The organism is Methylobacterium sp. J-070 (genome assembly GCF_022829385.1).
In the GTDB taxonomy this organism is placed as follows: domain Bacteria; phylum Pseudomonadota; class Alphaproteobacteria; order Rhizobiales; family Beijerinckiaceae; genus Methylobacterium.
In genome coordinates, this window is record NZ_JAKSXX010000038.1 from 1 (window position 1) to 54,952 (window position 54,952).

General features: G+C 66.9%; 55 protein-coding genes, 6 pseudogenes and 1 other annotated feature (1 of these 62 cut by a window edge). Of the genes and pseudogenes, 34 read left to right on the forward strand and 27 right to left on the reverse strand.

The window, feature by feature from the left end; all coding sequences use genetic code 11:
- Both MKL01_RS01535 and MKL01_RS01540 read left to right on the forward strand, forming a co-directional pair.
- A pseudogene (locus MKL01_RS01535) lies at positions 1-193 on the forward strand (IS630 family transposase); the annotation flags it as partial.
- A pseudogene (locus tag MKL01_RS01540) lies at positions 136-975 on the forward strand (IS630 family transposase); the annotation flags it as partial. The pseudogenes MKL01_RS01535 and MKL01_RS01540, both read left to right, overlap by 58 nt.
- 878 nt (positions 976-1,853) lie before the next feature.
- Here the strand turns inward: MKL01_RS01540 and MKL01_RS01545 are convergent.
- The 3 genes from MKL01_RS01545 to hmpA all read right to left on the reverse strand — a co-directional run bounded on the left by MKL01_RS01545 (position 1,854) and on the right by hmpA (position 4,664).
- Complete coding sequence (locus MKL01_RS01545) at positions 1,854-2,108, reverse strand: hypothetical protein (RefSeq protein ID WP_243903477.1); 255 nt, start codon at positions 2,106-2,108, stop codon at positions 1,854-1,856.
- Positions 2,109-2,289: 181 nt separating this feature from the next.
- The gene (locus MKL01_RS01550; protein ID WP_243903478.1) at positions 2,290-3,357 is read right to left on the reverse strand and encodes an NAD(P)H-dependent flavin oxidoreductase; all 1,068 of its coding nucleotides are present in this window, start codon (positions 3,355-3,357) and stop codon (positions 2,290-2,292) included.
- Between the two features lie 65 nt (positions 3,358-3,422).
- Entirely contained in the window at positions 3,423-4,664 is a 1,242-nt protein-coding gene (gene hmpA / locus MKL01_RS01555; RefSeq protein WP_243903479.1) for an NO-inducible flavohemoprotein, read from the reverse strand.
- 92 nt (positions 4,665-4,756) lie between these two features.
- On the opposite strand from hmpA, the gene MKL01_RS01560 reads away from it, so the two are divergent.
- Positions 4,757-5,212: an Rrf2 family transcriptional regulator gene (locus MKL01_RS01560; RefSeq protein WP_243903480.1), complete on the forward strand. Its 456-nt coding sequence runs from the start codon at positions 4,757-4,759 to the stop codon at positions 5,210-5,212.
- Positions 5,213-5,225: 13 nt separating this feature from the next.
- Here MKL01_RS01560 and MKL01_RS01565 read toward each other — a convergent pair whose 3' ends face one another.
- Both MKL01_RS01565 and MKL01_RS01570 read right to left on the reverse strand, forming a co-directional pair.
- Positions 5,226-5,540, reverse strand: coding sequence for a hypothetical protein (locus MKL01_RS01565; RefSeq protein WP_243903481.1), 315 nt, complete (start codon positions 5,538-5,540; stop codon positions 5,226-5,228).
- A 233-nt stretch (positions 5,541-5,773) separates the two neighbouring features.
- Positions 5,774-6,295, reverse strand: a complete 522-nt coding sequence (locus tag MKL01_RS01570) for a GlcG/HbpS family heme-binding protein (RefSeq protein WP_243903482.1) — start codon at positions 6,293-6,295, stop codon at positions 5,774-5,776.
- Between the two features lie 186 nt (positions 6,296-6,481).
- Between MKL01_RS01570 and MKL01_RS01575 the strand changes: the two genes are divergently transcribed.
- Positions 6,482-7,477: a LysR family transcriptional regulator gene (locus tag MKL01_RS01575; protein ID WP_243903483.1), complete on the forward strand. Its 996-nt coding sequence runs from the start codon at positions 6,482-6,484 to the stop codon at positions 7,475-7,477.
- A 75-nt stretch (positions 7,478-7,552) separates the two neighbouring features.
- Entirely contained in the window at positions 7,553-8,263 is a 711-nt protein-coding gene (locus MKL01_RS01580; protein WP_243903484.1) for an SDR family NAD(P)-dependent oxidoreductase, read from the forward strand.
- Between the two features lie 355 nt (positions 8,264-8,618).
- Here the strand turns inward: MKL01_RS01580 and MKL01_RS01585 are convergent.
- Positions 8,619-9,870, reverse strand: a pseudogene (locus MKL01_RS01585) (IS3 family transposase).
- Positions 9,450-9,588 (reverse strand) — a sequence feature (AL1L pseudoknot). It overlaps the preceding pseudogene by 139 nt.
- Before the next feature lie 829 nt (positions 9,871-10,699).
- On the opposite strand from MKL01_RS01585, the gene MKL01_RS01590 reads away from it, so the two are divergent.
- The 4 genes from MKL01_RS01590 (at position 10,700) to MKL01_RS01605 (ending at position 13,936) form a co-directional block, all read left to right on the forward strand.
- Positions 10,700-11,089, forward strand: coding sequence for a tautomerase family protein (locus MKL01_RS01590; RefSeq protein WP_243903538.1), 390 nt, complete (start codon positions 10,700-10,702; stop codon positions 11,087-11,089).
- Positions 11,090-11,506: 417 nt separating this feature from the next.
- Positions 11,507-11,803, forward strand: a complete 297-nt coding sequence (locus MKL01_RS01595) for a hypothetical protein (RefSeq protein WP_243903485.1) — start codon at positions 11,507-11,509, stop codon at positions 11,801-11,803.
- On the forward strand, positions 11,797-12,708 hold the full coding sequence (locus MKL01_RS01600; protein ID WP_243903486.1) for an alpha/beta hydrolase fold domain-containing protein: 912 nt from the start codon (positions 11,797-11,799) through the stop codon (positions 12,706-12,708). Before MKL01_RS01595 ends, MKL01_RS01600 begins: the two co-directional genes overlap by 7 nt.
- 340 nt (positions 12,709-13,048) lie before the next feature.
- Positions 13,049-13,936: a glutathione S-transferase family protein gene (locus MKL01_RS01605; protein WP_243903487.1), complete on the forward strand. Its 888-nt coding sequence runs from the start codon at positions 13,049-13,051 to the stop codon at positions 13,934-13,936.
- Positions 13,937-14,215: 279 nt separating this feature from the next.
- Here the strand turns inward: MKL01_RS01605 and MKL01_RS01610 are convergent, their stop codons facing one another.
- Both MKL01_RS01610 and MKL01_RS01615 read right to left on the reverse strand, forming a co-directional pair.
- Complete coding sequence (locus MKL01_RS01610; protein ID WP_243903488.1) at positions 14,216-15,613, reverse strand: amidase; 1,398 nt, start codon at positions 15,611-15,613, stop codon at positions 14,216-14,218.
- 283 nt (positions 15,614-15,896) lie between these two features.
- Positions 15,897-16,835 carry a LysR family transcriptional regulator gene (locus MKL01_RS01615; protein WP_243903489.1) on the reverse strand — a complete coding sequence of 313 codons (939 nt, stop codon included), beginning with the start codon at positions 16,833-16,835 and terminating at the stop codon, positions 15,897-15,899.
- Between MKL01_RS01615 and MKL01_RS01620 the strand changes: the two genes are divergently transcribed.
- From MKL01_RS01620 to MKL01_RS01650, 7 genes are all read left to right on the forward strand, one after another.
- Positions 16,830-18,056 (forward strand): Gfo/Idh/MocA family protein, encoded by a 1,227-nt coding sequence (locus MKL01_RS01620; RefSeq protein ID WP_243903490.1) that lies wholly within the window; start codon positions 16,830-16,832, stop codon positions 18,054-18,056. The genes MKL01_RS01615 and MKL01_RS01620 overlap by 6 nt on opposite strands.
- A gap of 54 nt (positions 18,057-18,110) precedes the next feature.
- Positions 18,111-18,731, forward strand: a complete 621-nt coding sequence (gene gstA, locus MKL01_RS01625; RefSeq protein ID WP_243903491.1) for a glutathione transferase GstA — start codon at positions 18,111-18,113, stop codon at positions 18,729-18,731.
- 194 nt (positions 18,732-18,925) lie between these two features.
- The gene (locus tag MKL01_RS01630) at positions 18,926-19,867 is read left to right on the forward strand and encodes an alpha/beta hydrolase (RefSeq protein ID WP_243903492.1); all 942 of its coding nucleotides are present in this window, start codon (positions 18,926-18,928) and stop codon (positions 19,865-19,867) included.
- A 238-nt stretch (positions 19,868-20,105) separates the two neighbouring features.
- Positions 20,106-20,702: a dienelactone hydrolase family protein gene (locus MKL01_RS01635; RefSeq protein ID WP_243903493.1), complete on the forward strand. Its 597-nt coding sequence runs from the start codon at positions 20,106-20,108 to the stop codon at positions 20,700-20,702.
- Between the two features lie 34 nt (positions 20,703-20,736).
- Entirely contained in the window at positions 20,737-21,111 is a 375-nt protein-coding gene (locus MKL01_RS01640; protein WP_243903494.1) for a VOC family protein, read from the forward strand.
- Positions 21,112-21,481: 370 nt separating this feature from the next.
- Positions 21,482-22,000: a DUF2867 domain-containing protein gene (locus MKL01_RS01645; protein WP_243903495.1), complete on the forward strand. Its 519-nt coding sequence runs from the start codon at positions 21,482-21,484 to the stop codon at positions 21,998-22,000.
- 151 nt (positions 22,001-22,151) lie between these two features.
- Positions 22,152-22,595, forward strand: a complete 444-nt coding sequence (locus MKL01_RS01650) for an amidase family protein (protein ID WP_243903496.1) — start codon at positions 22,152-22,154, stop codon at positions 22,593-22,595.
- A 62-nt stretch (positions 22,596-22,657) separates the two neighbouring features.
- Here the strand turns inward: MKL01_RS01650 and MKL01_RS01655 are convergent, their stop codons facing one another.
- From MKL01_RS01655 to MKL01_RS01675, 5 genes are all read right to left on the reverse strand, one after another.
- Positions 22,658-23,002, reverse strand: coding sequence for a nitrile hydratase accessory protein (locus MKL01_RS01655; RefSeq protein WP_313901431.1), 345 nt, complete (start codon positions 23,000-23,002; stop codon positions 22,658-22,660).
- On the reverse strand, positions 22,986-23,648 hold the full coding sequence (nthB, locus tag MKL01_RS01660; protein WP_243903498.1) for a nitrile hydratase subunit beta: 663 nt from the start codon (positions 23,646-23,648) through the stop codon (positions 22,986-22,988). Before nthB ends, MKL01_RS01655 begins: the two co-directional genes overlap by 17 nt.
- Positions 23,645-24,289 carry a nitrile hydratase subunit alpha gene (gene nthA, locus MKL01_RS01665; RefSeq protein ID WP_243903539.1) on the reverse strand — a complete coding sequence of 215 codons (645 nt, stop codon included), beginning with the start codon at positions 24,287-24,289 and terminating at the stop codon, positions 23,645-23,647. The genes nthB and nthA overlap by 4 nt, the downstream gene beginning before the upstream one ends.
- 122 nt (positions 24,290-24,411) lie before the next feature.
- The gene (locus tag MKL01_RS01670) at positions 24,412-24,870 is read right to left on the reverse strand and encodes an ester cyclase (protein ID WP_243903499.1); all 459 of its coding nucleotides are present in this window, start codon (positions 24,868-24,870) and stop codon (positions 24,412-24,414) included.
- Positions 24,871-24,973: 103 nt separating this feature from the next.
- Positions 24,974-26,269, reverse strand: coding sequence for an MFS transporter (locus MKL01_RS01675; protein ID WP_243903540.1), 1,296 nt, complete (start codon positions 26,267-26,269; stop codon positions 24,974-24,976).
- A 170-nt stretch (positions 26,270-26,439) separates the two neighbouring features.
- On the opposite strand from MKL01_RS01675, the gene MKL01_RS01680 reads away from it, so the two are divergent.
- Complete coding sequence (locus tag MKL01_RS01680) at positions 26,440-27,369, forward strand: LysR substrate-binding domain-containing protein (protein WP_243903500.1); 930 nt, start codon at positions 26,440-26,442, stop codon at positions 27,367-27,369.
- Between the two features lie 135 nt (positions 27,370-27,504).
- Here the strand turns inward: MKL01_RS01680 and MKL01_RS01685 are convergent, their stop codons facing one another.
- Positions 27,505-27,972 carry an MOSC domain-containing protein gene (locus MKL01_RS01685; RefSeq protein ID WP_243903541.1) on the reverse strand — a complete coding sequence of 156 codons (468 nt, stop codon included), beginning with the start codon at positions 27,970-27,972 and terminating at the stop codon, positions 27,505-27,507.
- A 321-nt stretch (positions 27,973-28,293) separates the two neighbouring features.
- Between MKL01_RS01685 and MKL01_RS01690 the strand changes: the two genes are divergently transcribed.
- Positions 28,294-28,878, forward strand: a complete 585-nt coding sequence (locus MKL01_RS01690) for a helix-turn-helix domain-containing protein (protein ID WP_243903501.1) — start codon at positions 28,294-28,296, stop codon at positions 28,876-28,878.
- Positions 28,879-28,901: 23 nt separating this feature from the next.
- Here the strand turns inward: MKL01_RS01690 and MKL01_RS01695 are convergent, their stop codons facing one another.
- Positions 28,902-30,125 carry an MFS transporter gene (locus MKL01_RS01695; protein WP_243903502.1) on the reverse strand — a complete coding sequence of 408 codons (1,224 nt, stop codon included), beginning with the start codon at positions 30,123-30,125 and terminating at the stop codon, positions 28,902-28,904.
- 221 nt (positions 30,126-30,346) lie between these two features.
- Here MKL01_RS01695 and MKL01_RS01700 point away from each other — a divergent pair, with 221 nt between their 5' ends.
- From MKL01_RS01700 to MKL01_RS01710, 3 genes are all read left to right on the forward strand, one after another.
- Positions 30,347-31,321: a PDR/VanB family oxidoreductase gene (locus tag MKL01_RS01700; RefSeq protein ID WP_243903503.1), complete on the forward strand. Its 975-nt coding sequence runs from the start codon at positions 30,347-30,349 to the stop codon at positions 31,319-31,321.
- A gap of 74 nt (positions 31,322-31,395) precedes the next feature.
- Positions 31,396-32,061, forward strand: a complete 666-nt coding sequence (locus MKL01_RS01705; protein WP_243903504.1) for a glutathione S-transferase family protein — start codon at positions 31,396-31,398, stop codon at positions 32,059-32,061.
- Positions 32,062-32,132: 71 nt separating this feature from the next.
- A complete protein-coding gene (locus MKL01_RS01710) occupies positions 32,133-33,095 on the forward strand; it encodes a dihydrodipicolinate synthase family protein (protein WP_243903505.1) in 963 nt (320 codons plus the stop codon).
- Positions 33,096-33,283: 188 nt separating this feature from the next.
- Here the strand turns inward: MKL01_RS01710 and MKL01_RS01715 are convergent, their stop codons facing one another.
- On the reverse strand, positions 33,284-33,928 hold the full coding sequence (locus MKL01_RS01715; protein ID WP_243903506.1) for a hypothetical protein: 645 nt from the start codon (positions 33,926-33,928) through the stop codon (positions 33,284-33,286).
- A 450-nt stretch (positions 33,929-34,378) separates the two neighbouring features.
- Here MKL01_RS01715 and MKL01_RS36080 point away from each other — a divergent pair, with 450 nt between their 5' ends.
- Positions 34,379-34,648, forward strand: coding sequence for a DUF6894 family protein (locus tag MKL01_RS36080; RefSeq protein ID WP_409566187.1), 270 nt, complete (start codon positions 34,379-34,381; stop codon positions 34,646-34,648).
- Here MKL01_RS36080 and MKL01_RS01720 read toward each other — a convergent pair.
- On the reverse strand, positions 34,551-34,925 hold the full coding sequence (locus tag MKL01_RS01720; protein WP_243903507.1) for a hypothetical protein: 375 nt from the start codon (positions 34,923-34,925) through the stop codon (positions 34,551-34,553). The genes MKL01_RS36080 and MKL01_RS01720 overlap by 98 nt on opposite strands.
- Positions 34,926-35,269: 344 nt before the next feature.
- Between MKL01_RS01720 and MKL01_RS01725 the strand changes: the two genes are divergently transcribed.
- Positions 35,270-35,494, forward strand: coding sequence for a hypothetical protein (locus tag MKL01_RS01725; RefSeq protein WP_243903508.1), 225 nt, complete (start codon positions 35,270-35,272; stop codon positions 35,492-35,494).
- A 51-nt stretch (positions 35,495-35,545) separates the two neighbouring features.
- Here MKL01_RS01725 and MKL01_RS01730 read toward each other — a convergent pair whose 3' ends face one another.
- A complete protein-coding gene (locus MKL01_RS01730; RefSeq protein ID WP_243903509.1) occupies positions 35,546-35,902 on the reverse strand; it encodes a hypothetical protein in 357 nt (118 codons plus the stop codon).
- Between the two features lie 384 nt (positions 35,903-36,286).
- Positions 36,287-36,535 (reverse strand): hypothetical protein, encoded by a 249-nt coding sequence (locus tag MKL01_RS01735; protein WP_243903510.1) that lies wholly within the window; start codon positions 36,533-36,535, stop codon positions 36,287-36,289.
- Between MKL01_RS01735 and MKL01_RS01740 the strand changes: the two genes are divergently transcribed.
- On the forward strand, positions 36,522-36,707 hold the full coding sequence (locus MKL01_RS01740) for a restriction endonuclease (RefSeq protein WP_243903511.1): 186 nt from the start codon (positions 36,522-36,524) through the stop codon (positions 36,705-36,707). The genes MKL01_RS01735 and MKL01_RS01740 overlap by 14 nt on opposite strands.
- Positions 36,708-37,228: 521 nt before the next feature.
- Here the strand turns inward: MKL01_RS01740 and MKL01_RS01745 are convergent.
- Complete coding sequence (locus MKL01_RS01745; protein WP_243903512.1) at positions 37,229-38,284, reverse strand: substrate-binding domain-containing protein; 1,056 nt, start codon at positions 38,282-38,284, stop codon at positions 37,229-37,231.
- A 235-nt stretch (positions 38,285-38,519) separates the two neighbouring features.
- On the opposite strand from MKL01_RS01745, the gene MKL01_RS01750 reads away from it, so the two are divergent.
- The 10 genes and pseudogenes from MKL01_RS01750 to MKL01_RS01795 all read left to right on the forward strand — a co-directional run.
- The gene (locus MKL01_RS01750; protein WP_243903513.1) at positions 38,520-39,302 is read left to right on the forward strand and encodes an ABC transporter permease; all 783 of its coding nucleotides are present in this window, start codon (positions 38,520-38,522) and stop codon (positions 39,300-39,302) included.
- Positions 39,299-40,090 (forward strand): ABC transporter permease, encoded by a 792-nt coding sequence (locus tag MKL01_RS01755; protein ID WP_243903514.1) that lies wholly within the window; start codon positions 39,299-39,301, stop codon positions 40,088-40,090. The genes MKL01_RS01750 and MKL01_RS01755 overlap by 4 nt, the downstream gene beginning before the upstream one ends.
- A gap of 9 nt (positions 40,091-40,099) precedes the next feature.
- The gene (locus tag MKL01_RS01760; RefSeq protein WP_243903515.1) at positions 40,100-40,885 is read left to right on the forward strand and encodes an ABC transporter ATP-binding protein; all 786 of its coding nucleotides are present in this window, start codon (positions 40,100-40,102) and stop codon (positions 40,883-40,885) included.
- A 32-nt stretch (positions 40,886-40,917) separates the two neighbouring features.
- Positions 40,918-42,024, forward strand: a complete 1,107-nt coding sequence (locus MKL01_RS01765; protein ID WP_243903516.1) for an ABC transporter substrate-binding protein — start codon at positions 40,918-40,920, stop codon at positions 42,022-42,024.
- A 122-nt stretch (positions 42,025-42,146) separates the two neighbouring features.
- Positions 42,147-43,460: a histidinol dehydrogenase gene (gene hisD / locus MKL01_RS01770; protein ID WP_243903517.1), complete on the forward strand. Its 1,314-nt coding sequence runs from the start codon at positions 42,147-42,149 to the stop codon at positions 43,458-43,460.
- Positions 43,457-44,224 carry an SDR family NAD(P)-dependent oxidoreductase gene (locus MKL01_RS01775; protein ID WP_243903518.1) on the forward strand — a complete coding sequence of 256 codons (768 nt, stop codon included), beginning with the start codon at positions 43,457-43,459 and terminating at the stop codon, positions 44,222-44,224. The genes hisD and MKL01_RS01775 overlap by 4 nt, the downstream gene beginning before the upstream one ends.
- Positions 44,225-44,249: 25 nt before the next feature.
- Positions 44,250-45,260, forward strand: coding sequence for an alcohol dehydrogenase catalytic domain-containing protein (locus MKL01_RS01780; RefSeq protein ID WP_243903519.1), 1,011 nt, complete (start codon positions 44,250-44,252; stop codon positions 45,258-45,260).
- A gap of 103 nt (positions 45,261-45,363) precedes the next feature.
- A pseudogene (locus MKL01_RS01785) lies at positions 45,364-45,514 on the forward strand (cytochrome c); the annotation flags it as partial.
- A 27-nt stretch (positions 45,515-45,541) separates the two neighbouring features.
- Positions 45,542-46,009: pseudogene (locus MKL01_RS01790) on the forward strand (putative sulfate exporter family transporter); the annotation flags it as partial.
- Between the two features lies 1 nt (position 46,010).
- Positions 46,011-46,446: pseudogene (locus tag MKL01_RS01795) on the forward strand (EAL domain-containing protein); the annotation flags it as partial.
- 319 nt (positions 46,447-46,765) lie between these two features.
- Here the strand turns inward: MKL01_RS01795 and MKL01_RS01800 are convergent.
- The 7 genes from MKL01_RS01800 to phnA all read right to left on the reverse strand — a co-directional run.
- On the reverse strand, positions 46,766-47,650 hold the full coding sequence (locus MKL01_RS01800; protein ID WP_243903520.1) for an oxidoreductase: 885 nt from the start codon (positions 47,648-47,650) through the stop codon (positions 46,766-46,768).
- A gap of 271 nt (positions 47,651-47,921) precedes the next feature.
- A complete protein-coding gene (gene fosX, locus MKL01_RS01805) occupies positions 47,922-48,329 on the reverse strand; it encodes a FosX/FosE/FosI family fosfomycin resistance hydrolase (RefSeq protein ID WP_243903521.1) in 408 nt (135 codons plus the stop codon).
- 166 nt (positions 48,330-48,495) lie between these two features.
- Positions 48,496-49,389, reverse strand: a complete 894-nt coding sequence (locus tag MKL01_RS01810) for an alpha/beta fold hydrolase (RefSeq protein ID WP_243903522.1) — start codon at positions 49,387-49,389, stop codon at positions 48,496-48,498.
- 322 nt (positions 49,390-49,711) lie between these two features.
- Positions 49,712-51,163, reverse strand: coding sequence for an aldehyde dehydrogenase family protein (locus MKL01_RS01815; RefSeq protein WP_243903523.1), 1,452 nt, complete (start codon positions 51,161-51,163; stop codon positions 49,712-49,714).
- Positions 51,164-51,274: 111 nt separating this feature from the next.
- The gene (locus MKL01_RS01820) at positions 51,275-52,576 is read right to left on the reverse strand and encodes an MFS transporter (RefSeq protein WP_243903524.1); all 1,302 of its coding nucleotides are present in this window, start codon (positions 52,574-52,576) and stop codon (positions 51,275-51,277) included.
- Positions 52,577-52,663: 87 nt separating this feature from the next.
- Positions 52,664-54,115 carry a phosphonoacetaldehyde dehydrogenase gene (phnY, locus tag MKL01_RS01825; RefSeq protein ID WP_243903525.1) on the reverse strand — a complete coding sequence of 484 codons (1,452 nt, stop codon included), beginning with the start codon at positions 54,113-54,115 and terminating at the stop codon, positions 52,664-52,666.
- Positions 54,116-54,119: 4 nt separating this feature from the next.
- A protein-coding gene (phnA, locus tag MKL01_RS01830) for a phosphonoacetate hydrolase (RefSeq protein ID WP_243903542.1) crosses the window boundary here: on the reverse strand, positions 54,120-54,952 show its 3' portion. It continues 412 nt past the right edge of the window; 833 of the gene's 1,245 nt are visible here — the last part of the coding sequence; its start codon lies off the right edge, out of view; its stop codon occupies positions 54,120-54,122.

Here is a 54,952-nt window from a genome sequence, read left to right on the forward strand (position 1 = left end):
CCCGGAGGTGGCGGCGCGCGTCGTGGCCCTGACGCAGGGAGAGCCACCCGGCGAGACCACGCACTGGACGGCGGCTGCCATGGCCAAGGCTGCATCCATCAGCGTCTCGTCGGTGCAGCGGATCTGGCGCGGGCACGGCCAGCCCGCATCCCGCCCCTCGGCCCGGAGGTGGCGGCGCGCGTCGTGGCCCTGACGCAGGGAGAGCCACCCGGCGAGACCACGCACTGGACGGCGGCTGCCATGGCCAAGGCTGCATCCATCAGCGTCTCGTCGGTGCAGCGGATCTGGCGCGGGCACGGCCTGCAGCCGCATCGGGTCCGGCAGTTCAAGCTCTCCACCGACCCGGCCTTCGCCGCCAAACTGCGCGATGTGGTTGGACTCTACGTCGATCCACCAGCCCATGCCGTGGTGCTCTCCGTCGACGAGAAGTCTCAGATCCAGGCCCTCGCTCGCACGCAGGACCCGTTGCCGATGAAGCCGGGTCAGCCCACGACGCGCACCCACGACTACAAGCGCCACGGCACCACGACCTTGTTTGCCGCTCTGGACGTTCTGGAGGGCAAGGTGATCGGCCGGTGCATGCAGCGCCACCGGCACCAGGAGTTCATCCGCTTCCTCAACGCGGTCGAGGCGGCGGTCCCGGCCGGAAAACTCGTCTACGCGATCTTAGACAACTACGCCGTTCACAAGCACCCGAAGGTCCGCGCCTGGCTCGACCGCCACCCGCGTTGGACCTTCCACTTCACCCCCACCTCCGCCTCCTGGCTCAATGCCGTCGAGGGCTTCTTCGCCAAACTCGCAAAACGACGGCTGCGACGGGGTGTGTTTGGCTCTCTCGTCGAGGTTCAGGCCGCCATCAAGCGCTTCATCGCCGAGAGCAACGGCAACCCAAAACCTTTCGTCTGGACCGCGGACCCGGATCGCATCATCCAAGCCGCCAAACGCGGGCATCAAGCGTTAGACTCGAACCACTAGAGTCGGGTCGACCATGAGAGGCGCAGCGATTTGGTGGCTCGTGGTAGCGCTGGTACCTTGCTGGGGCACGCAAGCTACAGCGCGGCATCATCGAGCGAACACTCCCCCTCGCGCAAGAACTGAAGCGCCGCGACTCATTCCTCCAGGACTGCCAGCTACGAGGCTGCGCCCGCCGGATGATGGCATCATCCACTGGAACACGCCGAATAAGGACGGCAATCTCGGCGGTCCCGGAACCGGCGGGGGTGGCGGTGGCGGCGGCTAACCTATTCCGGCCGCCGCATTTGCCGCTCGCGATCCTGTGCGATGTCGTGGAAGAGGTTGCAGAACGAACGCGATGGCAACCACACGGGCGGAGCGTTCGCCGATTGATGAGCGCGGTTCGGAGCGCCACCCGGAGGGACGCATGGTGCTTGGCGGAGTTCCGTACCGTCACCGCGGATGGGGCCAAGGTGCGGGAAGGCCTTCGGGATAGCGCCTCGCATCGTCATCGGCCCGGCTGCCTCGGTATTCGCTGTCGCGTCCTGGCCACCTCCGTCGCGGGCGCAACCTGTTGCCGGTGGCGGGCCGAAGCTCCTCGACTACGGCAACTGCTGTGACCCGGGCAACGATGCTCTCCTTCTGCCGATCGAGAATCTCGACGTAGCATGCACTGATCACGACACTTGCACGCCGGATGTCGATTTACCCCCAGAGGCTGCTATCTTCGGCTGTAACGCGAGGGGGAGGCGGTAGCCGCCGAGGAATAAGTGGACCGGCGGCCCTCTGGATCGGCGAGGGGCGAGACGGTTACGTCCCGCCCCCTCCCCAGGTACTCCTCCGAGGGAATCATCCCCGGTACGGCCAGCACATTCGAAGCCGACCGAGGTACTGCGGGCTCAGCCCAAGGGCCGTACGCGCGGGCCGCGCCGCCCGCTGCGATGCGGGGAGCGGACCGGCACGCCCACGGTTCGACCCGCCTTGCCGGACCAGACCGAGGGCGCGCCGCCCGGCGCGCCCGCACGCCGTTCCATTCCGGCGAGCGGGCCGCCCGCCTGCGATCCCGAGGAATTGAAGGGCGAGCCCCCCTGGGCCACGGCGCCGCCCGACGCGAGGCACAGGGCGCCCAATGCGATGAATGTCGACTTGGTCACGGTACACGTTCTCCTGTCTGTTCGAGATGCTTTGAGCGTGGATGATCGTCTCGCCTCTGCGGGCGATGGTTGTCATGCCGAACCGGCCGTTCTCTCCCTCGACGCCGGGCGGCGATCGCCCGACGATCCGCAGACTCCGCGCTGACATCGGCCGGTCAGCACCGTGTTGTCGTGGCGTTGATCAGCCAACCGTTCGCATCTCATTGAGGAGATCGACCACAAGCGCGGCCGCGGGGCGTTCCCGGGCGAGCGGCGCTCCCTGCCCGGCCCATTGGGCCGCGGCGGCGTCGCTGCCGCCTGCCGCGGCCGCGGCATGCAACTGCTTCGCGGCATCGTAGGCCATCGGGTAGCCGCAGGCGGGCGGGCTTCCCACAACCTGCCCGTGCAGCATCAGGCGGTTCGAGATGCCCCTGGCGGGACGGCCGGAGATGGCGGAGGTGAGCCGCGTGTCGTGGGCGCGCGCGCTCCGCAGGGCGGCCCGGTACGTCGCGTCGGCCGCGCTCTCGGGGCACAGCACGAAGGCGGTCCCGAGCTGGGCCGCCGCTGCGCCGAGCGCGAGCATCCCCCGCACGCCGCTTCCGTCCATGATGCCGCCGGCGGCGACCACAGGGCGGGAGGTCCGGCGCACGATCTGGCTGACCAGCACGAAGGTCGAGAGGGCGCTGTCGTGCGCCTCGGGGTCGAACATGCCCCGATGGCCGCCCGCCTCGATGCCCTGCGCGACGATCACGTCGATGCCGGCGGCGTCGATCCGAGCCGCTTCCTCGGGGTTCGTGGCCGTGGCCATCATGGGGATGCCGGCGGCACGGTACGCGGCGAGCCATTCCGCGGGCGGCAGCCCGAAGTGGAAGCTGACGACCGGCGGCTTGACCTCGAGCAGCAGCCGATAGGCCTCCTCGTCGTCCAGGTGGCTCCTGTAGATCTCCCGCAGGCTCTCCGGCGCCTTGGCGCCGAACTCCTCGAACAGGGGCGCGAGGTGGGCCAGCCACGCCGTCTCCCGCTCCGCGTCGCGCGCGGCGGCCGGATGGCAGAACACGTTGACGTTGAAGGGCCGGTCGGTCCTGGCGCGCGTGGCGGCGATCATCTCGCGCGCCTGGGCCACCGAGCTCGCGCCGATCCCGATCGAGCCGAGCGCCCCAGCGTTGGACACGGCGGCGGCGAGGTCGGGCGTCGAGACCCCGGCCATGGGCGCCTGGACCAACGGGTGGTCGACCCCGAGCAGTTCCGTGAACCGTGCAATTGTCGACATTGGTGCCGCTCCTCGGCTCGTGGCCATCCGGCCGGAAGGCCGGAATCGGGTATCGGGGCGCCGTCCTAGGCGGCCTCGCGCCCGTCCTGTAGGAGCTCCTCAGTCGGCCCGAAGAACTCGAACCTGATGCGGTCGGACGTCACACCGTACAGCGCCAGCCCGCCCGCGATTGAATCCAGGAAGGATCGGGGTCCGCAGATGTAGTAGGTCGCCGTCGCGTTGGGGGTGTTGGCGTAGAGCCAGTCCGCGGTGACGACCCCGAGGAACTCGAACTTCCCGGCACCCAGGTCGTCGGTCTCGGGCCTGCTAAAGAAAACTTTCCTGTGCAGGCCGGGATGGCCGTCCACGAGCGCCCGCACGTGCTCGCCCATCGCCTGGAGGCGACCATTGCGGGCGCCGTGCACGAACCAGGTCGGCCGATCCGGGGTGGTCTCGGCGATCGCCTCCAGCATGCTGACCATGGGCGTCAGGCCGACGCCAGCGCTCACGAGCACGACCGGGGCTTCGCTGGCCTGGTCGAGGACGAAGTCGCCCGCGGGAGCCGCGGCCTGGAGCACGGTCCCAGGCCGGGCGTGGTCATGCAGCCACGAGGAGGCCGCGCCGTCGGGCGTGCCCGGGCTTGCCTCGCGCTTGACCGAGATCCGGTAGGAGCTGGGGTTGGGCCCGCACGAGATCGAGTAGTTGCGCTTGAGCACGCCGTGGCCCGGCACGTCGAGACGGAACCCGAGGTACTGGCCCGGACGATGCGGCAGGACCGCGCCTCCGTCGGCCGGCTTGAGGACGAACGAGCGGATGGCCTCGCTCTCGCGCGTCACGCCGTCGATCACGAAGTCGCGCCAACCCGCCCATCCGCCCACGGCTGCCGACCGGTCCCGGTAGAGGGTCGCCTCCCGGCCCATGAGGATTTCGGCCAGGAACCAGTAGGCTTCCCCCCACGCGGCCCGGATCTGCGGCGTCGCAGCCTCGCCCAGCACGTCGCCGATCGCGCCCAGCAGGGCCTCGGCGACGTGAGGATAGTGCTCCGGGAGGATGTTCAGGGCGACATGCTTCTGCGCGATGCGCTCGACGGCGCCGGCGAGGACGCCGAGGTTCTCGATGTTGCGCGCGTATGCCAGCACGGATTGCGCGAGGACACGGGGCTGCGAGCCGGTCTCGCCATGGTGCGATTGGTTGAAGAGCTCACGCATCTCGGGATTCGTGAACAGGCGCTCGTACATGCGGGTGGTGATGGTCAGCCCGTGCGCCTCCAGCGCCGGGACGGTGGCCTTGACCAGATCGATGGTGGCTCGGGACAGGGGATCAGGCATGACGACCTCATAAAGATGTATTTCTAACGAACCTTATATGGCTGCCTTCCATAAGGTGCAACAAAAATATACCTTATGCCGTTGGAGGTGCCATGCGTTTGACCCGCTACACGGACTACGCCCTGCGGACGCTGATCTACGTCGGCCTGAACGAGCCGCGTCAGAGCTCGATCGCCGAGATCGCGCGGGCCTACGGCATCTCGGAGAGCCACCTGACGAAGGTCGTCCACCAACTCGGGCGCCTCGGCCTGGTCCGCACCATCCGTGGACGCGGGGGCGGCCTGCGCCTCGGGCGTCCCCCGGGCGAGATCAACGTCGGTTCCGTGGTGCGCCAGACCGAGGATGACCTGGCGCTCGTCGAATGCTTCAGCGGCGGCATGTGCGCGATCACGGCTCCGTGCCGCCTTCGGCGCGCGCTGGGCGAGGCGCTGACGGCGTTCCTGGGCGTGCTCGACGGCTACACCCTGGCGGACCTGCTCGGGCACGGGGCCACGGACGAGCTTGCCGGCTTGCTCGGCATCGCCCCCGGCTCCAGGGTTGAGACTTGAGCCGGTCAGGCGGTCACCCGATCGCACGGCCGACTTCGCCCACGAGAGCGACGTCCGCAGCCGGCGCCGACCGCAGGGTGCGTGGGACGACCACGTACGACCAGATGTCGTCGGCGACGTCCGCCGGGAGGTCGACGAACGACAGGTCGAGCTGCTCCCATCCGGGATCGTCGGCCGGTCCGATCGTCGTCCGGAGGTGATCGACCGGGTGGCGTGCGGGCTGCGGCGCCGCCGTCCCTCCGGGCGCGGTCCCGGGCGGCACCGTCCCGGACCGCGGCTGCCCACCGATGCCCGCGACAACGTCGTGGACGAGACGCTCAACGAACATCGCGCGGCCTCTTCGGACGAGCATCCGATACGTAACCATGGCTCCGTCTCCGTGCGTCGCGCCGAGCACCGGCGCATGGCTGGACTGGCCTTCGCGCCGGCACGACGGGTGCCGGCCGTGCCGGCGACCGCCCGGCGACGGAGGGCCGCGGGCTGGCTGGCCGACCTCGCCCCGAGGCATTGCCGAGGCACCGGGGGCGTCGCCGGCCTAGTCGGTCCAGGGCGCGAACGATCCTACTGGGGAAGCCTGCCGGCCACCTTCGCCAGCCCCGCCCGGGCGCAGACCTCGTCCTTGTCGCCGCCCGGGGCGCCCCCGATCCCCAGCGCGCCGACGATGGCGCCGCCGGCCTTGAACGCCACCGCTCCGGGCAGCGCCATGACGTTCCGGACGGTCGCGAGCCTGGGCGCGTAGGGGCTCGTTTTCACCAGCTCGAAGAGGCCGCTCGACGCGTCGAAGCCGAACTCCGGGCCGAGGGTGATGACGGTATAGGCCTTCTGGAAACTCGATTCGGCCGTGTGCACCGTCGCGCCGTCGCCCCGCAGCGCGACCTGGGGCACCCCATCCATGTCGACGACCGTCGCAGTGACGCGGTACCCCTGGCTGGAGCACAACCGAATGGCTTCGGTCGCCGATTCCAGGGCGAGGTCGAGCGGAAGCACGTAGTGGTAGTTGTTGCCCGCCGCCGGCTGCGCCTGGACCGGCTTGCCCAGCATCAGGACTGCCGCCAGCGCGGCGGCGGGGAAAGCGTTGTTCATCCTGTTCTCCGAGGCGACGATGCCGGGCGGCCGCCCTCATTCCGCGCGACCGTTCGTGCTAGATGGCCGACGCGCCGGGTTTCAGGAACGTCCGCCCCGCGGAAGACAGTCTCCCGCGCGACGAACGGCCCGACCCCGCGCGGGCGCCGCGCGGCGGCGTCTGTCGGGGGTCATTCACGGTGGGACATGGATCGCATCGACGCGATGAGGGTGTTCGTGGCCGCGGTGGACCAGGGCAGCCTGGCGGGGGCGGGGCGCAAGCTTGGTCGGTCGCCGGCCGCCGTCAGCCGCGCGATCGCCTCGCTGGAAGCGCACCTGGGCGTCCCGCTCCTGAACCGTAGCACCCGATTCGTCAGGCCGAGCGACGCGGGCCTGCGCTACCACGCGGCATGCCGCGACATGCTCGACGCGCTGGACGAGGCGGATCGCGCCGCCCTCGCCGGGCACGCCGTCCCGAGGGGCACCCTGAACCTGACGGCCCCGGTGATCGCCTGGGAGACGCTGCTGAGGCCGGTCCTGGACCGCTTCATGGACGCCAACCCGGAGGTCTGCCTCCGCCTGCACCTACACGACCGGCCCGTAAACCTGGTCGAGGAGGGCATCGACGTGGCGTTGCGCATCGCGCACCTTCCGGACTCGGCGCTGGTCGCGACCGCGCTGGGGAAGGTCCGCCGCGTCGTCGTGGCGGCGCCGCGATACCTCAAGGCCCGGACGCCGATCGCTAGCCCGGCGGACCTGGCCGACCACGCGATCGTCGCCATGTCCCACTTCGGTCTCGACGCCTGGTCGTTCCCCCCGCTCCTCGGCTCGTCGTCGGTGCCCCGGGTGGTGCGTTTCGCGCCGCGGCTGGCGATCAACAACGTGGCCGTGGCGGTCGCCGCGGCCGTGCAAGGCAGGGGCGTGACCCGCCTGTTCTCCTATCACGTCGCCTCCGACGTCAGCGACGGCCGACTGCAGGTGCTGTTGGCGGACCACGAGCCGGCGCCGCTCCCGGTTCATCTCCTCTCCACGCGCGCCCGCCTTTCTGTGCCGACGGTGCGCGCGTTCGTCGATTTCGCCGTACCGCTCCTGCGCGAGCGCTTCGCGGGTTTCGCGGCAATGGAGCGGTCGACCCCTGACGACAACGCCCGCCCCCCGGAAGACTGTCGGTCGAGGCCCGAGCCTATGACGGACACCGCCTAGGACTCATCTTCCGGCCCTCGACAGAGATCCCATCGCCGCGGCCGCGAGGCCGGCGAGGCTGCACAGGGTTGGGTCATGCAGGATTCCCAGGCAAAGGTCGCCATCGTCACGGGGGCGTCGCGCGGCCTCGGCGCCGCGATCGTCACGGCGTTCCGCGGCCGTGACTACCGCGTCGTCGCGACGTCGCGATCCATCGGCCCATCGGACGATCCCGACCTCCGTACGGTCGCGGGCGACATAGGCGATCCGGCGACCAGCGAGGCCGTCGTCGGCGAGGCGATCGCCAGGTTCGGTTGGGTGGACACCCTGGTCAACAACGCCGGGATCTTCATACCTGGCCCCTTCGCCCGGTACACGCCGGAACAGCATCGGCAGATGGTCTCCACGAACCTCGACGGCTTCTTCCACATGACCCAGCGCGCGGTATCGGTCATGGAGGCGCGCGGCGGCCACATCGTACAGGTCACCACCACACTGGCGGAGCGTTCCGACGCTCGCCGCCCTTCCGTCCTGGCGGCCCTGACGAAAGGCGGCCTGAACGCAGCGACCCGCAGCCTGGCGATCGAGTATGCCAAGCAAGGCATCCGCGTGAACGCGGTGTCGCCCGGACTGATCAAGACGCCGATGCAGCCAGTGGAGAAGCACGAGATGATGGCCGGCTTCCATCCGATGGGCCGGATGGGGGAGATCGAGGACATCGTCCGTGGGGTGCTCTACCTCGAGGATGCGGGCTTCGTCACCGGAGAGATACTCCACGTCGACGGCGGACAGAGCGCTGGCTGCTGACGCGCGGCCTCTGATCCGTCCGCGCGGGCGCATCTCCCGCACGTCGGGCGGGAAGGAATCGATCCACCGACCGGGTGGCGGCGCGGCATGGGACGAACGTGGCCGCGGATCGCGCCACCGGCGATCCGCGGGATGTCGTCGCGAGGCGTGCGGGAACACAACACGTGCGTCGCATCGTCGACGCTCGGGACGCAAGTCCCCCGGTGGGGCCGCCGGACGCCGCCGCGATACGAGCCCGCAGCGTCGATCGATCACGCTCGAGGCACCGAAAGTCCCGCTCGATCGTGCCATGCGCCGACGGTTGTGGCAGCCGACTGAACCGCGCCGGGTTTCCCGGAGGCCGTTTTGGTTTGGGTCAGGCGGCCAAGGCTTGGACCTCGGCTTCGGCATAATAGCGGGCTTCCGCCTTGGCGGGAGGCACGTTGCCGATCGGTCCGAGCAGCCGCCGGTGATTGAACCAGTCGATCCATTCGAGGGTGGCGTACTCGACGGCCTCGAAGGAGCGCCACGGGCTACGCCGATGGATCACCTCGGTCTTGAACAGGCCGATGATCGTCTCGGCCAAGGCGTTGTCGTACGAGTCGCCGACGCTGCCGACGGACGGTCCGATGCCGGCCTCAGTGAGGCGCTCAGTGTAGCGGATGCTGACGTATTGCGAGCCGCGGTCGGAGTGGCAGACGAGGCCACTGCCAGCGAAGGGGCGGCGCTCGTGCAAGGCCTGCTCCAAGGCATCGAGCACGAAGTCCGCCCGAGCCGAGGACGACACCCGCCAGCCGACGATCCGGCGGGCGAAGGCGTCGATGACGAAGGCCACGTAGACGAACCCGACCCAGGTTGCCACGTAGGTGAAGTCGGCGACCCATATCCGGTTCGGGCACGCGGCCTTGAAATGCCGATTGACCCGGTCAAGCGGGCAGGTCGCGGCTGGATCGGGAACGGTGGTGCGGACCCTGCGCCCTCGGACGACACCGGCCAGACCCATCGCTCGCACCAGCCGGGCGACCGTGCAGCGTGCCACCGCGATCCCCTCGCGGACGAGTTGTCGCCAGACCTTCCGGACCCCGTAGACGCCGAAGTTGGCCGCGTGCACGCGCCGGATCTCGGCCATCAGCATCGCATTGCGCTTGGCCCGCGCCAGCAGCCTGCCGGGATCAGCCCGCCGTACGGCATGGGCACGGTACGTCGACGGGGCGATCGGCAGCACCTTGCAGATCGGCCTCATCCTGAGGCTCTCGAAGGACGACCCCGTAGGTCTCCCGGTCATCGTTGATGAAGGCAATCATGACCGGAACCGGCGGTCGAGCTCCGCCTGAGCAAAATACGCCGGCGCCTTCCTCAGGATCTCGTTGGCTTGCCGGAGCTCGCGCACCTCCCGCTCCAGCGCCTTGATCCGCTCGCGCTCGTCGCTCGTTGGTCCGGCTCGCACCCCCCGATCGCGTTCGGCTGGGCGCACCCAATTGCGCAGCTTCTCGCCCGAGCAACCGATCTTGGCCGCGATCGACTGGATCGCAGCCCATTGCGAGCCGTGCTCGATCTCGTGCTCCCGAATCAGCCGGACCGCCCGCTCGCGAACCTCAGGGGGAAAAGGGTGGGGTATGCTTCGTCATGGCTCCAGTCTCTCAAGAGTTGGAGCCTCCGAAGATCCCGGGGCGGTTCACCTCAGGAATTTGCCCTGGCGGCGGCCTTGCAGGCCGCCGAATAGATCCGGAGGCTCACCTTCTGACCGGACCAAAATCCGGGGGACCCTCAGCTTCCGATCTGCTTTCTATTTAACCGTTCGAAATGTGCCAATAGACGGCATGCATCTCTGATTATGATGAGAGGTATCTGAACTAATAATTATCGGCTGTTCTGCGGGCCGGCTATACGATCGACTCGGCTGCGGGGCTGCATCCATGAGGTCGCCGGCGCGGGGATTGCCATGGCGTTGCGGACCGGTCTAGCCGACCAGCCGGGAATTATGCATCGCGTCGTCGGTTTGGCGACGCGCAGGCGATCCATGGCGCCGATGCCGTGCGCGGACGGCGTGCTCCGCTTGCCGACATCCGGGGTCCGCATGAAGTATCGATCCGCCCGACGGCCCACTTGCGACTTCCGTTTAACGGCGCTGAAGCCATGGTTCGACGTATCGCCCGCCAAAGCCCTTCACCGGGCGTGCAAACGGACGGGTCGATGCGTGATGTTTCCCTCAGCCTTCGCTGCGATGCCGGGGGCGACCTACGTACGTTGGCCGACGTGGATCGCGAGGCATGCCGTGCTCGCACCACCGGAGACGACGAACTCTCGGCGGCGACGTTGGCTGGCCGGATAGGCCGCGTCCATGACCGGACCCCAACCGGCGCGTCGTCGAAGCGTATGGCGACGGATGCCGCGCCGTGCGCCTGGGCCTCCGGATCCCGTCGCGACCCACTGATTCCGGATGATATGGAAGGTCCCATGCCGCTTCTTCGTTTCGATATCGTCGAAGGCCGCAGCCCAGACGAGCTGCGGACACTCCTGGATGCTGCGAACGAAGCCATGTTGGAGGCTTTTGAGGTGCCACCAGGCGATCGCTACCAGATCGTGCAGGAGCACCCGTCCGCCCATATGGTCCTGGAGGATACCGGGCTCGGCATACCGCGGACCGATGACCGGGTGGTCTTGCAGGTGACCACGCGTCCGCGCAGCCCCGAGATGAAGCAGGCTTTCTATCGACTGCTCTGCGAACGCCTCGAGGCGCGGTGCGGGATCGCGCCCTCGGATGTGGTCGTCTCGATGGTCACGAATGCGGACGAGGATTGGAGCTTCGGCCACGGCCGCGCCCAGTTCCTGACCGGCGAGCTCTGACACTCCTCGAGGCCGGGCAAATGCCGGTCGGCTCCTGGGCTTACGCCCCGCGACGGCTTGGCGGCGGCGCGCCGCATCGCCGCGGCCGCTGGCGTGCGCGGGCATCGATCCGACCAGCGGATCCGTGCCTCGACTCTGAGCGCGCCGTTCCCCCGTAGTCTCGAGCGCGCACGCGGCGCTGGCCAGGCCTGGGCGCGATCGCGTCGGCTCGGCCGGGATCGTCGCTCATGCAGCCACGACTCCCGGACGCGGCCCCGGGCCCGCATCCGTCCTCGACCGCTTCGTTGGTCTGTCTCGCGTACCGGAGAGCAAAGCGACGAGTGCCGCCTACGAGGTCGTCGAGCACACCTACGACGTGGTTTGGTGGGGGCGGGCGGGGCCGGGATCCACAGCTACACGGTAGCCCTTCGCGAGGCGTTGAAGGGCAAAGTCGAGGTGATCGAGCTGGTGCCGCCCGGCGTCCTGACCGCGCTCACGCCCGGTCAGGAAACGCGGCCCGGTTACATGCCGCTGGATGCCTTCAGCAATGAGACGATGGCTCTGCTCCATCAGAAACCAATCCCGGCCGAGGTGATGGTGGAGCGTGTGCGCCCGTTACGCCTAGCCGAAGCCGAAGGCCGGCTCGGCCAGATGGTCACCATGCTGCATGATGCATCTCGCAAGGCTGCCTGGCAGAACCGATCCCTACGCTGTCGAAAGCTACGCTCATGCTGAACCGCACCCTGCACCCGATCGACCCATCCGACATGGCGCCGTCCGTCGCGTTTCGCGCTGCCATGGCACCTCGGAAGGGCGTGATCGTCGGACCTGAAGCCCGGCCAATGTTCGACGCGGGGCGGTCTGCCACCCCGATTGCAGCCGGTGTGTGGATCGAGCTCGGCAGCGTAGGTGGCGTTACGGGTCTATGGTGCCGGGTCGCGGCCGAACCAACCTCGGCCCGGCTGCTGTTCCTGCACGGCGGCGGTTATATGCTGGGATCGTCTGCCGCAACTGCCAACTTCGCCAGCCACCTTGCCGCCGGCAGCGGTGCAGATGCGTTCGTGGCCGACTACAGGCTGGCGCCCGAGCATCCCTTCCCGGCAGCCTATGACGATGCGCTGGCCGCCTATCGTGGCCTCGCAGCATCGCCGGACAGCCCGGTCATCATAGCAGGGGAATCTGCTGGCGGCGGTCTGGCCCTGGCCGTCCTGGCTACCCTCACCGATGGCGACCGGAAGCCGGAAGCAGTCGCCGTCATGTCGCCATGGACAGACCTGACGCTGAATGGCGAAAGCTATATCAGCCGTGCCGAGGCCGATCCGATCTTTAGCTGTACAGCGCTGGCCGCGTTGGCCAAAAATTATCTTCAGGGGGAGAACGCCCGCGATCTCCGGGCCTCGCCGCTGTTCGGCCCGGTCATGCCCACGATCCCGATCCGAATCGATGTCGGAGAGGATGAGGTCCTGCTGGCTGACTCAATCGCCTTCGCCACGCGGGTCGCCAGCACCGGAGCAGCTGTGACACTCGATATCTGGCAAGGCATGCCTCACGTCTTCCAGGCGCGCGTCGGTCAACTCGCCGCTGCCCGCCAGTCGTTCGAGCGGGCTGGGCAATTCCTTCGTGATGCATTGCCGGCTTGAGCCCTAAGGTACCTTGCTCTCTACCAGAAGTTTCACGATCGCCGAAAACTGATGCTCTCCCGAAACACGATCGTTTTCGGGAAAGCAACTCCGAGCACCAGGACAGCTATCGACATATTCCGTACTCAAAGCGGTCGGACCGCTTTCCACCCTGCCCAGTAATTCATGGGCGTCCGCCAGTGTGACTGGAGTTGGCCGTAAGCAGAATGGCTGCTTTAGATGATGTTCGCCGGAAATGCGGACTGCCTCTTCCATCGCTAGGCGCGATGGGGTGTCAGGCTTCTCTGATGTCGACGATAAGCGTATGAAAGGACCAGGATCGTCAAGAGTAGGTAGCGATATGGTGCAGTTAGTCGAAGCTGACATCCGGACGCGAGAAGTGCTCGACTGGAAGGGGTTGCACGTCTTTCACTATCCCCTATCGTCCTGCTCGCAGAAGCTGCGCATTTTTCTCAATCTTAAAGACCTTGATTGGCGCAGCCATCCAATCGACATCGTCGCCAACGCGCATCTTACCCCCTACTACCTTGGCATTAACCCGCGCGGCCTAGTACCCGCGATAGTAGAGGATGGCGTCGTTCACATCGAGAGCAACGACATCATCCTCCACTTGGAGCGGGAGCACCCCGAACCCCGTCTCGTCCCGGCCGACAGGCGTGAAGAGGTCGCGGCGATGCTGCGTCACGAGAACGACCTGCATCTCGATCTGCGAACGTTGACCTTCCGCTTCCTGTTCGACCCCGCTCATCCTACGAAGTCGCGGCAGGACTTGGATCGCTATGCTGCCGACGCCGGCACAGTCCAGGGCGCGCGGGACGGCGATGTCGAGCGAGAGGTATTATTCTGGTCCAGCTACCTCGAGAACGGAGTGAGCGACGAGCAGGCGCGGGCGTCGGCAGCCCGGCTGCGCGACGCACTCGACGGGGTGGACACTGCCCTCGCCACGTCGAACCACGTGCTGGGCGACCACCTCTCGATTGTCGACGTGGCGTGGCTGGTCTACGTCGAGCGCCTAACCTACGCCGGCTATCCGATCGGTGACTTGCATCCGCACGTTGCGGCGTGGCGATACAGGCTCTTGGAACAATCAGCCATCGCGCGAGAGCTGGAACTGCCTGAGGCGTTGCGCGGGATGGTAGCGGACCGGCAGCGTGCTCTCGCGGCGGCGGATCGGACATTGGCAGCAGTCTGTTTCCCTGGGGTGAACACGGCGAGCGTCGCCCACTGAACGGTAACGAGCTTCACCACACTACCTCGTTGAGGCGGGCGCTGACGCCGCGCGAATGTCAACGCTAGGCACTGGTGCTACCCGAAGCCACCTGTCTAAAATAAGTGAGGGCCTTCGGCGTCAGCAGGGTTTGGCTGGGTGCGGCTATTCTGCTTCAATGCTCGCTCGGCCAGGAAGCAAAAGTTCGAAGCTGACGATTGCCGCGACTTGCTGCTGCGAGATACCAATTTTTGATCACACTTCAATCCGAAGGCCGCAACGTACCCATTGCGGGCGGCCTTATAGTTGTGGTCGCAGACCCGCCACTGCGCTGACGGCTTCCAGTTGCGCCGCGATGTGCAGGACGGTCGACTCGGCAAACCACCGGGAGGTGATCTGTACGCCAATCGGCAATCCCTCGCGGCTCGTGCCAAAGCGCATGGACAATGCAGGAAGACCAGTCAGGTTGAACGGGACTGTTGCGCGTAGGATGTGCCGTGCCGTGACGCTCTGGCCCTCGAGGACGAGCTCGGAAAGGCCGTGCGGTGTCGCCGGCACTGGGGTGACTGGACAGAGGAGCGCGTCGTAGCGACGGAAGAAGTCTGCGAACCCGCCCCTGAGGCGCTCGACCGCTTGGCTCGCGGCCACGTACTCCCGTAGTTCCACATCCGGCGCCGCCAAGATCCGCGCGGCGTACTTGAAGATCTGATCGTGGTGCCCGGCGGTCGCCTCCGCGACGACGGGCTTCACCTCAGGTCCCTGTAGCTTGAGGTATAGATCGATGCCGTCAATCTCCTCTAGCGCTGGGATTCGAATGGGCTCGACGTCGAAGCCGGCGCTCGACAGCGCGCTCGCCGTATCGGCGACGGTCGCCGCCACCTCAGGGTCGATGGGTCCGAAACCGGGCTCTACCAGCCATCCGACCCGCAATCGGTTGGTCGGCTCCGATCCGCAGCCCAAGTCGAGTTCGACCGGGCTGTTGGCGTAGCCGTCTATCCCGTCCGGTCCGGAGAGGAGTCGGTAGGCGAGCGCGACGTCGCGCACGCTCCTCGCCATGGGGCCGACATGCCAAAGGCGCCTGGGCACCTCGGGCCAATGACCCGTGGTTGGGATGCGCCCGTGAGTCGCTTTAAGCGCCACAATCCCGGTATGAGCGGCTGGGCCACGCACGGAGATCGCGACGTCGCTGCCGAGACCGAGCGGCGATAGGCCGGCCGCGATCGCCGCCGACTCGCCCCCGCTCGATCCGCCCGGCGTCCGGCTTAGATCCCAAGGGTTGTTGGTCCGGCCAGTAAGCAGGTTTTCGGTCTCAATCGCGTACGAGAACTCGGGTAGGTTCGTCTTGGCGAGCAGGATAGCGCCCGCATGCCGAAGGCGGGCGACGCTGGTCGCGTCCACGGTCGGGATACGTCCCCGGAAGATCGGTGAGCCTCGCTGCGTCGGCACCTCGGCAGTATCGAGCGAGTCCTTGACCGTAAACGGCACGCCGTGAAGCGGCCCGAGGTCGTCGCCGCGCCGCACGGCCTGCTCGGCCGCCCGTGCCTCCGCGAGGGCGCGCTCAGCCACGAGCGTCACGACCGCGTTCAGTTGCGGGTCCACCGCCTCGATCCGATCGATGTGAGCCTGCACGAGCTCGACCGGCGATATGCTCTTCGCCGCCACCTGTGCGGCCTGTTCGGTCGCGTCCTCGAAGGGCATGGCTAATCCTCAGACTGAGAGTGTGGCTTAGGCCTCAGGGCACGTACCGGTGGCTTGGCGCGTTCCACTCTCGGCCGAATCTTCCAGCTCGGCGAGACGCTGCGTCAAGCCGAGGTCGTGATCGAAGCGCGGCTGATCGCGTCGCGCGGGGCTATGGAGACACCAGAGGCGTTGACGGCCTCGGCGGGCAGCCTGTCACCGAAGACGAAGATGCAACCCGTCGCCCGAAGAGCAATGCGCGCGAAGGGCCGTGACCGTCCCGGGGCGAAACACGATCGTGCGCTCACCCCGCCCCGACATGCGCGCGGGGGGCGTCAGAGTGCCGGGACGCCGCGAGAGGGCGGAGAAGGTCCAGGAACGCCGCGAACACCGGCCGCATCTGTCGACGCGAGGGATAATAGAGGAAGAAGCCGGGAAATGGCGGCGTCCACGCCTCGAACAACCGGACTAGTGAACCTCGCGCGATCTCGGTGGCGACGTCTGGTTCGAGCATGTAGCCGACGCCGAGCCCCTGCAGCGTGCAGTCCAGCGTGAGCGAAGGATCGTTGAAGGTCAGCGGGCCCGATACGCGTACCTCGAACTCCTCTCCACCCCTGCGGAACCGCCACGGGAGAAGGTTGCCGGCCGACGTCATGCGGTAATGGATGCAACGGTGGCGCACGAGGTCACGGGGATGCTTGGGCGTGCCGTACCGCGCGAGGTAGCCGGGTGACGCGACCACCGCCATGCGCAGGTCAGGGCCGACCTTGAGGGCGATCATGTCTCGCTCGATCTTCTCCCCGAACCGGATGCCGGCATCGAACCCGTCGGCCACGATATTCCGGAAGGCATACTCGACGAGAACCTCAACCGTCGCCTCCAGGTGTTCCTCTACGAACGCCGGCAGGACGGGGCGGATGACAGCCTCGTAGGCCTGTCGTGTTGCTGTGAGCCGGAGCGTTCCCGATACGCCCTGCCGGCCGCGGTCTAGGGCCTGGAGGACGCTCTCGATCCCTTGAAGCGCCGGTCCGAGGGTGCCGAGCACGGCCTCTCCGGCCTCGCTGACAGACACGCTGCGACTGTTGCGCTGGAGAAGTCGGACACCGAGCCGCGTCTCCAGGCGCCGTATGGTGTGGCTCAGGTTCGAGGTCGAGGTCCCAAGCTCGGCCGCCGCACGCCGGAAGCTGCGCAGGCGCGCGACCACCGCGAAGGCGGCAAGATCGTCGAAGCTTGGACGTTGCATCGTGCGATCTCATTCAACGACCCATTCCATCCATCCGAGCTTATCGCACGCACCCGAACACGCCAAACTCGTCGTGAGGTGGCCGAAGAGAGTGATACGATGCGGGATGGAGCGGTGCGCGAAGGGAAGATCAGGATCGGCATCGTCGGCGCGACGCCGAGGCGCGGCTGGGCCGGGTCCGCGCATGTGCCGGCTCTACAAGCGATACCTTCGCTGACCCTGCACGCCGTCGCGACCCGCAGTGAGGCGTCGGCACGCATTGCGGCTGACGCGTTCGGGGCGCCGCTTTGGTTCGGCGATCCCGCGGCCATGATCGAGTACGAGGAGGTCGATGCGGTCGTCATCGCTGTGAAGGCGCCCGATCACTTCGGGCTCGTGCGGCAGGCGCTCCTGTGTGGCAAGCCAGTGTACTGCGAATGGCCGTTCGGGCGCACGGTCGAGGAGGCGCGCACCCTCGACGCGTTGGCCCGGGATCGGAACGTGGCGACAGCGGTCGGTCTCCAAGGTCGGTTCTCGCCTTGGCTTCGTCAGGCGAGAGACCTGGTGGCTACGGGCCGGCTCGGCCGCATCCTCTCGACGTCGCTCCTGGCCTACGACGAGCTCTCGGTCGGCTCCGTCGACGAGGGCAACGCCTACCTGCTCGATGCAGCGAACGGGGCTAATCCGCTCACGATCCACAGTGGGCACTACATCGATGCCCTGTGCTTCGTCCTGGGCGAACTAGTGACTGTCTCGGCCGTCACCGCCGTCAGCAAGCCACGCGTCAGAGTGCGCCAGACGGGTGAGACGAGGACGGCCACGTCTCCCGACCAGATCGCCGTCTGCGGGCTGCTCGAAGACGGCGCGGTCGCGAGCTTCCAGATGCGGGCCGGAAGCGGCGACCCGTCCTTCACTTGGGAGATCCAGGGCGAGCGAGGGGTGCTACGCATCTCGTCCGCCGGCTACTTGATGTGGCATCCCCTGAGACTGGAGGTTTGGGATGCCGAGACTAAGCGCTGGGACGCCCTTCCGCCTCCGGATACGGCGGAGGGCCCCGGAGGTCTGGGGGCGCTTGCAGAACCGGCCCGTAACATCGCCCGCGCCTACGACGCCTTCGCCGCCGACATCCTGACGGGATCCCGGAGTTCGGTGACGTTCTCGGACGCCCGCCGGCGGCGCGAGACGATGGAAGCGGCTCGCACGGCCGCACAGGACGGGGTCGCCAAGTCTCCGCTTACCTGATGCCCCCGCGCCAAGCGCGGTCCCATCCCCGAGGATCTCTGCAGGTTGGTTTCAGTGAAGCTCTTCTACGCTCCCGGCTCGTGCTCCCTCTCGCCGCACATCGTGCTCCGCGAACTCGGCCTGCCGTTCACGTTGGAGCGTGTCGACCTCGCAACCAAGCAGACGGCATCCGGAGAGGATTACCGCGCGGTCAACCTGAAGGGCTACGTGCCCGCCCTGCAACTCGACGACGGCGAGGTTCTGACGGAGGGGCCCGCGATCACGCAGTACCTAGCGGACGTCCACGCACCCGGCATCCTCGTTCCTCCGCCGGGCACCGTCGAGCGCGGCCGGGCCAACGCTTGGCTGCACTTCATCGGCACCGAGCTGCACAAGCCGTTCGGCCCCCTGTTCGATCCCAGAGTATCACTGGACGCTCGGGCCGCCGCGACCGAGAGTCTGAACCGCGGTTTCCTCATCGTCGAGCGGGCGCTCGCGGATGGGCGCCCCTTCCTGGCCGGCGAAAGCTTCGCCCTGCCCGACATCTACCTCTTCGTGGTGCAGGCTTGGGCATCGATCACCGGCTTCAACTTGAGCCCGTTCCCCCGCATGATCGACCTCTCCGGACGCGTGGCAACGCGGCCCTCGGTGCGGGAGGCCCTCGCAGCGGAAAGGCAGGGGGAGAAGCGCGCGTGACACTGTACAGACAGGTTGTCGATGCGGCGTCGAACGAGGAGACGATCCGACGCGCGTCGCGCGTCGGATCGAGCGTGGCCGCCTAGTCAGGAGCAGCTTTAGGCATGTCCTCGCCTGCGCTTGTCTCGCATTCGTTCGGCACCCCTCGCCACCGAACGCACTACCTGGAATGCGGACCGTTCGACGGACCGTTGATGATCTTCCTCCACGGCTGGCCGAGCATCGGCCTGATGTGGCGCAGCCAGATGGGGGCGTTCGCCGCCGACGGGTGGCGCTGCGTCGCGCCCGACCTGCGCGGTTTCGGCGGCTCGTCCGCGCCCGCGGCGATCGACGCCTACGCCGTCGAGAACGTCGTCGCCGACATGGTGGAGCTTCACGACCATCTGGGCGGCAAGCCCGCGATCTGGGTCGGCCACGATTGGGGCTGTGTCGTGGTCGGCGCGTTGGCCGCCCACCATCCGCAGCGCAGCCGCGGGGTGGGGCTGACCTCGCTGGCCTATCAGCCCGCCGGTCACGCCCTGCAGACGCTGGTCCCGCTCGTCGACCGGACGATCTACCCGGCTGACCGGTACCCGGACGGCCAGTGGGACTACTACCGCTTCTACACCACGCACTTCGAGGCGGCGGTGGCGGACTTGGACGCGGACCGCAGGGCATCGCTGGCCTCGATCTTTCGGTCAGGCAGCCCGGCCACGCTCGGCGAGGTCGCACCGCTCGCGTTGGTGACGCGGAACGGGGGGCGCTTCGGCGACGCGCACCGGGCCCCACCGACTGAGCGCGACCCGCTAATCTGGTCGGTGGCGGATTTCGACGATTTGGTGCGGGCGTTCAAGATTACGGGCTTCCATCCGCCCTGCGCGTGGTACCTGAACGACGATGCCGCCGTCGCCTACGCGCGGCAGGCCCCCGATCACGGCCGCCTCTCTCAGCCCGTGCTATTCATCGACGGCCACTTCGATCAGGTCTGCACTATCGCCGGCAATCGCCAGGGCGACCCAATGCGTGCGGCCTGTAGCGACCTGACTGTCGTGAGCCTGCCAGCTGGGCACTGGCTACCGCTGGAGCGGGCTGCGGAGCACATCGATGCCGTCCGGACCTGGCTCCGGAGCAAGAAGCTCGACGGCGGGATGCGGTAGCGGCCCTACGCGTTGGTCGTCACCCGCCCCTCCATTCCCTGCCGCATCCCGCTCCCGGAGCCGCGTCATGCCGCATGAACACGTCGTCGTCCGCACCTCAGATGGCGAATGCCCCACGCACGTATTGACGCCCGACGGCAAGGGGCCGTGGCCGGGCGCGGTCATGTACATGGACGCTGGCGGGATCCGGCCCGCCATGATCGACATGGCGCGACGGCTCGCGGGAGCAGGTTAGGTCGTGCTGCTGCCGGACCTCTTCTACCGCTACGGACCCTACGGCCCCTTCGTGCCCAGGAACGTCCTCGCAGGCGACTTCCGCGCGATCCTGGGGCCGCTGATGGCCACGACGGGGAACGACAAGGCTGCCGAAGATACGGGCGCACTCATCGCCTGTCTTGACGCGCGCGGCGACGTCGCTGGCCGACGTATCGGCGCGGTCGGCTTCTGCATGGGCGGTGGCATGGCTCTCGGCGCGGCGGCCGCGTTCCCCGACCGCTTCGCCGCCGTCGCGAGCTTTCACGGCGGGAACCTCGCCACCGACGCGCCGACCAGTCCCCACCGTGGCGCACCGTGCATCGAGGCCGAGGTCTACGTCGCGGCGGCCGAGGACGACCGTAGCTACCCGACCGAGATGGCCGCCACCCTGGAGGCCGCGCTGAGCGACGCCGGCGTGACATTCCGTGCCGAGACCTATCCCGCCGAACATGGCTGGATGATCCCGGACTTCCCAGTCTACGATCGAGTGGCCGCGGAACGCGGGTGGAGCGAATTGATCGCGTTGTATGGGCGCATCCTGCATCGTCCGAACGATCAGCCCCGCGTCGGCGGTCGATAGTACGATTGTGCCAGCCCCTCATCATGGAGCAGACATGTTTACCCACGTGATGATCGGCAGCAACGATCTCGACCGGTCAAGAGCCTTCTACGACGCCACATTCGCCGCGTTGGGCGGCAAGCCGGGTGAGATGGATGCTAAGGGCAGGCTGATCTACGCCCACGAAGGCGGTCGCCTGATGATCACCAAGCCAATCGACGGGCAGCCGGCGACCGCGGCCAACGGCGGGACCATCGGTATCGCCGCCGAGAGCCCGGACCACGTTCGCGCGTGGCACGAGGCTGGCGCCAAGCTCGGCGGTACCGCGATTGAAAGCCCGCCCGCGGAGCGCCCGAACGGGTCCTTCGTCGCCTACCTCCGTGATCCGGACGGAAACAAGCTGACCGCACGGTCCAAGCCGACGAGGTGACGAGGGCGGCCCTCGATCGTTTCTCGGAGGGGCACGCGACATCCGCCTCGCACGCACTCTAAACGACGCGCCGGCGAACGCTTGGCGCAGACGAGGAGGGGCTCCGGAGCAAGCTTCGGCCGTACGAGACGTCGCGCCGCTCCGTCCGTCACGGTGCCGTGGGACGTGATCTGGTACCATCACATCGGGTCCGGCCAATCGCATGCCGGAAGCTCGACTTCGACGGGATCGAGTGGATCCGGTTCGCCTGCGACGGAGGCGACCGACGGTGGTACGAGTAGGCGTCGGGGACCTCCGGTCTCGTCCGGAGATCCAAGCCTGGGAGTCGTCACCCGGTGCATGGACGCAGCATGACCACGGGAGCATCGTGATGGGTTCGTCATCGGGCACGGGCGTACGGTCCGTTCCGCCGCCGAGGGCGAGCGCTATCGCGGGCTGGTACGAAAGAGCCGACCTCGCCGACGCCTTCGCAGTGACGCTGCCAGGACGGGAACCACATGACCTGGCTGCCCTGGCCGAGCGGTCGCTCCGAAATCCCGCACCGTGGTTCGGACTCGCGATGCGGTTGCGCGACGCAGCCGTGCGTCCTTTCGGTGTGCGAACCTCGCGCCAGATCCGTGATCACCTCCGCAGCCGGGATGCCGACCGGATCGACTTTTTCCCGGTCCTGTCGCGCTCGGAACGGGAGATCGTGCTCGGCAAGGACGACCGGCACCTCGATTTTCGCCTGTCCCTGATGCTGACCGCACGGCCGGACGGCAGGAAGGATCTAACGGCCACGACGATTGTGCGTTGCCACGGTCTTCTCGGCCGGGGCTACCTTGCCGCGATCATGGCTGGTCACGTGTTGGTCGTCCGATCGGCCCTGCGGCAGGCGTCGCGCGACTGACCGTTCGGACGAAAAACAAATCTTTGACGATCAGGGGTCGGGCGGTCACCTGGAACAGGCCACTACATCCTCCGTGAGGCACGCACCCCGGGCGCGACCACAGAGGGCTCGACGCTCAGCCTAAAACGTCCGCTGCAACGGCGATGAGATCATGATGGCCGAGGCCTACGCGCTCTATGGGACGTTCGCCGAGGATTCTGGCCCCCCGATGGATCCGGGCGTGCGCCGGCGGATCCTAAGTGGGGCCGTAGACGCGCGGACCTACATCGCCGCCCGCTGGCGCGCCGAGGCCGATGCCCGCGAGATGCTGCAGGCCTTCGGCACGGTCGATGCGCTGCTCGTCCCGACGGCGCGCACCCTGCCGATCCCGCTCGCCAAGGTGGACGAGGCGACGACGCCGGCGGTCCTGACGCGCTTCGTCAACCAGATCGACTTCTGCGCGCCCGCTATACCGAACGGGCTGTCCGCGATGGGCCTGCCGATCTCGCTGCAGATCGTCCGCCGGCCTTTCGATGAGGCACAAGCGCTTCGCATCGGCCTCGCCTTCGAAGCCGCAACGGCGTTTCACCGTGCGACCCCGCCCATGGCAGCGTGAGGGTGCGATAGGCACTCGGATCGACGGAGCCTGACGAGCTCGGCGCGCGACGCTCACGCCGTTCAGCCATGGGCGCGGCGCGCGTCGAGGACGATGGGTTGCCCGTGCGGGGTCGAGCGGGCAGCTAGATCCCAGGCATCCCGCAACGCGGCAAGTCCATCCCGGTCAGTCACGGCCTTGCGAACCAGGATCGCCTCGAGGGCGCAGAGCCAAGCCTGATAGGTGGCCTCGCCGCAGGGCGCGGAGGCGGGATCGGCGCGCATCGCCGCCGCCAGCGCCTCGGTCCATTCCGGCCAGGTAAACAGTCCCGCCTCGTGCAGCGACACCGCCATCGCGAAGACCTGGGCCTCCCAGGGCTCGCGGAACACAGGCGCCTCGCTGTTCGACCGATCAGGTGACGGGCTCAAGATAGCTCTCCCAGGCATCCACCGAGACGCTTAGCGTCGGGTCAGCCTCCACACCCCACAGCTCGGTGCCGCTGAAGCGGATCGTGTAGAGCCATTGCGGGTCCTCGCCGAGGCCGTGGGCATTGGTGTCCGGCAGCACGAAGACGCCGTGCGCCCGTTCGACCGTCCCAACCTTTCCGCGCACGTAGCGCGGCAGGCGGGTGTGGGTCGGCGGGTTGATCACCCGCATGCGCACGGCCTCATTCACGGAGAAGCGCGCCGGCGCGGACGGCTCACGCGCGTACCGTGTGCCCGCGGCGAGCGCCGGGCTGACCGCTTCCGCGCGGAGCACTCGCGGCACCGAACGAGCGGGCTCCCGAGACGCTCCGGCCGCGACCTCTTCGGCCGTGACCATCCCCTCCGCGATCAGCCGGTTCGTCAGCGCCTCCAGCCAGATCCGGTAGTAGGACGAGCCGTAATACATGGCCGGGGGCAGCGACTCCCGGCTGAAGCGCATGGCGTCGATGGTCCAAACGCCGGTGGCCGAGGCCGCCAGCGTCACGGCGAGCACCCGCTTCTCCCAGTCCGCGTGGAAGCGGACTGCCTCAGGCTCCGGCACGATGGGGCCGAAGCCCATCATGCCGCCGACGTCCTGCGGTCCGTTCATGAGGCGGCCGCCGGCTGACGGGCGACGCCTGCGCCGATCATCGAGTCGCGAGTGACGAGGTCGGCGAGCGCCGCCTCGTCGAGCCCCTCGCTGCTGGGCGGGCGCTGCGGAATGACGAAGTAGCGCGTCTCGGCGGTCGAGTCCCAGACCCGGATCTGCCGGTCCGCGGGCAGGCTGACGCCGAACTCGGCCAGCACACCGCGCGGGTCGATCACCGCGCGCGAGCGGTAGGCCGGGCTCTTATACCAGGCCGGCGGCAGGCCGAGCACCGGCCAGGGGTAGCAGGAGCACAGGGTGCAGACCACGAGGTTATGCTGCGCCTCGGTGTTCTCAACGGCCACCATGTGCTCGCCCTGCCGGCCGCCGAAGCCGAGGGCGGCGATCGCGGCGGTGGCGTCCCGCAGAAGCCAGTCGCGATAGGCCGGATCATTCCAAGCTCTCGCCACGACGCGGGCGCCGTTGCGCGGCCCGATCTTTGTCTCGTACGTCTCGATGATCGCCTCGAGCGCGGCCGGGTCAACGTAGCCTTTGGCAACCAACAGCGTCTCGAGCGCGCGCACCCGCAACTCGGTCTCCGACAGGGCGCTGCCGCGATCGTGATGATCGTGCCCATGATGATTGTGCCCGTGGTCGTTGTTCATCGGCAAACCTTTCCCGACGTCGTCGCGCGCTGTCAGCGCGCCGATCTTAGTCAGCGCGAACATCATCCCGAACCCTCGATCCTGGCGTCAACCGTACGGTGTCGGGTGTGACGCCACCCGCGCTAGGATGCGAGATTGAACTCAGGACGCTCGACCGCCCCGCTCTCGATGCGCCCAATCAGACCGTGAATGTCGCCTAGCACCCACAGGTCCCGGACCTTGCCCAGCGCGAAGGTGAAGACTGGCGCACCGTACCACCAGACGTGGCGGCCGGTCGGCGGCTGGCCGAACAGCGGCTTGCGGTGAATGCCATGAAACCGCAGCTTGCCGGTGACTTGATCGCCTTCCTCGACGAGGCCGAGGATGTCCGAGGTGTAGTGCTCCAGGGAGTCTGTCACCCAACGCACGTATTCGGCGAACTGGGCATGTCCAACCAGGACCGGACCCAGGGAACCACGGAAGGTGAAGTCGGCGTGGAAGATCTCGGGGATCAGCCGAACGTCGGCGTGGTCCCACATGTCCTTGTAGAATTTGCGCACGACCTCCTTCTGCGGGCTCAGCGCCGCGCGGTCGATCGGCATCGGTGGCTCCAGGCCGTGAGGGGCGGCAATCATAGGCGTTCGTCTCTCAGTGTCGGAAGGGGGCACGCGCTGGGCTACGGCGCGCGAGGTCGACGGTGCCGTGTCAGGCGCTCGGGGCTGCTGCAGGCAGCGGCGGCAGCTCGTCCCTCGCCGAGGGCGTCGCCTGCGTGATGTCACGGCCACGGGTCTCGGGCAGGAACAGCAGGGCGAGGATGGCGAGACCGTACGCCCCAGCCGTGTAGAGTCCGATCGCCGTGCCGAGAGGCAGCGTCGTACTCAGCAGGCCGACAAACGCCGGGAAGAGGGCGCCGATTCCGCGGCCGACGTTGTAGCAGAAGCCCTGCCCGGTACCGCGCACCTCGGTCGGGAAAAGCTCGGCGAAGTACGCGCCAGTTGGGGCGAACATCGCGTTCGCGCAGAAGCCCAGCGGGAAGCCGAGGACGAGCATCAGCGCGTTGTCGATCGGCGCGAGAGTGTAAAGGCACACGACGATTGTCGACAGAACGGCAAACAGCAGGAACGTGCGACGGCGTCCGATCCAGTCGGCGAGGTGGGCACCTGCCAGGAAGCCGCAGAAAGCACCGAAGATGATCACCGCGAGGTATGACCCGGTGCCAAGGACGGACAGACCCTTCTGTGTCTTCAAGTAGGTCGGCAGCCACGTGACTACCGCGTAGTAGCCGCCCTGGAGGCCGACGGCGAAGAGGGACGACAGCACCGTGGTCCGCAGCAGGTCGCGGTGGAAGATACGCACGACCTGTCGCATCCCAGGCCGACGGTCAGTCGCTGACCGCGCACGGGCCACGGCCTCGAAGACCTCCGACTCGGTCACGTAGCGCCGGATGAAGATGACGAGCAGGGCTGGCAGAACGCCGATCCAGAACATGACCCGCCACGCCTGCTCTTGCGGTAGGATTGAGAAGAGCAACGTGAACAGGAGGGCGGCCCCCGCCCACCCGACCGCGAAGCCGCTGTGGACTGTGCCTGCGGCCCGGCCGCGGAACGTCGGCCGGATTACTTCCGAGATCAGGACCGCGCCAGCCGCCCACTCCCCGCCGAAGCCCAGGCCCTGCAGGCTACGCAGAACGAGGAGGTGCCAGTAGTCGGTCGCGAACCCACTCAGGAACGTGAAGACCGCGAACCAGACGACAGTGATCTGCAGGGTCCGCACCCGGCCGAACCGGTCGCTGAGGGCGCCGGCGATCCATCCCCCCATCGCGGAGAACACGAGCGCCACAGTCCCGACATAACCGGCCTGGACCTGCGTCATACCCCACGTCGCGATTAGCGTCGGGATCACGAACGAGTAGATCTGCACGTCGAAGGCATCGAGCGCCCAGCCCCCGAAGCAGGCCGTCATCGTCCGCCGTTCACGCTGAGTGAGATCCTGCCACCACATCCGCATCGTCACCCTCCGTCGTCGGGACGGTGACCATGGAGGGGCCGACGTCCGAGTACGGGGTAGAGAATGAGCGAGGCAAAAACGCTTGAAAACGTAGATTTTTGCTTTTGATCAATGCAGATTTGCAGCTTCGGGCAATCTGCATATGTCCTGAGCAGCTGACGATAATGGGCCTCCTCACCGACTTCGACTGGACGGATCTGCACACCTTCCTCGAGGTCGCCCGCGGCGGCAGCGCAGCCCGAGCCGCAGAGGCGCTGCACGTCGATGCCACCACGGTCCGGAGGCGCATCGCGTCGCTGGAGGATGCGATCGGCCTAACTCTCTTCGTGCGGTCGGGCCGGTCCGCGCAGCTCAGTGGGGACGGTGATCGCATCTTCGCCATCGTCTCGCGGATGGAGGAGCTCAGCAAGGCCATCTCCCGCGATGCCACGGACGCGTCGCGCGATCTGGTTGGCGTCGTACGCGTCTCAACGATGGAGGGTTTCGGGAGCTACTTCCTCGCTCCGCGCCTGAGCGAGTTCATTCGACGCCACCCGAGGCTGTCGATCCAACTGGTCGCGTCCCAGACGATCCTCAACCTGTCCGAGCGGGAGGCCGACATTTCACTGAACATGGTCCGGCCGCAGCGAGGACGCCTCATCGTGCGCCGGGCAGGGCACTTCAGCGTCGGGCTGTACGGATCGCCGGGCTATCTCGAGCACGCTGGCGTGCCGTCGGTCCTGGCGGACCTCCGATCGCATGAGTTCGTCACCTACGTCGAAGAGCTGATCTCAGTCCCCCACGTGCGCTGGCTGCCCGACGTCATCGCCGAGCCTAGGTCCCGTTTTGCCTGCACGAGCCTCGTCGCGCAGTACGAGGCGGCCATCGAAGGGGCGGGTCTGGCCATGCTCCCGACGTTCATGGCGCGGCGGCGCGGGGGCTTGGTCAGGGTGATGCCCAGCGAGGTCAACCTCGTCCGCGACTGGTGGCTCGTCGTGCACGCCGATCTGCAGAACGTACCCCGCATCCGCGCTGCCATCACCTTCATCAACGAGATTATGCGCCGCGATCAGGCGATACTGATGAGCGATCCCGCCGGACAGCCGAGCGAGTAGAGTGTTGTTTCGAGGTTTGATGTCGACCGGCGATCTCACCGCGCGACCCTGCGGCGGGGCCCGTGCTACTAGCGTGAGACGGGCGCCGGCGGCCTCCGTCTCACGCCCGATCCTGCCACCCCTGTAGACAGGCGGTCAGAGCGAAACGACCGGATCGCCTGTCCGCACGATCCCGCCGACGAGGATCCGCGCGTTGAGGCCGGATCGGTTGAGGATCAGATTGAAGATCTCTTTGCCCGTTATCTTCTCGATGTGACGACACGGGACACTCAGACGCGTAGCCTCGACGACGACGGAGCCGATGCGGAAGCGGCGACCGACGAGATGGTTGAGGGGCACGCCACGCGTCGTGATGTTCCGGCGATGGTCCGCGGGCGAGAGTTCGACGCCGTGGTCGCGCCACAAGGCTTCTAGGGTTTCCTCTTCGAAGAACGTCACTTGGCGTCCCTCCTCGGGCTTGTTCGAGTAGAACCCGCTGCCGACCGCGTAGCGGTCGCCCTCAATGCCATAGCCGGCGACAAGAGAGATCGCGGCCATCGCCTGCATGGGGAGGAACGCCCGCGGACCCAGGTGCAGGTGCGCCACCCGTCCGTGCCATCCCATCCCGACCTCGCTCCGGCGATCTGCATCGTCGGACCTTAATGCGGTCGTCGCGTCGCCGTCAGAATGAGGCTTGGTAGCCTCGATGATGCTCTCGTTCTGAACGCCCATACCCCGGCCCGTCCCCAAAGTGCCGTGCCGATTGAACGCCGCCACAACGTCCGGTCGCGGTCGAGATCGACATCTCCCGTATCTTAATCGTTGAGTGGGTCCACAGGCAACATGTTGCCCGATGGACAATCTCCTGGGCCATGGTTTATCGGATGCCGCCGGTGTGGCGGAATCTCAAGCCGTCGGCTCGGGTGGCGCTAGCGCCGAGGACGCATGGCAGACACGAAGAACGCCCGTGCCTCAGCGCGGACGGCGGAGGGCCTGGGCAACCGCGTAAAGGCCCTACGACGGCGGCGCGAGCTCACGCTGGAGCAGCTCTCGGCGGCTACAGGGCTGAACAAGGGCTACCTGTCCCGCATCGAGAACGGTGAGAAGGTGCCCTCCATCTCGACCGCCCTGAAGCTCGCGCAGGCGATGGATGTCCCGACCGGTATGCTCTTCGGCGAGACCGTGGACGACGACGACATCCACGTCGCCCGCTCGGTCGATCGGAGTCCGTTGCACGAGCCCGCCGGCTCCGGGCGATACGCCCTCACCCCCCTGTCCGAGGGCGCGCTCGCGTCCCGGGTCGAGTCGTACCTCATGCATCCGTCGAGCGACTTCGAGGCGGACGATCGCGCGCAGCACGCGGGCACGGAGGCGATCTACGTCGTCGACGGGCACGTCGCGATCGCCTTCGCGGACCGGACCGTGGAATTGGCGGCGGGGGACTACATCCAGTTCCCCGGCCACCTCGCGCACCACGTCCGGCGTACCGGAGCGACGGCGATCGTGCTGATCGTCATCGCCCAAAGCTAAACGGCCCGGAGCTCGGCCGCCGATCAGGCCTCCTCGACCGGCCGCATCGCCCAGGTACAGGCCAGGGATACCGCTGCCGCGACCGCGAGGTAGGCCCCCACCGCGGCGATGCTCCCCGTCGCGGACAGGAGCCACGTCGCCGCCAGCGGCGCGACGCCCCCGCCGATCGCTCCCCCGACGTTCGCACTGAGCGAGAGGCCGGTGTAGCGCACCTTCGCGGGGAAGAGCATCGAGAACAGGCTAGCCTCGGGCGCGTACATCACCGGGTACAGGACGCCGAGGGAGAACGCGATCGAGAGGCCGACCAAGATCGCATCTCCGCCGCCGATCACCATGAAGAGCGGAACGGCGCAGATCAGGAGCACGACGTTGCCGGCCGCGAACAGCGCGCGTCTCCCGACCCGGTCGGCGAGGCTCCCGCAGAGCGGCATCAGCACGAGCATGACGACCGCCCCTACCGTGATCCACCGGAGGATGTCGCCCCGCGGCAGGCCGAGGGTCCCGGTCGCGTAGGAGAGCGCGAAGACGGCCATCAGCCAAAACATCGTGATCTCTCCGAGCTTCGCGCCGACGCCGAGCAGGACAGTCGTCAGATGGCGGCTGCCGATCTCCGCGACGGGCACCCGCACCGTCTCGCCGGCCTGCTCGACGCGGGCGAAATCCGGGGACTCGCCGACGCGTCGCCTCACGAAGACGCCGACGACGATGAGCAGCGCGCTGGCTAGGAACGGGAGCCGCCAGCCCCACGACAGGAACGCATCCCCCGGCAGTGAACTCACCCAGGCGAAGACTGCGCTCGACAGGATCAGCGCGAGCGGACATCCAGCCTGGGGCAGGCTGCCGAAGAGGCCGCGGCGTCCCTTCGGCGCGTGCTCGACCGCCATCAGCACGGCCCCACCCCATTCGCCGCCGAGAGCGACACCCTGGCAGATGCGCAGGAAGACCAGGGCGACGACGGCCGACAGGCCGACCTGCTCGTAGGTCGGCAGCAATCCGATGATCGTGGTCGGGATGCCCATAAGCAGGAGGCTCAGGACGAGCATCCTCTTGCGCCCGATCCTGTCGCCGAAGTGACCGAAGAACAGGGCCCCGAGAGGACGGGCAAAGAGACCGGCGGCGAAGGTCGAGAACGCCGCGAGCATGCCGGCGACGGGGTCGAGTGATGAGAAGAACAGCTTGTTGAAGACCAAGGCGCTCGCCGTTCCGAAGATGAAGAAGTCGTACCATTCGATGGTGGTCCCGATCATCGTCGCGAATCCGATGGTTGCCGCAGAGGTTTGCACAACCCGCGGTTCGATAGTTTCGATCGTGGTCGCCGTGCTCATTGAATGGGCCTCCTCAAGATCATCCGCCGAAATGATAGGCAACGAGATTGCCATTGGGCAACTTGTTGTCTACAGGATCGGAAGTTACTTTCGGCGTCAAGGGGGCGTCGGGTGGGTCGCATTCGGTTTGGAGCAGCGCGGAGATGGACTTTCGCTCGCCGAGAAACCTCTTCGGTCAAGTCACGGTGACGGTGGTCGCGCGTCGGATGCTGACTGCTCGGGTCGTGGAACTCGAACTCGCGGACCCGGACGGATGGGACCTCCCGCCCTTCGACGCGGGTGCGCACGTGAGCGTCCACCTGCCGGAGGGAAAGACCCGGCCGTACTCGCTGTGCGGCGACCCGGTGATCTCAGGCCGCTATCGCCTCGCGGTCCTGCGTCAGGACGACGGTCGGGGTGGCTCGGCGTGGATCCACGAGGTCGTCCGGGTCGGCGACACACTCCATGTCTCGCTGCCGCGCAACAACTTCCCCCTGGCGGCCGAGGCCGACCACCATCTCCTCATCGCCGGCGGCATCGGCCTCACGCCGTTCCTGCCGATGGTCGACGTCCTCAACCGGGCCGGACGCGCGTTTCATCTCCACGCCTGCGCCGGCTCGCCCGAGCACATGCCCTACCTGCGGCGGTTACGCGAGCTGGAGGCTGCCGGTGTCGCGACCCTTCATTTCGACGGCGGCGAGCCATCGGCCGGGCTCGACGTCGGCGGCCTCCTCGATGGAAGGGGGCCCGACGTCCACGTGTACTGCTGCGGGCCGAGCTCGTTGATGGATGCGGTCCGGCGGGCCACGGCGACCTGGCCTGAGGATCGCGTCCATTTCGAGCGCTTCCAAGCCGAACCCACCGTTCCGGCCGGGAGCGCGGACGCGACCGTCGAGCTCGCCAGGAGCGGGCTGACGATCGCCGTCCCCGCCGGCCAGTCGATCGCGCGTGCGCTGCTGCGGCACGGGGCAGAGATCGACGTGTCGTGCGAAGCGGGGACCTGCGGCAGTTGCAGGACCCGCTACCTGAGCGGTCGGGTGGATCACCGGGACGTCGTGCTCAGTGCCGCCGAGCGGCGGGACTACATGACTCCCTGCGTCTCCGGCTGCGCCGGCGAGCGCCTGTTGCTCGACCTGTGATCGCACCGCGCCGACGCACGGCGCTGACACCCCATGTCGCCGGGCAGCGACCGGCCACGACGGAGATGGACCGGATGCGACTCTACGTGTTGCCGGGAGCCTGCTCGCTCGCGAGCCACATCGCGCTGGAGGCGGCGGCGGAGCGCGCCCCTACAGCGACGCCCCCCTGGGAGGTCGTCGTGCTCCAGCGGGGCCGCAACCACGATCCCGAGTACGCCGCGGTGAATCCGCTGGGCACGGTTCCCGCCCTGGTCACCGCGTCTGGTGGGCTGATCGTCGAGAGCGTCGCGGTCCTGCTGCATATCGCGGATGCGATCCCGGCGGCCGGTCTGGCGCCACCGGCGGGCGGGGCCGACCGTGACCGGCTGCACATGCTCCTGTCCGCGATGGTGACGGCCGGCCATACCGCGTTCCAGATGCTCTGGCGTTCGGAGCGCTTCGCCGACACGGACGAGGGCCGCGCCGCGGTGCAGCGGATGTGCGAGACCCGGATCGGTGGGCTGTTCGAGCGCCTCGCGCGGGAGATTCGCGGGACGGGCTACCTGATCGGCGACAGTCCCACGGTGGCGGACATGTACCTGTTCGTCCTCGGCCGCTGGGGGCTTCGCCTCGATCGCCCGACCGACCGCTATCCGGGGCTATGGCATTTCACCGAACGCATGGCGGATGCCGGTGCCGTTCAGCGGGCGATGGCCCGGGAGGGGATCGCCCTGCACGGTCCGAAGGCCGGGCTCGGCTAGCAGCGGCGACCGGAACCACCCCGGCCGCGGCATCTCACTCGGCGTCGCACGAGACGAGGGAAAGCATCCTCATGGACCAGCTCTGGGTACCCATCCTCACGCATTACCGCGGCGGCTCGGTCGATCCGGACCGGATGGGGATGCACATGCGATCCCTTCAGCCACATGTCCGGAGCGTCCTTGTCGCCGGTTCCACCGGGGACGGCTGGGATCTCGACGCGAGGGGCTTCGACGAGGCCCTGGAAGTCCTGCGTGACGCGGAAGCCTTCTCATCGCAGGTGGAGGTGCTGATCGGTCTGCTACAGCCCTCGACCGAACGTGTCCTTGCCCGGCTGGACCAGGTGACGGCCTTCCTCGGACGGACGGCGATCGCGGCCCGGATCGTGGGGGTGGCCGTATGCCCGCCGGTCGACGGCGACATCGATCAAGCCGGCATCGTGCGGCACTTCATGGCGGTGATCGACGCCTCGCCCTGGCCGGTCTCGCTGTACCAGTTGCCTCAGGTCACCGGTTGCTCCTTGGAGCCAAAGACGGTCTCGGCGCTGGCGCGCCATCGCAACGTCGCGATGTTCAAGGACAGCAGTGGCGCTGATCTCGTCGCGCTAGCAGACGACGATTACGGGGATCTGCTGCTCGTGCGAGGTGCCGAGGGGTCGTACGCTGCGCACCTCCGCCCGCAGGGCCGCTATCACGGCTGGCTGCTGAGCACGGGGAACGCCTTCGCCGCGCCCCTCCGCGACATCCTGCGGGCGCACGCCGACGGCAGATCCGCGCACGCCGCGGATATCTCACGACGACTCGGCCCAGACATCGACAGGCTGTTCGCGGACGCCGCTACGGTACCGTTCGGCAACGCATTCTCCAACGCGAACCGTGCCGCCGACCACATCCTCGCATACGGGAGCGCCGGGTGGCGAAATGTCGAGCCGCCCGAGACGATCAGCGGCTTGCCGTTGCCCATCCATCTGTTGGAGACCGCCGATCGCATCATCTCAGAGCATATCGAGACGATACGATCGGGATATCTACGCTGACGGCATAGGTCGTCCTGACACGTCCGCTTTCGATTGACGGTCCAAAGTGTATGGATGTCTGCATTGGGCGCTTTGCAGAATTTCTGCTTGCGGGCAGCGCCTCAACTTCCTCAATCCGCCCTGAGCACCGTTGTCGGCGGCCGGCAAAGCTTGGGGCCTTGCCGACCAGTATGTACATTCGCGTTAGATCAGGCTTCGGCCGCCGCAGCGGCGTTCGGGTGTAGCAGCGCCATCTCATCGCGCCGACGCATCTGCATCGGTAGATCCGGCCAGTCGCGCCACTGCAGCGTGAATTCGCCGCCCGGCTTCGAGGCGACGACGACCGCCTCGTACCAGCCGTCCTCTTCGCCCTCGGTGATCAGCACCAAGCTGCCGATCGCGATGCCGGCCCAGCTACGCGGGTAGCGGGGATCGGCCGGGCCTGATCCGCCGAAGCAGCCGTCGTTGCCGTCAGCGGGCTTCCCAGGGCTTTGAGCGGCCAACCTGATTGTGGTCGCGTTTGCATCCATAGGTCCGCCCGCGAGGGCTAGAAGGCGCTCGTAGACCTCCTTGGCGACGAACGGCACGTAGGCTCGCCCCGAGCTGAACACCCGGCCCTGCGGCAGTTCAGCGGCGGCCGATCGTTGACCGTCATCACACAGCACAAGGACGCGGAAGCCGATGGTCTCGGCGGCCTTCGTGGCTAAGCTCACGTCGGGAGTAGCGAACCAGGCGGCATGGGGCTTGCCGCCTTTGTCGGCGCCAAACACGACGAGGGCTGGCGTCGGCTTGGCGAGCGGACTTTCAGCGGGAGTGAGTGCACCCTTCGACTTCGTAGCGGTGGCTGCGGTCATAGCATGCTCCAGAAATGCGAAGGGGGCCTCGGATGAGACCCCCTCGGGATGGTTGCAGATGGCTGAGGCCGGTGCAGAAGGCCGGTTGATCGACCTCGGCGGTCCGGCATCAGCGTGGGTGGTGGGTGCCTCATGGCGGCCCTCGATGAAGGCCACGATGCGGCGGCCCAACGTGTAATTAGCAGATTATATTCCTATTTGTCAAGGTGAGTTCAACACTGGCGCGGTGCCCGACGCTGCTAGCCGACGCCGCAACGGTGAGTCCCAGACATTGCCTTGCGCGATGGTGTCAGTGCGGTTTTGGGCCTGCTCACCGCTCGTGACACGCGGAGCGAAGGGTGCGACATTACCTCTAACAAGAACAGATAACGGCAACGCCGATCAACGAAGGGGGCGCGGAGGAAACCCGTGCCGCACTACTTCTTCGACGTTCAATCCCCGCGAGGGGTGGTGTGCCTGGACTATCAGGGGCTCGATTGCTCCGATGACACCGCTGCGCTGGCACTCGCGCGCCATGGCGCAGGCTTCACCGCAGCAGGCGACTGCAACCGCAACCCGCAGCTGAAGAGCTACCGTTTCGCCGTAGCGGATGCGGACCACCACCTGCTCTTCACCGTGCCGTTTACGGACTTGCTTCCGGATGAGAAGACTGCTCCGGCAGCGCGGAAGCGCCGCCCTCGCGCTTCGCCAAGGCGGCCTGGCGCGCCAGTGCTCGCCTGAGAGACTGTGGCCTGTCGGCGTCGTCGGTTTCTGGACAGAAGGTCCAGCTCACCACCGACTGCGGCAGCGCCAAACGCTGGATGTCTAGCCCGCAGCGAGGCTTCTGCGTCTCGCCCGCTACCAGTGCGGTCAAAGCGGCGCTGGCGGTATCGTAGCAGCCGAGAAGTTCCTGCTCGAAAATGACGGCGAAACAACCTCGCGCACCCATCCGGGTCCACTCGATGCGGAACACCCCCTGAGGGGTTTCGTAGAGCCAGCAGCCACTCAGCATCGGCATTTCCTCCGGTATTTTCGAGGGAAACGACAATCCGGATTGTATGGATCCGCTCTCGCCCCGATGCCCGATCCGGACACACCCCAGCTGCCGGAGGAGGAACTCGACCGGTTGGCGCGTGAGCTATTCGCCAAGGTGCGCGGTGAATACCCGGAGGCGAAGGTGGACAGGGCCCGCAAAACCGCCGGCGAGCTTGCCGGGGAGGTCGTTCCCATCTTGCCCGACTGGCTCCTTGACGCTGGTGCCGATGCCAATGGCGCTGGCGGAGACTGTCCCCCCCCGCCCGGTACATACGGAACCCACAACGTCACTATGCCTTGGCCTTCCACAACATCGAGGAGGCCGGCATGGGTCAGGACGTGGACGAAGCGCGCGAAGCCTTCGAGACGGTACCGCCTGCTCCACCGAAGCGGGAGAACAAGAACGTGACGTCGGAAGTCGGCGGCAGCGGCCCGCACTCCCCAGGTAGCCCTAAGTCCGATGCCCGTGAGGGGCCCGAGAGCGGCGGCTACGACAAACGGCCCGACGTTCCCAAGCCCGACAACTCCAAGGGCGGCCACGGCGCCGGCTGATCACGGGCCACCTTCAAGAAGGACGGCAAGCGGCGGGCAGTGATGCGCGCCTCAGTCCTTGAAGATCCGGACTTCACCCTGCGAGAGTTCCTCGCGCTGTTCGGTGCACCACTCCTGCTCCCCGACCTCCTTCACCTCAGCGTAGCGCCGCGCCAGCTCGTCCTTGAAGGCGGCGTTAGCTCGTTCCTGGCCAAGCACTTTGGTTGCTACATCTCGCGCGGTCTGTGAAATTCTTAGCGCGGTCGTGCCGTCGATCGCGTAGTGCTTGCCGCAGAACGTGATGATGGCCGACTGCGCGCTGGAGGCCCGAAGTAGGGTCAGGGCCTGCTCCTCCTGAGTCTGAGCACGAGCGGGTGCGGGGTGCGCACTGACAACGAAGGCGACAGCAACGAGGGTTTGGTAGCGCACGGCGGATCTCTAGTTACCACACACTTGTGCAGCGCAGTAACGAGCGCCGGCAAGGTCTAAAAACAGCCTACAGTAGGGCGTTAGAAAGCGACCTTTCATCTGAGCAGCTGCAGCTGACTTATCGGCCGCAATTCGGGCTTTCCGGCGAAGTGCATCGGTAGCGCGAGGCTGACGAGGGCTACATACAGGCCAATGAGTAGGGCGCCAGCAGGAACGACGGCACCGCTGAGAAGGACGAGGCGGGATAGAGGGTCATATCGATCTCCACTGAATGGGCGGCCGGTGCCGTCGTCGAGGAAGATCTATGCTCAAGCTTTGCAGATCGTTGTGCTGGGGGACACCAGCTCAGTTACGCTGCGCGAGGGCAGCACTTGGAACCCAGGATCAGGTCGGCGTGTAATCTGCTCCCATTTCTGGATCGAGACCGGAAGCGTCGAGCAGCTGAAGTGCAGCTCGGGCAAATGCGATTTCGACCGGGTCGGTCAGCACCATCACGGCATCGGCCTCTGGCGGAACGATTGGGATCGCGACGAGCGTCGAGCCGTCCCGATCGGTTATCGTGACGATGATGGTTTGCTCGGATCCGTGGCCCGGAGCGCGACCCTTCGGAAAGGTGACGATGGTGTTCGTCACCTCCTCCTCGTCCTCGGCCTCAGCGCGCGAGACGGCGGGGATGCCCAGCAAGCGCATCGTGCTGATCGATGGCCCGCAGCGCGCCCATTCAATAATCTGCCGCAGCGTCGGCTACCAAGTCGAGGAGACGCTCACCGCCAAGCGCCTCGACGAGGAGGCCTTCGAGGGCTGAGGCCATGCGTCAGGTCAGGTGGCGCGGCGAAACTCGATCTGCCGCCCCCAAAACCCCGATTGACGCGGATGCGGGACTGCCCGCCGGGTGAAGTCCTACCGGTGATCGTGGCCGAGCTCTGAAGGCCGAGTCGCGGTCGCGCTCTGCCGCTGAGTTCGCTGCTTTGGGGTCCAGAAGGTCCACTTGCGGCCAACTCGCCCCAACTCCAGGACCGGTTCTGGCCGCAAGCCGTCTGCCCGCTTCGGAGAAAGAAACTGGAAAAGCTGACAAGACTCTCGCTTCCCAACTTTGCCTGAGCCGGTTCGTTTAGATGTGTCCGGGCGCAGCCGAGGGCAGATCTCAACCGCGCGATGAGCTGCTTATCTCTGATCGGATCCATTATTTTCGGTGCAAATATAATTATCACTTCTTCGTTGGTATTGAGGTAAAGCTTGAGTTATCCAATATTACTTACCTGTTGCATCATCACGACTGCGCACTCGACAACATTCGATGACAGTTACTTGGTCCATTCGGGTAGATTATTTGACGCCGTGCTGATGCCTCGCGACCGGCTGACCGGTGGGCATCAGTAGCGGTCCAGACGAACGACGCTCGATCAATTCGATCGGCATCTCTGTCCGACGCGCGCGCGCTTCCCCGCGTAGGCGGGCTAGAAGATGCTCGGCGACCTCCCGTCCAAGCTCCGCAGTCGGAAGATGGATCGTCGTCAGGGACGGCGCGATGTGGCTTGCGATCTCAAGATTGTCGATCCCGACGACCGACAGATCGCGGGGAACGTCCAAGCCGCGCTGTTCGGCCTCGAGAAGCACGCCGACGGCAAGGAGGTCATTGCCGCACACCACGGCCGTCGGCGGCTCAGCCAGCCCTAAGAGTTGCAGGAGGCCGGCCCGGCCGCCGGCGAGAGTGAAGGGCTGCTGCGATACCCGAGCGTTCGAGAGGTCCAGCCCCTCCGCCGCGAGAGCCCGCCGCACGCCGTCGATGCGAAGGCGCGCACGGTCGTTGGCCTGGGTGAAGCCTGAGACCATGCCGAAGCGGCGGTGACCTTTGGAAAGCAGGTGCCGGGCCGCTAGATAGCCCGCCTCCGCGTTGTCGAAGCCGATCGAGTCGAGCCGGTCATCGAAGGACCACGTCAGCACCACCGGGATCGGGGCCTCGGTGACGAGAGCCCAGGTTTCGGGCAGGTGGTCCGCGCCGACCAACATCAGGGCGTCGACCCCGCGACCGAGCATGGACCGGACGAGTGCAGCCTCCTCCGCGGCCGCGTATTCGTGCGCCGCGATCAGGAGCTGATAGCCGTTACGGGCCAGGGTCGTCTGCAGCGCCTGGACCGCGCGGGCGAAGATCGAGTGATCGAGCGTCGGGATGATGGCGCCGATCGTGTGCGTCCGCCCGGATGCAAGGGCCTGGGCCGGGCCGCCGGGCAGGTAGCCGAGGGATTCGGCCGCCGCGCGCACCCGGCGGATCGTGTCCGGGTGGACGATCGCGGCGCCGGCCATCGCACGCGAGGCGGTCGCCGGCGACACGCCCGCTCGCTGGGCAACCGCCTGCAATGTCGCGCGCTGCTGACGTTTCACGGCAAGTCACTCTGGGCCGGATCCCGACCGTCGGAGTGATGAATGCGCATTCAGGAAAACGCAACCGCCGCAGCGGACCACGAGCTGAAAAGGACAGCGGCGTGCCGAAGCCGTCAGGCAACGTTTGGATTCGATGGTTGACAAGGCTGCGGTGAAGCGCACAATGAAAGCGCATTCATTGAATGTTTATGCGGTGCGTCGCGACAAGACGGCCACCGCAGCGCGAGGAAACGCCGTGAAGTTCAGCCGCCGCATGTGCGTCGGCATGGCGACGCTCGTCGTCATCGCCGTCTTCTGGTACGTCGCGACCACCGGCCTCGGCCTGATCTCGGCGGGGCGCTTTCCCGCGCCGGTCGACGTGGAGACGGCGGCGGTCCAAGCCTTCGTCCGGGGATACCCGGATACGACGCTCCTCGTCCACGTCCTGCACTCGCTCCGGCTCGTGGCCCTGGGCTTTGTCGTCTCGGTGGCGCTCGGCGTTCCCCTCGGCCTGCTGATGGGCTGGAACCGCACGGCCGAAGCCCTCATCAATCCTGTCTTCCTGCTGCTGCGCCCGATCCCGCCGCTCGCCTGGATCCCGCTCGCCATCCTGTGGCTTGGCCTGGGCGACGGGGCCAAGGTGATGGTGATCGTCATCGCGGCGCTGCCACCGGCGGTGATCAGCACCCAGGTCGGGGTGCGTGGCGTGCCGCCGCACATCCTCGAGGCGGCGCAGATGCTCGGCACGCCGCGGCTGCGCTTCGTCCTGGACGTTCTGGCCCCGGCGGCGGCGCCGATGATCTTCACGGGGTTGCGGCTGGCGCTCCAGGCGAGCTGGACCACCTTGGTCGCGGCCGAGCTCGTCGGCTCGCTTGCGGGGCTCGGCTACGTCCTGAACGTCGCGCAGCAGGACCTCTATCCGGGCATGATCCTCGTCGGCATGGCCGCCGTCGGCGTGCTCGGTGCCGGCAGCACCGCGCTGCTGGGGATGGCCGAGCGCCGGGCGATCGGCTGGGCGCAGCTGCGGGGGGCGGCATGATCGCCTCCCGCCAGCCCCTGCCGCTGCACCGCAGCCTGGCCCTCGGCGCCATCGGCACCCTGGCCTTCCTCGGCTTCTGGGCGTTCCTCGCCCGGTCCGGCCTCGTCTCGCCGCTGTTCCTTCCGGGACCGGTTGCCGTGGCGGAGCGCTTCGCGACCCTGACCGAGCGGCCGTTCGCGGGGGGCACGCTCCCCGCCCACGTCGCCTCCAGCCTGCAGCGGTTCCTGGCCGGTTACCTGCTCGCCGCCGCGGTCGGTGTGCCGCTCGGCTTGACGATGGGCTGGTCGCACCTCCTCGACGACATCGTCACGCCGATCTTCGACGGGCTGCGCTTCATCGCGCCGATCGCCTGGGTTCCCTTCGCCGCCCTCTGGTTCGGCACCGGGATCGGCGGCCCGATCCTGATCATCTTCGCGGGCGCCTTTCCGCCCTGCCTGATCAACGCCTATCGCGGCGCCCGCTACATCGACGCGCGCCTGCTGGAAGCCGCCGAAATGCTCGGAACGCCGGGCTACCGGATGATCGCCGAGGTGCTCCTTCCGGCCGCCCTGCCCTCGATCGTCGCCGGCCTGCGCATCAGCGCGGGCCTGGGGTGGCAATCCCTGGTCGGCGCCGAGCTGATCGTAGCCTCGACGGGGGTCGGCTACATGATGGTGCAGGCCCAGGGGGCCGTCTCGACCGCGACCGTGATGGTCGGAATGGTCGCGATCGGCCTCGTCGGCGTGGTCATCGACGTCGCGTTGCGCTCGCTCGAGACCCGCCTCCGCCGGCATCACGGACAGGCTTGAGGTGATCCGATGAGCGCAATCCGATTCGAGCGGGTCGAGAAGAGCTTCGGGAGCAACGTCAAGGCGCTCGACGGCGTCGACCTCACGGTGGCCGACCGCGAGTTCGTGGCCATCGTCGGCGCCTCGGGTTGCGGCAAGACGACCTGCCTGCGCCTTGCGGCCGGGTTCGAAGCCCCGACCGGCGGCCGGATCACCGTCGGCGGACAGCCGGTCACCGAGCCGGGTCCCGACCGCGCCGTGGTGTTCCAGCAGTTCGCGCTGTTCCCGTGGAAGACCGTGGCGCAGAACATCGGGTTCGGGCTTCGCAACAAGGGCATGCCCTCCGCCGAGCGCCAGGAGCGCGTCGCCGCGGCGATCGACATGATCGGCCTCTCGAGCCACGCCGACGCCTACCCGCACCAGCTCTCCGGCGGCATGCAGCAGCGCGTCGCCATCGCCCGCGCCTACGTCCTCGAGCCCGAAGTGCTCCTAATGGACGAGCCCTTCGGCGCCCTCGACGCGCAGACCCGCGTGGTGATGCAGGAGGAACTCGTCCGCCTCGCGCGCAAGAACCCGCGCACCGTCCTGTTCATCACCCACGGCGTCGAGGAGGCCGTCTACCTCGCCGACCGGGTCGCGGTCATGACCAAGCGCCCGGGGCGCATCAAGGAGATGATCGACGTCAAGGCGGTCCGCGAAGCGGAACGCTGGGAGGAGCACACCCGCATCGAGGACGTGATGGACCTCGAATCGTTCGTCCATCTGCGGACGCACATCTGGAAATCGCTGCGTGAAGAAAAGGCGGCCGGCCGATGACCGTACGGTCCGCGATCCGAGGGAGAGGCGACATGGCCGAGATTCGAGGGAACGGGTGCCCGCGCGGCCGGCTGCGGGCATGGCTCCTGGCCGGCGCCCTCGCGCTGGCGCCGGTGGTCGCGCCGCCCCTGCGGGTGAAGGCTGCGGAACCTGAGCGGATCGGCGTGTCCTATCAGCCGTCGCTCTACTGGGCGCTGCCCTTCTACATCGCCACGCAGAAGAATTGGTGGAAGGAGGTTGGCCTCGAGCCAACCTTCGCCGTCTTCCCGGCCGGCGCGCCCCAGGTCGCTGCCGCGCAGGCGGGATCCTGGGACGTCGGCGGGACCGGTTCCGTGCCGGCGATCCTCGGCGCGGCGCGCTTCGGCCTGCTGACGATCGGCCTCACCAACGACGAATCGAAGACCAACGCGCTGATGGTGCGCGCCGCACGGCACGATGCGATCCTCAAGGATCCCAAGCAGCTCGCCGGACAGAAACTTCTCGTCACCACCAACTCCACCGCCGATTACGCCGCTCGCGCCTGCCTCCGGAAGTGGGGCCTCGGCCCGCGCGAGATGCGCTTCGTCAACCTCGGACAGGCGCAGATCATCTCGGCGATGATCGCCGACGCGGGCGAGGTGGTCGGCGTCTGGGCTCCGAACACCTACACGCTGGAGGAGAAGGCCAGCGCGCAGGTTCTGTGCAGCGGGGCCGACGCCGACGCCATGGTGCCCGGCGCCCTGATCACCCGCGCCGACTTCGCCAAGGCGCATCCGGACGCGGTCGCCAAGTTCCTCGCGGTCTATCTCCGGGGCTGGGGCTGGGCCAAGGCGAATCCCAAGGAAGCGCACGACATGGCCAAGCGCTTCTATGCCGAGGGCGGCGTCGAGGCGTCCGACCACGCTATCGACCAGGAATTCGCGCTGCGCCCGACCTACGCCCTCGACGCGCAGCTCAAGGCCATGGCGCGCGCGGACGGCCCCTCGCAGGTCGACGGCTGGTTCTCGCGGATCGGCACGTTCATGGCCGAGGTCGGCACCATCGCGCAGGCGCCCGATGCCAAGGGATACATCGACGACGCCTTCATGAAGCGCGTCGCAGCCGATCCGAAGCTCCGGGCCTTCGCCACGGAGTTCGATACGGCCGCAGCCCCTCACTGAGTGCGGCCGGTCGCCTCGCAGCGCCGTCAAGGGCGCCGCCCGGCGCCCGGGCGGGCCGGGACTTCGCTCTCCCGAGTGGCGCCGTCTGCATTCATTCGCACTATCCGGAAGAGGCAGGGATCATGACGATCGACTACGCGAAGCGGGCGACCAAGACGCCCGAGACCGAGACCGACGCGGCGCGGCAGGTCGTGACGGAGATGCTCGCCGCCATCGAGGCGAGGGGCGAGGAGGCGGTACGGGACTATGCCCGTTCCCTCGATCGCTGGACCGGCGAGATCGTCGTAACCCCCGAGGAGACCGCCCGGCGCACGAAGGACATCCCCGAGCGCGTCAAAGAGGACATCGCCTTCGCGGCGGGGCAGGTGCGGCGCTTCGCCGAGGCCCAGCGCGACAGCGTGCAGGACTTCTCGGTCGAGCTGGTGCCGGGCCTCGTCACCGGCCAGAAGCTCGTCCCCTGCAACGTCGCGGGGTGCTACGTACCCACCGGGCGCTACGCCCACATCGCCTCGGCCTACATGTCGGTGGCGACCGCCAAGGCGGCGGGCGTCCCGACCGTCGTGGCCTGCTCGACGCCCTTCCGCGGCGAGGGCATTCACCCCTACGTGCTCTACGCGATGCAGGTGGCCGGCGCCGACGTGATTATGACGTTGGGCGGCGTCCAGGCGATCGCCGCGATGGCCTTCGGGCTGTTCACCGGAAAGCCCGCCGACATCATCGTCGGGCCGGGCAACAAGTACGTGGCCGAGGCCAAGCGGATGCTGTTCGGCCGCGTCGGGATCGACGTCTTCGCGGGTCCCTCCGAGGTGGGAATCATCGCCGACGAGACCGCCGACCCGGCGCTCGTGGCCTCGGACCTCGTCGGCCAGGCCGAGCACGGGCACGAGAGCCCGGCTTGGCTGTTCACCACCTCACGTGCCCTCGCAGACGACGTGATCGCGCGGATGCCGGCGCTGATCGAAGCCTTGCCACCCACGGCGCGGGACGCCGCCGCCGCCGCGTGGCGCGACTACGGCGAGGTGGTGGTGTGCGGGAGCCGGGAGGAGATCGTCGCCGTCTCCGACCGCTACGCGAGCGAGCACCTGGAAGTCCACGCCGCCGACCTCGACTGGTGGCTCGCGCAGCTCAGCAATTACGGTTCGCTGTTCCTCGGCGAGGAGACCACGGTCGCCTTCGGCGACAAGACCTCCGGCCCGAACCACATCCTCCCGACCAAGTACGCCGCCCGGTATTCCGCCGGGCTGTCCGTGCACAAGTTCCTGCGGCCGCTGACGTGGCAGCGCATGGACCGGGAGGCCTGCAAGACCATCGCCCAGGCCACGGCCCGGATTTCTCGCCTGGAGGGCATGGAGGCCCATGCCCGCACGGCCGACCACCGGCTCGCGAAGTATTTCCCCGGCCATGGCCTCGATCTCGGCGAGGCGGTGACCGCATGACCTTCCGCCTGACGCGCCTGTTCGACCTGACCGGGCGGACGGCTCTGGTGACGGGGGGCAATTCCGGGCTCGGGCTGGCGCTGGCCCGCGCGCTGGGCCTTGCCGGGGCCGGGCTGATCCTGACCGCCCGCCGCGAGGCCGACCTCGCGGCGGCGGCCGAGGACCTGCGGTCGGAGGCGATCGTCAGCGAGGTGCTGCCCGCCGATCTCGCGGAGCCCGCCGCGGTCGCCGACCTCGTCGCGCGGCTCGGCGGCCGGCCGGTCGACATCCTCGTGAACGCCGCGGGGATGAACCTGCGCCAGCCCTTTGCGGCCGTGACGGCCGAGGCCTTCGACCGGCACATGGCTCTGCACGTGCGCGCACCCTTCCTGCTGACCCAGGCCCTCGCGCCGGGCATGGCGGCCCGGGGCTTCGGGCGCGTCATCAACGTCGCCTCCCTGCAATCCTACCGGGCCTTTCCGGACTCCGCACCCTACGGGGCCGCCAAGGGGGCTGTGGTGCAGCTCACCCGCGCCATCGCGGAAGCGTGGTCGGTGCGCGGCGTGACCTGCAACGCGATTGCGCCAGGCTTCTTCCCGACGCCTCTGACGCAGGCGGTGTTCGCCGATTCCGAGCGCGCGGCCCGCAATGCCGCCCAGACGGCCTGCGGCCGCAACGGCGAGCTCACCGACCTCTATGGCGCGGCGGTCTTCCTCGCCTCCGAGGCTTCAGCCTACGTCACCGGGCAGACGCTGCCGGTCGACGGGGGATTCACCGCCAAATGAACGCCCGTCTGTCCGAGGTCCCGCAATGAAAGCGCTGATCTACACCGGGCCGAACGCGCTCATTGTCGACGACGTGCCGGTTCCCGTGCCGGGGCCCGGCGAGGTGCTGGTGCAGGTCGAGGCGGTCGGCATCTGCGGTTCGGACATGCACGCCTATCACGGTCACGATGCCCGGCGCCCCGCCCTGCTGATCCTCGGCCACGAGGCCGCCGGACGGGTCGCGGAGGGGCCGCGGGCCGGCGCGCGCGTGGCGGTGAATCCGCTGGTCACCTGCGGACACTGCCCGTGCTGCGAATCCGGGCGCACGCACCTGTGTCCGAGCCGGCAGATCCTCTCGATGCCCCCGCGCCCAGGGGCCTTTGCGGAGTACGTCTGCGTCCCCGAGAAGAGCCTCGTACCGATCCCGGACGCGCTGTCGACCACGCACGCAGCCCTCGCCGAGCCGCTCGCCGTCGCCTACCACGCCGTCAACCAGGGGGCGCGACTTCTCGGCCGCCCTCTGGCGGGGGCGCGTTGCGTGGTGCTGGGCGGCGGCGCGATCGGTTTCGGGTCGGGTCTGGTCCTGGCCATGCAGGGTGCGGGCGAGGTCGTCATCATCGAGCCGAATCCCGAGCGACGCACCGAAGCCGCGCGCGGCCTCCCGACGGCCCGCTGCCGAGCGCCCGACGATGCCGAGGGTCCGGGGCCCGACAGCGCCGACCTGATACTCGATGCCGTCGGCAGCGACGCGACGCGGGTCAAGGCGAGCCAGCTTGCCCGGCCGGGGGCGGTCATCGTGCACATCGGGCTTCTGCCCGGCGAGCGGGGGCTGGACGTTCGCAAGATCACGCTTCAGGAAATCGTGGTCTCGGGCAGCTACTGCTACACGATGCAGGAGTTCCGCGACGTGGTTGAGGCCCTCGCGGATGGCAGGCTGGGTCCCCTCGATTGGGTCGAGGAGCGCCCTCTCGTCGCGGGCGCGGTTGCCTTCGCCGACATGGATGCAAGCCGCGTCGCTGCGCCGAAGCTCATCCTTCGTCCGGACGCTCCGGCTTGACCATATTCGTCGCACGAACGGAGCGTCGTACCCGAATTCGGCGCCACCACTGCAGCGTCCATCGGCGAACGCGATCCTCGTGCGGTTATAGCCCGTCCCCGACTCGGCCGACTACGTCGCCATGCAGCCACCGAAGAAGGGTCAGGTCTTCTGGGATGCGGAGGTGACCAAGATGATCAAGGTCTACTGGGCGCCGATCGCCGAGCAGCAGGCCAAGGAAGGCCATCGCCGCCTATCTCGGCGCGGCCTACTAGCGCCGAGACTGGGCAGGAGGCCGCGCGTTGATCGCCAGAACCGCCGTGCCGGACCGGTCCGGGGCCGCGCCGACCGGGTCGCGGCGGGCATCCGCCTGGGCCAGGGCGGCCGCCTCGCTGCTGCCGGGCCTGCTCCTGTGCCTGGGCCTCACCGTCGTGGCGCAGGCGCTGCAGGCCGGCGAGGAGCACCTGACCGGCCATCCCTACGTCGAGGCGCTGGTGCTCGCCATCCTGCTCGGCACGGCCCTGCGCACCGCCTGGGTTCTGGGCGCGCGCTTCAAGGCCGGGATCGCCTTCTCGGCCAAGCAGGTGCTGGAGGTGGCCGTCACCCTGCTCGGCGCCTCGGTCAGCCTCGGGGCCATCGTCGCCTCGGGCCCGGCGCTGCTGGCCGGCATCGTCGGGGCGGTGGCGCTGACCATCCTGGCGAGCTGCGCCCTCTGCCGCATCCTCGGCCTGCCGGTGCGCATGGCGCTGCTGATCACCTCCGGCAACGCGACCGGACCGCTTGGAGATCGAGATCACCGAGACGGCCCTAATTCGTGATCCAACCCGGGCGCAGTCGACCCTGCGACAGTTGAAGGCACTCGGGTTGCGCACCGCCATGGACAATTTTGGGACCGGCTACTCCTCGTTTTCGAACCTGCGCGTAACCGTTCGACAAGATCAAGATCGATGGTTCGTTCATCCGGGCTGTTGACAGCAACGAGCAGACGGCGGCGATCGTACGATCTGTGCTCGGCCTCAGCCGCGGCTTGGGCATGCCCGTTCTCGCCGAGGGCGTTGAGACGCAGGCGGAGCTCCGCTTCCTAGCTGAGGAGAGCTGCCACGAGGCGCAGGGTTATCTGATTGGTCGCCCCGCCGCGATCGGCAGCTTTACTCAGCACACGCATGGCGCTCGACCGGGGGAGATCCAGCCGATCAAAGCAACCTAGAGCTGCGGCAAACCACAGTTTTCTTGGGCGCGGACGGCATCATGCGAGCTGAGTATAGATGTGCCTAGCAGGCAGGTTGTGGCCGTAAGCGGAAGGGCCGCTTCTGAGCAGGCGCGATGCACAAGCAGACGAGCAGGCGTTCCAAGTTCGGCACGAAGCCGCGCGCCGATGCTCTCGGCCAGCCGCACAGCCGGTTCGGTGTATCGCGATCGGCCGCCAACCCGCGATCAGCCGTACGGAACCGAGCGAACCACCGTTCGAACTATCCCGGCAAAAAACATCCAAGGCTGGCCATGTCCGGGTGAGGGCTCCGCCGGGTTCAGCCCGGCCCGTCGCTGGCGGCTGCCAATAGTGGAACCACCACGGCGCTGATGGGCGTCGGGATGAAGTGTGCTTGGCCGCGGTTGAGGATGATCGCGTTCCGCGTTTTCCACTCGAGGGGGCGATCGGCAGTCCGATCGGCGAGTATGGAAGTTCCCATGTCGACCGGACTGGCCTGGAAACGATCGACAATCTCCTGCGGCACCTCGTCTCCCAGGAGTGCGCCCTCGGCCCGGGCGACTTCGAGACACTCCCGCATGTATCGCAAGGTCAGCTCCGCGATGTCCGCGCGATGGAACATGCCGGACCGGCGTCCGGCTAGGACCATCAGGCCGGCGGCCGCGTTCTGGAGAAGCTTGCGCCAAGCGACGGACGTGAAGTCCGAGGTCAGTTCGACCGAGCACCGCGAACCTGACAGCATCTCGAGGACGAGTTGGGACGACGCCTCATCCGGCAAGGTCAAACGGGCCTTGGCGCGCAGCCGGACGGAACCGTCGGGCTGGTTCTCAGCCGGGAACCATACGACGGAAGGGAGTATGGAGCTGCCCGGAACGTGGGGTGCGACAGACGGGACCTGCTCGACGCCGTTCTGCAAGACGCAGACGACCGTGTGCTCATGGCAGAGCGCGGCCAGCCACGGCGCGGCCGCCTCAACCTGGGTCGCCTTCACTGCGAGAAAGACTAGGTCGACAGGACCTTCCGCGCGATCCGGATCAACCTCGATCGGACCCGGAACTCGGACGGAGCCCTCGTCTGCGTTCAAGACCAGGCACTCGCGAGCCGTGCGACCGCAGAGAAACGGCGTCCGCCCCGCCTCGTGCAGGGCTGCGGCGATGGTCGTGCCGATCGCTCCGGGACCGACAACGGCAACTTTGAATTTCATGGACATCAATCCTTGCGTGAGAGATCCCGCTCCGAAAGCTCATTACATCTACCGATGTCGTCGACCTTCGGAACGCCATCCGATGCCCCGTCGCCGCTCACGATCGAGCCTCGGACCCATCGCCGGAGGCGAGCCCGACGTCGCAATCTTCGACGTTCTCAACCAAGCCCCTGGCCCAGCTCCATGAGCCCGTCACGCGGCCGCCCGACGCTGTCTGCGGCTCTTCCCGTCCCTAAGAGATGGGCGGCGGCAAACACTTTCCCGCCCGCGATCAGCGCCCGAGCCCATAACGATCCAGGCGCTCGTCCAGCGTTCCGGTGTGGAGCTCGAACAGATGGTTGTCGTGATCGAAGAAGTAGATGGACCTACCCTCGCCTTCGACGCGAGGACGGCTTGGCTTCACATCCAATCCGAGCTCGACGACACGTGCGAGATGTGCATCGTAGTCACCTTCTTCGATCTTGAACGCGACGTGGTTGTAAGTGCGATCTTGCTGCCCGTCGCCCTCCATGATCGCGAGCCAAAGACCTCCCGCGGTGAAGAAACGTTCCTTCGACAGCGAGAAAATTTGATCGCCGCTGTCGTAAACTCTCTTCGCGCCGAGGATCGATGTCAGAACGGTCTCCATTCGATCGAGATCGCGTACGATGAAGGTGATGTGGCTGAGTCCTCGTATCATGCCGCATTTCCTATCCGGGCTTGCTTCGTTCCGATCACAACAGGGACGACAGCAGTGAATGCGATCACCGGGACCGAGCGTCGACCGGTTCATCGTCGAGGGCATTGATGTTGCGCGGTTGGCAGGATCGTTCGATTTGCCGAAGGCGATCCGGAAGGACGGGCCTTCACGATCGGCCGATCAACTCCAAAATGGCGGCCGTCACCGCGGCAGGATCCTCTCGCGACAATATGTGCCCGGCTGCGTCGATGATCCGACGCTCGTAGGGACCGGTGAAGTACGCGTCATGCGCCTTGGAGTCGTCCGGCGGCTTGCAACCGTCAGTGCCCCCGTGCAGGACGATACTCGGCACCGCTATCCTTGGACGTTCGGCCAGCTTTCGCTCGATCGAAGCGAACTTATCGCTTCCGGGTGCCAATCGGTATCGATGCCTATAACAGTGAAGCACAACGTCAACGAAATGGATATTGTCGAAAGATCGACTCGTTTCGATGTATTGATCGTCGGTGAAGCGCAAATTGGGCGACCAGAGTTGCCATAGCAATTTACAGAGTTCATGCCGGTTTTCGGTCAATCCCTGTGCGCCGCGCTCTGTTCCGAAGTACCATTGATACCAAAATCGGAATTCCTGCTTGGGATGGGCGGGCCGGTGCGCGCTTGCGATGTCTTGGATGTGGTATCCGCCGATGGAGACTAGCCAACGGACGCGCTCCGGCCACAGCGCGGCCGCGATGCAGGCGGCACGCCCGCCCCAATCGTATCCGACCAGACCTGCTTGCTCTATGCCGAGGGCGTCGATGAGGTCGAGCAAGTCCTTGCCCAAGGCCGCCTGTTGACCGCTATGGTCGGCATTACCCTCGAGAAAACGAGTGTGGCCGTAGCCGCGCAGGTAAGGCGCTATGGTCCGGATGCCCGTTCCCGCGAGCCGCTCGACGATTCCGTCCCAAGTGCGCGGATCGTCCGGGAACCCATGAAGGAAAACCACGGGGAAACCGTGCGGCGGTCCCGACTCCTCGTATGCGATCTCCAATTCCGCGGTTCGGCACATCCTCAGTTGCATGGTCTCGTTTCCCTGGTGGGGCGGCAACGTACGACCGCGGCTCGCTCAATCTCGTGGACGGGCGGACCGCGGCCGTCATCCGCGCCGTCGTCGGCGGGGCGGCCCTCCCGACGAATGCGGTGCCGACGTTCGTTGCGCGGGCTCTCGGGTTCCCCGTTCGGCTTGTGCGGATGTCGACCGGGCACGAAGGCGGCGAAATCCGGCGCCTGCCTCCGTGACGGAAAAGCCGGGAGCGTCGACGTGACGAGCGGCTGACTAGGCCTTCGATGTGGAGGCCAGCCGTTCGGGTCGATTCGCTCCCCGCCGGCTCGCCAGATCGAGTTCACCAGCGCATGTTGATGTTCTTGGTCTGGGTGTAGCTGAGCATCTCGTCGAAGCATTCTTCCTCGCCAAGACCGCTCTGCTTCCATCCTCCGTAAGGCGAGCCCAGGTAGCGACCCGTCGAGTTGATCCAAACGTAGCCTGCTTCGATCCGCTCGGCGGTCTCCATAGCCTTTGCGAGGTCGTTGGTGACGATCGCGGCGGTCAAGCCGTATTCGAGCCCGTTTGCCGTGGCGAGCATGTCCTCGTAATCGCCCCACGGCATGATCGACATGACCGGTCCGAAGATCTCCTCTCGGCCGATCCTCATGCTCGGCGTGACGTTGTCGAAAACTGTGGGTGCGATGAAGAAGCCGCGCTGGAGGTCCGGGTTGCTCGGCCTGCCACCGCCCGTGAGGAGCTTCGCGCCCTCAGACTTTGCCGACTCGATGAAGTCCATGATCCGGTCGAACTGCCGCTCGGATACGATCGGGCCGACGTCGTTCTCCCTCAGCCACGGAGCGCCAATGGGGAGGGCCTCGGCGAGCTTCACGATTTCTTCGGCGACCGCTTCGTGGAGCGAGGCATGCACGAGCACGCGTGAGGTCGAACTGCAGGATTGACCCTGCCGGTTCATATTCATGCCCTTGATCGCCGCCGCTGCCGCCTTCTTGGGATCGGAGTCGGGGAAGATGATGATCGGGTTCTTGCCCCCGAGCTCCAGGCTCACCCGCTTCAGACCGGCAGCGGCCTCGCGCGCGATCGCGCGGCCCGTCGCGACCGAACCGACCAAGCCGATGCGCTGAACGTCGCGATGACGCACCAGGGCTGACCCTGTGACAGCGTCGCCCGTGATGACGTTCACGACGCCAGCCGGGAAGATGCCCTCGCACAACTCGCCGAGGCGAAGGCTTGAGAGAGGCGCCTGTTCCGAGCCCTTGATGACTACGCAGTTGCCGGCAGCCAGCGGCGCCGCCGCCTTCTCCGCACAGAACCGGAAGGGATGGTTGAACGGGTTGATCTTCGCCACGACCCCGTAAGGTTGGCGACGCGTGAGGTTGAGGTGGCGTGGCCCTTGGGTCGAAGTATCTCCTTTGATCTCGGTAATAAGACCTGCGAAATATCGCAGCGTGTCCGAGGTCCACGTCATGTCGCCACGCATGCCCACGATGGCGTTGCCGGAGTCGACTGCGTCCATCAAGGCGAGTTCATCTGCGTGCTCCTCGATGCGTTTGGCGAGGAGTTCGAGGCAACGCGCGCGCTCCTTCGGCGTCACGCGCGACCATTCGCGGAAGCCATCCTTGGCTGCGGCGACCGTTCGGTCGACGTCCGCCTCGGTCGCGAAAGGCACATCGCCGAGATTGTCCTTGTTGGAGGGATTGATCGTAGTGAAGCTCCTGCCCTCGGCCGGGTCAACCCATCGGCCGCCAACGAAGAGGCCGCGCGGTTTGAAGTTGAGTTGAGGTGTGTTCATCGTTTAGACCTTCTGGCTTGATAGCGACTTGACGTTCGAGGCATTGCCGTCGGCCGCCCGAGCGGCAGCGTACCGGTAAGCTTTTGGATCGCCCGGTTCGGGCAGGCCTGTTCAGCGCCGTATGAACAGGGCCACCACCGCGCTCGCCGCGCTCGCCGAGGCGACGATGAGGAACACCAACGACGTGTCGTGGTGCGTATCCATGAAGGCACCGATCAGCGGCTCGCCCAAACCCGCGAACAGGTAGGCGAAAAAATTCATCACGCCGGTTGCGGTGCCGGCCCGCTTACGGCCGACCAAGTCCGGGCACAGCGCCCAGAACGAAGTCTGCGGGCCGTAGACAAAAAACCCGCAGAGGAAGAGGACCGCGACGCCAAGATAGACCTCAGTCGTCGGTATCGTGTACATGTAAAGCGACGACACGGCCGCGAGGCCCATGTAAAGCGCGATGGCGAGGTAGCGCTTCGAGTTGAATAGTCGGTCCGAGACCCATCCGTTGGTAGCCGCTCCGATGGCCATGCCGACCGGCAGCGCGACGCTGATCCATCTGGGATCGATGGCCGCTGTTTGAGTGCTCGCTTTGGTCCAGTTCGCGCCCAGGAAATGGACGGGTACCCAGACGATCAGGCCGTAGCGCGCCGAGTTCTGGAAGCCAATGGCCAAGCCGCCGATCAGCAGGCGCCAGTTCTTAAGAACGGCTTTGTATCGCTGGAAAGATGTTTCGTCGTCGGCGACATAGTCCTCTGCCTGATCTACCGCGTCATCGTGCGGTGAAGCGAAGCCCATATCCTCGGGACGCTCACGGGCGACGAGGTAGAATGTTATGCCGCCGACCAGGAGCAGGAGCACCGGGATGCGGAAGATCCAGCGCCAATCTAGATGTAGATACTGTACGACGATCAACGAGGTAACGAACGAGAGTACCGAGGCCATTCCGGCTGCGAACGTATAGCAGCCGAAGACCGTGCCGCGTTCGTGCCGCCCCCACCAGTTCGACAGCAGCCGGCTGCCTGCAGCCCAGCCCATAGCCTGGAAGTAGCCATTGACCGTCCACAACGCTCCCAGGGAGAAGACTCCCGTCGCGAAGCTGACCATCCAGTTCATGGCGCAGGACAGGATCGCGCCGGTACTCATCACTCGCCGGCCGCCGAACTTGTCGGCCAGGTTGCCGTTGATCGCTTGACCTACGGCATAACCCCATAGCAAGCCTGCACTGACCCAGCCTAGGGTCTCTTTGGTGACGCCGAATTCGGCTTGGATGCCTGGAATGGCGAAGCCAAAAGTCTGCCGGCCCGTATAGAAAAAGAAGTAGCAAAACATCGCCGCCAACAGCATACGCCATTGCGCGCGACGGAATGAGGTCTTGGCTCGGCTTTCGGCATAGCCAGTCACGCCCACTTGCGCGGTGCTCATCGTAGTTCCCTCCCAGGGAGCTGTGATAAAAATGTTTTTGGGCAGCGAGGATGTTATGTTTATTCGCTTACCCAAATAATTCTCAGTTCATTGATGCCACGGTATTGACCATGTTCTGACATCGGTGAAACTTTTCATGGCCTCGACGACACCCTCCTTGTAGCCAAGCCCCGAATCCTTGATCCCGCCGAACGGCGACATCTCGATCCGATAGCCTGGAACCTCCCAGATGTTGACGGTGCCGACCTCAAGCTCAGCGACGAAGCGGCTGACGTAGTCGAGGCGGTTGGTGCACACGCCTGAGGACAGCCCATAAGCGGTCGAGTTCGAGATGCGGATCACCTCGGCGATATCGTCGGGGCAGCGGACGAGCGGGATGACCGGGCCGAACGTCTCCTGGTGCACCAACTCGCAGTCATCGGGGATCCGATCCACGACCGTCGGGTGGAACAGCGCCCCCTCTGCGCGCTTCCCATGGAGGACCTCCGCGCCCTTCGACACGGCATCGTCCACCCGCGCCTGGAAGAGCGCGGCCGAGCGCGCGTTAATTACCGTGCCGACATCCGTCTCCGGATTGGCTGGGTCGCCGCACTTCAGACGCTTCGCTTTCTCGACGACCAATTTCGAAAAGGCGTCCGCGACACTGTCCACAACGAGGATGCGCTTGACCGCCGTGCAGCGTTGTCCCGAGTTTTTCGTAGCTCCGATCACCGCGAGTTCGGCCGCCCGGTCGAGGTCAGCGTCCTCCATGACGATCAGCGGGTCGTTGCCGCCTAACTCCAGTACGATGCGCTTATAGCCAGCCGTGCTCGCGATGTGCTTACCCACCCGCACCGAGCCCGTGAAGGTCACCAGATCCGCGTCCGGATCGGTGATCATCGCGTCGCCCATTGTGGACGGGTTGCCCGTGACTACCGAGAGCATCTCCGGCGGCAGGCCAGCCTCGTACAGCACGTCGGCGAGCGCCAGCGCCGTCAGCGGCGTGAGTTCCGTCGGCTTGAGCACCGTGCGGTTGTTGGTGGCGATGGCCGGCGCGAGTTTGTGACTGACCATGTTGAGCGGGTGGTTGAACGGTGTGATAGCGGAGATCACCCCGAGCAGCGGCAGGCGCGTCGTGTAGATCTTGCGCGCTTTGCCGTTGGGCGAGACGTCGCACGAGTAGATCTCGCCATCGTCCTTGATCGTCAGCTGAGCGGCGAAAGACCAGACGTCGTAGGCGCGGCTCGCTTCGTAGAGCGCGTCCTTCCAGCACAGGCCAGATTCGGCGGTGATGAGCGCCGCGAACGTCTCCTTGCGATCGCGCAGCAACTCGGCGGTGCGCTGCAGGATCTGTTGGCGTTCGTACCGCGTCAGTTTCGGCTTGAACGCGCGTGCCTTGGCGAAGGCCTCGCGCACGTGCTCGGGGCGCGCGGCCGGCACGAGGCCGACGAGGCTGCCGTCATAGGGGTTGCGGACCTCGACCTGGTCGGTGGTGTCGACCAGCTTGCCGGCGACCCGCATGGTCTCGTGCCGAACAGGCGGCTTGACATTGACGTTCATGAGTTCACCGAACGAGGTTCAAGGCGACGTCGAAGACATCGAAGTTGCGCAGCTTCCGCCCCGCGGGAACCTCGATCTTGCGATTGGCGATCATCGGCACCTTCTGTTCCGTCAGGCCGCCGTGTGAGCGTAGAGGCTCGGTCAGGCCGGATAGATCGTGCCGAGCAGCGGTCGTGCCGATCACGTTGTGTTTACCCGACAGCACCACGACGTCGCCGATCCGGTCGGCTGGCAGTTCGAACAGATGACAGGCTTCCTCATTGGAGATGACCATCGTGATCCCGTCGACTTTCTTGACGAGGTCGATCACAGCGTCGCGCTTGTCATGCTCGACGTAGACGGTGGCGAAGGAGCCGAGCGAGCCGTGGTGGGCGACGTAGGGATCGGTGATCGGCAGGAGGACGCGCGTGGTTCCGGCACCGAGCGTCTCGTCCAGGATCTCCTGCAGATAGATCACGTTCGGCCGTCCGTTCGGGAGATACTTGTCGTTCATGCCGTGATCGGCCGTCATCACGAGCGTGCAACCCGCGGCATCCAGTTCGCCGACATAGCGATCCAACATGGCGTAGAAGCTATTGGCCAGCTCTGAACCCGGTGCCGCCTTATGTTGCACGTAGTCGGTGGTCGACAGGTACATCACATCCGGGCGGAAGCTTTTCAGTATCTTTACGCCGGCGGCGAAGACAAATTCCGACAGATCTGCCGAGTAAACTTCCGGCAGCGGCAAGCCGACAAAGTCGAGCACGTCGTCGATGCCGTTCTCGGCCTTGTTGGCCTTATCAGCCTTCTCGGACGAGAAGGCGATCGCGGTGCCGCTCGTGAAGTCGAGACCCTTGC

Bases quoted from the DNA above. Each gene is read 5' to 3' on its own strand.
- MKL01_RS01550 (WP_243903478.1), bottom strand. From the start codon at position 3,357: ATGTCGACAATTGCACGGTTCACGGAACTGCTCGGGGTCGACCACCCG.
- hmpA (WP_243903479.1), bottom strand. From the start codon at position 4,664: ATGCCTGATCCCCTGTCCCGAGCCACCATCGATCTGGTCAAGGCCACC.
- MKL01_RS01560 (WP_243903480.1), top strand. From the start codon at position 4,757: ATGCGTTTGACCCGCTACACGGACTACGCCCTGCGGACGCTGATCTAC.
- MKL01_RS01565 (WP_243903481.1), bottom strand. From the start codon at position 5,540: ATGTTCGTTGAGCGTCTCGTCCACGACGTTGTCGCGGGCATCGGTGGG.
- MKL01_RS01570 (WP_243903482.1), bottom strand. From the start codon at position 6,295: ATGAACAACGCTTTCCCCGCCGCCGCGCTGGCGGCAGTCCTGATGCTG.
- MKL01_RS01575 (WP_243903483.1), top strand. From the start codon at position 6,482: ATGGATCGCATCGACGCGATGAGGGTGTTCGTGGCCGCGGTGGACCAG.
- MKL01_RS01580 (WP_243903484.1), top strand. From the start codon at position 7,553: ATGCAGGATTCCCAGGCAAAGGTCGCCATCGTCACGGGGGCGTCGCGC.
- MKL01_RS01590 (WP_243903538.1), top strand. From the start codon at position 10,700: ATGCCGCTTCTTCGTTTCGATATCGTCGAAGGCCGCAGCCCAGACGAG.
- MKL01_RS01600 (WP_243903486.1), top strand. From the start codon at position 11,797: ATGCTGAACCGCACCCTGCACCCGATCGACCCATCCGACATGGCGCCG.
- MKL01_RS01605 (WP_243903487.1), top strand. From the start codon at position 13,049: ATGGTGCAGTTAGTCGAAGCTGACATCCGGACGCGAGAAGTGCTCGAC.
- MKL01_RS01610 (WP_243903488.1), bottom strand. From the start codon at position 15,613: ATGCCCTTCGAGGACGCGACCGAACAGGCCGCACAGGTGGCGGCGAAG.
- MKL01_RS01615 (WP_243903489.1), bottom strand. From the start codon at position 16,835: ATGCAACGTCCAAGCTTCGACGATCTTGCCGCCTTCGCGGTGGTCGCG.
- MKL01_RS01630 (WP_243903492.1), top strand. From the start codon at position 18,926: ATGATCTTCCTCCACGGCTGGCCGAGCATCGGCCTGATGTGGCGCAGC.
- MKL01_RS01640 (WP_243903494.1), top strand. From the start codon at position 20,737: ATGTTTACCCACGTGATGATCGGCAGCAACGATCTCGACCGGTCAAGA.
- MKL01_RS01645 (WP_243903495.1), top strand. From the start codon at position 21,482: ATGGGTTCGTCATCGGGCACGGGCGTACGGTCCGTTCCGCCGCCGAGG.
- MKL01_RS01650 (WP_243903496.1), top strand. From the start codon at position 22,152: ATGATGGCCGAGGCCTACGCGCTCTATGGGACGTTCGCCGAGGATTCT.
- nthB (WP_243903498.1), bottom strand. From the start codon at position 23,648: ATGAACGGACCGCAGGACGTCGGCGGCATGATGGGCTTCGGCCCCATC.
- nthA (WP_243903539.1), bottom strand. From the start codon at position 24,289: ATGAACAACGACCACGGGCACAATCATCATGGGCACGATCATCACGAT.
- MKL01_RS01670 (WP_243903499.1), bottom strand. From the start codon at position 24,870: ATGCCGATCGACCGCGCGGCGCTGAGCCCGCAGAAGGAGGTCGTGCGC.
- MKL01_RS01675 (WP_243903540.1), bottom strand. From the start codon at position 26,269: ATGTGGTGGCAGGATCTCACTCAGCGTGAACGGCGGACGATGACGGCC.
- MKL01_RS01680 (WP_243903500.1), top strand. From the start codon at position 26,440: ATGGGCCTCCTCACCGACTTCGACTGGACGGATCTGCACACCTTCCTC.
- MKL01_RS01685 (WP_243903541.1), bottom strand. From the start codon at position 27,972: ATGGGATGGCACGGACGGGTGGCGCACCTGCACCTGGGTCCGCGGGCG.
- MKL01_RS01690 (WP_243903501.1), top strand. From the start codon at position 28,294: ATGGCAGACACGAAGAACGCCCGTGCCTCAGCGCGGACGGCGGAGGGC.
- MKL01_RS01695 (WP_243903502.1), bottom strand. From the start codon at position 30,125: ATGATCGGGACCACCATCGAATGGTACGACTTCTTCATCTTCGGAACG.
- MKL01_RS01700 (WP_243903503.1), top strand. From the start codon at position 30,347: ATGGACTTTCGCTCGCCGAGAAACCTCTTCGGTCAAGTCACGGTGACG.
- MKL01_RS01705 (WP_243903504.1), top strand. From the start codon at position 31,396: ATGCGACTCTACGTGTTGCCGGGAGCCTGCTCGCTCGCGAGCCACATC.
- MKL01_RS01710 (WP_243903505.1), top strand. From the start codon at position 32,133: ATGGACCAGCTCTGGGTACCCATCCTCACGCATTACCGCGGCGGCTCG.
- MKL01_RS01715 (WP_243903506.1), bottom strand. From the start codon at position 33,928: ATGACCGCAGCCACCGCTACGAAGTCGAAGGGTGCACTCACTCCCGCT.
- MKL01_RS01720 (WP_243903507.1), bottom strand. From the start codon at position 34,925: ATGCCGATGCTGAGTGGCTGCTGGCTCTACGAAACCCCTCAGGGGGTG.
- MKL01_RS01725 (WP_243903508.1), top strand. From the start codon at position 35,270: ATGGGTCAGGACGTGGACGAAGCGCGCGAAGCCTTCGAGACGGTACCG.
- MKL01_RS01740 (WP_243903511.1), top strand. From the start codon at position 36,522: ATGGTGTTCGTCACCTCCTCCTCGTCCTCGGCCTCAGCGCGCGAGACG.
- MKL01_RS01755 (WP_243903514.1), top strand. From the start codon at position 39,299: ATGATCGCCTCCCGCCAGCCCCTGCCGCTGCACCGCAGCCTGGCCCTC.
- MKL01_RS01760 (WP_243903515.1), top strand. From the start codon at position 40,100: ATGAGCGCAATCCGATTCGAGCGGGTCGAGAAGAGCTTCGGGAGCAAC.
- MKL01_RS01765 (WP_243903516.1), top strand. From the start codon at position 40,918: ATGGCCGAGATTCGAGGGAACGGGTGCCCGCGCGGCCGGCTGCGGGCA.
- hisD (WP_243903517.1), top strand. From the start codon at position 42,147: ATGACGATCGACTACGCGAAGCGGGCGACCAAGACGCCCGAGACCGAG.
- MKL01_RS01775 (WP_243903518.1), top strand. From the start codon at position 43,457: ATGACCTTCCGCCTGACGCGCCTGTTCGACCTGACCGGGCGGACGGCT.
- MKL01_RS01780 (WP_243903519.1), top strand. From the start codon at position 44,250: ATGAAAGCGCTGATCTACACCGGGCCGAACGCGCTCATTGTCGACGAC.
- MKL01_RS01800 (WP_243903520.1), bottom strand. From the start codon at position 47,650: ATGAAATTCAAAGTTGCCGTTGTCGGTCCCGGAGCGATCGGCACGACC.
- fosX (WP_243903521.1), bottom strand. From the start codon at position 48,329: ATGATACGAGGACTCAGCCACATCACCTTCATCGTACGCGATCTCGAT.
- MKL01_RS01810 (WP_243903522.1), bottom strand. From the start codon at position 49,389: ATGCAACTGAGGATGTGCCGAACCGCGGAATTGGAGATCGCATACGAG.
- MKL01_RS01815 (WP_243903523.1), bottom strand. From the start codon at position 51,163: ATGAACACACCTCAACTCAACTTCAAACCGCGCGGCCTCTTCGTTGGC.
- MKL01_RS01820 (WP_243903524.1), bottom strand. From the start codon at position 52,576: ATGAGCACCGCGCAAGTGGGCGTGACTGGCTATGCCGAAAGCCGAGCC.
- phnY (WP_243903525.1), bottom strand. From the start codon at position 54,115: ATGAACGTCAATGTCAAGCCGCCTGTTCGGCACGAGACCATGCGGGTC.